Origin of the sequence: Actinoallomurus spadix (genome assembly GCF_024055725.1) — a bacterium.
Classification (GTDB): domain Bacteria; phylum Actinomycetota; class Actinomycetes; order Streptosporangiales; family Streptosporangiaceae; genus Actinoallomurus; species Actinoallomurus spadix.
In genome coordinates this window covers 1-57,671 of sequence record NZ_JAMXMX010000033.1, presented here as the reverse complement: position 1 = coordinate 57,671, position 57,671 = coordinate 1, and the positions used below count along the sequence as shown (strand labels likewise).

The 57,671-nt window shown below is 71.8% G+C and carries 46 protein-coding genes and 1 riboswitch (1 of these 47 running past the window's edge); of the genes, 24 read left to right on the top strand and 22 right to left on the bottom strand.

Going from position 1 to position 57,671, the window contains the following annotated elements:
- On the bottom strand, window positions 1–442 hold the 5' portion of the coding sequence (locus tag NE235_RS33145; RefSeq protein WP_252810082.1) for a hypothetical protein. It extends 11 nt beyond the left edge of the window; 442 of the gene's 453 nt are visible here — the first part of the coding sequence; the start codon lies at window positions 440–442; the stop codon falls past the left edge of the window.
- A gap of 99 nt (window positions 443–541) precedes the next feature.
- On the opposite strand from NE235_RS33145, the gene NE235_RS33140 reads away from it, so the two are divergent.
- Both NE235_RS33140 and NE235_RS33135 read left to right on the top strand, forming a co-directional pair.
- Window positions 542–1,147, top strand: coding sequence for a class I SAM-dependent methyltransferase (locus NE235_RS33140; protein ID WP_252810081.1), 606 nt, complete (start codon window positions 542–544; stop codon window positions 1,145–1,147).
- A complete protein-coding gene (locus tag NE235_RS33135; RefSeq protein WP_252810080.1) occupies window positions 1,144–1,683 on the top strand; it encodes a TrmH family RNA methyltransferase in 540 nt (179 codons plus the stop codon). The genes NE235_RS33140 and NE235_RS33135 overlap by 4 nt, the downstream gene beginning before the upstream one ends.
- A gap of 31 nt (window positions 1,684–1,714) precedes the next feature.
- Here NE235_RS33135 and NE235_RS33130 read toward each other — a convergent pair whose 3' ends face one another.
- Window positions 1,715–2,695: a MerR family transcriptional regulator gene (locus tag NE235_RS33130; protein WP_252810079.1), complete on the bottom strand. Its 981-nt coding sequence runs from the start codon at window positions 2,693–2,695 to the stop codon at window positions 1,715–1,717.
- A 15-nt stretch (window positions 2,696–2,710) separates the two neighbouring features.
- Window positions 2,711–3,508 (bottom strand): alpha/beta fold hydrolase, encoded by a 798-nt coding sequence (locus tag NE235_RS33125; protein WP_252810077.1) that lies wholly within the window; start codon window positions 3,506–3,508, stop codon window positions 2,711–2,713.
- A 227-nt stretch (window positions 3,509–3,735) separates the two neighbouring features.
- On the opposite strand from NE235_RS33125, the gene NE235_RS33120 reads away from it, so the two are divergent.
- Window positions 3,736–4,092, top strand: coding sequence for an antibiotic biosynthesis monooxygenase family protein (locus tag NE235_RS33120; RefSeq protein WP_252810075.1), 357 nt, complete (start codon window positions 3,736–3,738; stop codon window positions 4,090–4,092).
- A complete protein-coding gene (locus tag NE235_RS33115; protein WP_252810072.1) occupies window positions 4,092–4,475 on the top strand; it encodes a hypothetical protein in 384 nt (127 codons plus the stop codon). Before NE235_RS33120 ends, NE235_RS33115 begins: the two co-directional genes overlap by 1 nt.
- Window positions 4,476–4,614: 139 nt before the next feature.
- On the opposite strand, the gene NE235_RS33110 is transcribed toward NE235_RS33115, so the two are convergent.
- Entirely contained in the window at window positions 4,615–5,346 is a 732-nt protein-coding gene (locus tag NE235_RS33110) for an SDR family NAD(P)-dependent oxidoreductase (RefSeq protein WP_252810070.1), read from the bottom strand.
- A 213-nt stretch (window positions 5,347–5,559) separates the two neighbouring features.
- Between NE235_RS33110 and NE235_RS33105 the strand changes: the two genes are divergently transcribed.
- Both NE235_RS33105 and NE235_RS33100 read left to right on the top strand, forming a co-directional pair.
- The gene (locus tag NE235_RS33105) at window positions 5,560–5,925 is read left to right on the top strand and encodes a winged helix-turn-helix transcriptional regulator (protein ID WP_252810067.1); all 366 of its coding nucleotides are present in this window, start codon (window positions 5,560–5,562) and stop codon (window positions 5,923–5,925) included.
- Window positions 5,926–6,093: 168 nt separating this feature from the next.
- The gene (locus NE235_RS33100; RefSeq protein ID WP_252810065.1) at window positions 6,094–6,411 is read left to right on the top strand and encodes an NAD(P)H-dependent oxidoreductase; all 318 of its coding nucleotides are present in this window, start codon (window positions 6,094–6,096) and stop codon (window positions 6,409–6,411) included.
- Between the two features lie 125 nt (window positions 6,412–6,536).
- On the opposite strand, the gene NE235_RS33095 is transcribed toward NE235_RS33100, so the two are convergent.
- Window positions 6,537–6,749, bottom strand: coding sequence for an EF-hand domain-containing protein (locus NE235_RS33095; protein ID WP_252810063.1), 213 nt, complete (start codon window positions 6,747–6,749; stop codon window positions 6,537–6,539).
- 205 nt (window positions 6,750–6,954) lie between these two features.
- Here NE235_RS33095 and NE235_RS33090 point away from each other — a divergent pair, with 205 nt between their 5' ends.
- A complete protein-coding gene (locus NE235_RS33090) occupies window positions 6,955–7,746 on the top strand; it encodes a glycerophosphodiester phosphodiesterase (protein WP_252810060.1) in 792 nt (263 codons plus the stop codon).
- 34 nt (window positions 7,747–7,780) lie between these two features.
- A complete protein-coding gene (locus NE235_RS33085) occupies window positions 7,781–9,142 on the top strand; it encodes an MFS transporter (RefSeq protein ID WP_252810059.1) in 1,362 nt (453 codons plus the stop codon).
- A gap of 93 nt (window positions 9,143–9,235) precedes the next feature.
- On the opposite strand, the gene NE235_RS33080 is transcribed toward NE235_RS33085, so the two are convergent.
- From NE235_RS33080 to NE235_RS33065, 4 genes are all read right to left on the bottom strand, one after another.
- Window positions 9,236–10,681: a DEAD/DEAH box helicase family protein gene (locus NE235_RS33080; RefSeq protein WP_252810057.1), complete on the bottom strand. Its 1,446-nt coding sequence runs from the start codon at window positions 10,679–10,681 to the stop codon at window positions 9,236–9,238.
- A 5-nt stretch (window positions 10,682–10,686) separates the two neighbouring features.
- The gene (locus tag NE235_RS33075; RefSeq protein WP_252810055.1) at window positions 10,687–10,986 is read right to left on the bottom strand and encodes a hypothetical protein; all 300 of its coding nucleotides are present in this window, start codon (window positions 10,984–10,986) and stop codon (window positions 10,687–10,689) included.
- On the bottom strand, window positions 10,983–13,364 hold the full coding sequence (locus tag NE235_RS33070; RefSeq protein WP_252810053.1) for a hypothetical protein: 2,382 nt from the start codon (window positions 13,362–13,364) through the stop codon (window positions 10,983–10,985). The genes NE235_RS33075 and NE235_RS33070 overlap by 4 nt, the downstream gene beginning before the upstream one ends.
- Before the next feature lie 700 nt (window positions 13,365–14,064).
- Window positions 14,065–14,454 (bottom strand): nitroreductase family deazaflavin-dependent oxidoreductase, encoded by a 390-nt coding sequence (locus tag NE235_RS33065; protein WP_289849561.1) that lies wholly within the window; start codon window positions 14,452–14,454, stop codon window positions 14,065–14,067.
- Between the two features lie 328 nt (window positions 14,455–14,782).
- On the opposite strand from NE235_RS33065, the gene NE235_RS33060 reads away from it, so the two are divergent.
- Window positions 14,783–15,166, top strand: a complete 384-nt coding sequence (locus NE235_RS33060) for a hypothetical protein (protein WP_252810049.1) — start codon at window positions 14,783–14,785, stop codon at window positions 15,164–15,166.
- 95 nt (window positions 15,167–15,261) lie between these two features.
- On the opposite strand, the gene NE235_RS33055 is transcribed toward NE235_RS33060, so the two are convergent.
- Window positions 15,262–20,805: a GH92 family glycosyl hydrolase gene (locus NE235_RS33055; protein ID WP_252810047.1), complete on the bottom strand. Its 5,544-nt coding sequence runs from the start codon at window positions 20,803–20,805 to the stop codon at window positions 15,262–15,264.
- Between the two features lie 577 nt (window positions 20,806–21,382).
- Here NE235_RS33055 and NE235_RS33050 point away from each other — a divergent pair.
- From NE235_RS33050 to NE235_RS33040, 3 genes are all read left to right on the top strand, one after another.
- Window positions 21,383–22,078, top strand: coding sequence for a LacI family DNA-binding transcriptional regulator (locus NE235_RS33050; protein WP_252810044.1), 696 nt, complete (start codon window positions 21,383–21,385; stop codon window positions 22,076–22,078).
- Window positions 22,003–22,218: a substrate-binding domain-containing protein gene (locus tag NE235_RS33045; RefSeq protein ID WP_252810042.1), complete on the top strand. Its 216-nt coding sequence runs from the start codon at window positions 22,003–22,005 to the stop codon at window positions 22,216–22,218. Before NE235_RS33050 ends, NE235_RS33045 begins: the two co-directional genes overlap by 76 nt.
- Before the next feature lie 237 nt (window positions 22,219–22,455).
- Window positions 22,456–22,800 (top strand): RNA polymerase-binding protein RbpA, encoded by a 345-nt coding sequence (locus NE235_RS33040; protein WP_252783493.1) that lies wholly within the window; start codon window positions 22,456–22,458, stop codon window positions 22,798–22,800.
- A 65-nt stretch (window positions 22,801–22,865) separates the two neighbouring features.
- Here NE235_RS33040 and NE235_RS33035 read toward each other — a convergent pair whose 3' ends face one another.
- Window positions 22,866–23,375, bottom strand: a complete 510-nt coding sequence (locus NE235_RS33035) for an FxsA family protein (protein ID WP_252810040.1) — start codon at window positions 23,373–23,375, stop codon at window positions 22,866–22,868.
- 219 nt (window positions 23,376–23,594) lie between these two features.
- Between NE235_RS33035 and NE235_RS33030 the strand changes: the two genes are divergently transcribed.
- The 3 genes from NE235_RS33030 (at window position 23,595) to NE235_RS33020 (ending at window position 25,504) form a co-directional block, all read left to right on the top strand.
- Entirely contained in the window at window positions 23,595–23,870 is a 276-nt protein-coding gene (locus NE235_RS33030; RefSeq protein WP_252810038.1) for a hypothetical protein, read from the top strand.
- 70 nt (window positions 23,871–23,940) lie between these two features.
- Window positions 23,941–24,873 (top strand): non-homologous end-joining DNA ligase, encoded by a 933-nt coding sequence (gene ligD / locus NE235_RS33025; protein ID WP_252810036.1) that lies wholly within the window; start codon window positions 23,941–23,943, stop codon window positions 24,871–24,873.
- Window positions 24,874–25,060: 187 nt separating this feature from the next.
- Window positions 25,061–25,504, top strand: a complete 444-nt coding sequence (locus NE235_RS33020) for a hypothetical protein (RefSeq protein ID WP_252810035.1) — start codon at window positions 25,061–25,063, stop codon at window positions 25,502–25,504.
- An 87-nt stretch (window positions 25,505–25,591) separates the two neighbouring features.
- Here the strand turns inward: NE235_RS33020 and lhgO are convergent, their stop codons facing one another.
- The 7 genes from lhgO to kdd all read right to left on the bottom strand — a co-directional run bounded on the left by lhgO (window position 25,592) and on the right by kdd (window position 33,867).
- Window positions 25,592–26,788 (bottom strand): L-2-hydroxyglutarate oxidase, encoded by a 1,197-nt coding sequence (gene lhgO / locus NE235_RS33015; RefSeq protein ID WP_252810034.1) that lies wholly within the window; start codon window positions 26,786–26,788, stop codon window positions 25,592–25,594.
- A 113-nt stretch (window positions 26,789–26,901) separates the two neighbouring features.
- On the bottom strand, window positions 26,902–27,654 hold the full coding sequence (locus NE235_RS33010) for a polyprenol monophosphomannose synthase (RefSeq protein ID WP_252810033.1): 753 nt from the start codon (window positions 27,652–27,654) through the stop codon (window positions 26,902–26,904).
- Window positions 27,655–27,657: 3 nt separating this feature from the next.
- Complete coding sequence (gene lnt / locus NE235_RS33005; RefSeq protein ID WP_252810032.1) at window positions 27,658–29,343, bottom strand: apolipoprotein N-acyltransferase; 1,686 nt, start codon at window positions 29,341–29,343, stop codon at window positions 27,658–27,660.
- Between the two features lie 672 nt (window positions 29,344–30,015).
- Entirely contained in the window at window positions 30,016–30,429 is a 414-nt protein-coding gene (kal, locus tag NE235_RS33000) for a 3-aminobutyryl-CoA ammonia lyase (protein ID WP_252810031.1), read from the bottom strand.
- Window positions 30,426–31,253: a lysine 5,6-aminomutase subunit beta gene (kamE, locus tag NE235_RS32995; RefSeq protein WP_252810030.1), complete on the bottom strand. Its 828-nt coding sequence runs from the start codon at window positions 31,251–31,253 to the stop codon at window positions 30,426–30,428. The genes kal and kamE overlap by 4 nt, the downstream gene beginning before the upstream one ends.
- Entirely contained in the window at window positions 31,250–32,845 is a 1,596-nt protein-coding gene (gene kamD, locus NE235_RS32990) for a lysine 5,6-aminomutase subunit alpha (RefSeq protein ID WP_252810026.1), read from the bottom strand. Before kamD ends, kamE begins: the two co-directional genes overlap by 4 nt.
- A complete protein-coding gene (gene kdd / locus NE235_RS32985) occupies window positions 32,842–33,867 on the bottom strand; it encodes an L-erythro-3,5-diaminohexanoate dehydrogenase (protein ID WP_252810024.1) in 1,026 nt (341 codons plus the stop codon). The genes kamD and kdd overlap by 4 nt, the downstream gene beginning before the upstream one ends.
- A 73-nt stretch (window positions 33,868–33,940) precedes the next feature.
- On the opposite strand from kdd, the gene NE235_RS32980 reads away from it, so the two are divergent.
- Both NE235_RS32980 and NE235_RS32975 read left to right on the top strand, forming a co-directional pair.
- The gene (locus tag NE235_RS32980) at window positions 33,941–35,404 is read left to right on the top strand and encodes a KamA family radical SAM protein (RefSeq protein WP_252810022.1); all 1,464 of its coding nucleotides are present in this window, start codon (window positions 33,941–33,943) and stop codon (window positions 35,402–35,404) included.
- A 50-nt stretch (window positions 35,405–35,454) separates the two neighbouring features.
- Window positions 35,455–35,976: a hypothetical protein gene (locus NE235_RS32975; protein ID WP_252810020.1), complete on the top strand. Its 522-nt coding sequence runs from the start codon at window positions 35,455–35,457 to the stop codon at window positions 35,974–35,976.
- A gap of 3 nt (window positions 35,977–35,979) precedes the next feature.
- Here NE235_RS32975 and NE235_RS32970 read toward each other — a convergent pair whose 3' ends face one another.
- Window positions 35,980–36,807, bottom strand: coding sequence for an esterase family protein (locus NE235_RS32970; RefSeq protein WP_252810019.1), 828 nt, complete (start codon window positions 36,805–36,807; stop codon window positions 35,980–35,982).
- Between the two features lie 88 nt (window positions 36,808–36,895).
- Here NE235_RS32970 and NE235_RS32965 point away from each other — a divergent pair, with 88 nt between their 5' ends.
- From NE235_RS32965 to NE235_RS32950, 4 genes are all read left to right on the top strand, one after another.
- Window positions 36,896–38,089, top strand: coding sequence for a cytochrome P450 (locus NE235_RS32965; protein ID WP_252810017.1), 1,194 nt, complete (start codon window positions 36,896–36,898; stop codon window positions 38,087–38,089).
- Window positions 38,090–38,162: 73 nt separating this feature from the next.
- Window positions 38,163–38,693 (top strand): DUF1707 and FHA domain-containing protein, encoded by a 531-nt coding sequence (locus tag NE235_RS32960; RefSeq protein ID WP_252810014.1) that lies wholly within the window; start codon window positions 38,163–38,165, stop codon window positions 38,691–38,693.
- 382 nt (window positions 38,694–39,075) lie between these two features.
- The gene (locus NE235_RS32955) at window positions 39,076–39,399 is read left to right on the top strand and encodes a hypothetical protein (RefSeq protein ID WP_252810012.1); all 324 of its coding nucleotides are present in this window, start codon (window positions 39,076–39,078) and stop codon (window positions 39,397–39,399) included.
- 343 nt (window positions 39,400–39,742) lie between these two features.
- On the top strand, window positions 39,743–40,084 hold the full coding sequence (locus tag NE235_RS32950) for a hypothetical protein (RefSeq protein ID WP_252810010.1): 342 nt from the start codon (window positions 39,743–39,745) through the stop codon (window positions 40,082–40,084).
- 169 nt (window positions 40,085–40,253) lie between these two features.
- On the opposite strand, the gene metH is transcribed toward NE235_RS32950, so the two are convergent.
- Together metH and NE235_RS32940 are read right to left on the bottom strand one after the other, a co-directional pair.
- Entirely contained in the window at window positions 40,254–43,895 is a 3,642-nt protein-coding gene (metH, locus tag NE235_RS32945; RefSeq protein ID WP_252810006.1) for a methionine synthase, read from the bottom strand.
- Window positions 43,896–43,912: 17 nt separating this feature from the next.
- Window positions 43,913–43,989: riboswitch (S-adenosyl-L-homocysteine riboswitch) on the bottom strand.
- 83 nt (window positions 43,990–44,072) lie between these two features.
- Window positions 44,073–44,438, bottom strand: a complete 366-nt coding sequence (locus tag NE235_RS32940; RefSeq protein WP_252810004.1) for a MarR family winged helix-turn-helix transcriptional regulator — start codon at window positions 44,436–44,438, stop codon at window positions 44,073–44,075.
- Window positions 44,439–44,583: 145 nt separating this feature from the next.
- On the opposite strand from NE235_RS32940, the gene NE235_RS32935 reads away from it, so the two are divergent.
- The 3 genes from NE235_RS32935 to NE235_RS32925 all read left to right on the top strand — a co-directional run bounded on the left by NE235_RS32935 (window position 44,584) and on the right by NE235_RS32925 (window position 47,235).
- Complete coding sequence (locus NE235_RS32935; protein WP_252810002.1) at window positions 44,584–45,129, top strand: SDR family oxidoreductase; 546 nt, start codon at window positions 44,584–44,586, stop codon at window positions 45,127–45,129.
- Window positions 45,087–45,407, top strand: a complete 321-nt coding sequence (locus NE235_RS32930; RefSeq protein WP_252810000.1) for a Rossmann-fold NAD(P)-binding domain-containing protein — start codon at window positions 45,087–45,089, stop codon at window positions 45,405–45,407. Before NE235_RS32935 ends, NE235_RS32930 begins: the two co-directional genes overlap by 43 nt.
- Before the next feature lie 196 nt (window positions 45,408–45,603).
- Window positions 45,604–47,235 carry a CehA/McbA family metallohydrolase gene (locus NE235_RS32925; RefSeq protein WP_252809998.1) on the top strand — a complete coding sequence of 544 codons (1,632 nt, stop codon included), beginning with the start codon at window positions 45,604–45,606 and terminating at the stop codon, window positions 47,233–47,235.
- A 97-nt stretch (window positions 47,236–47,332) separates the two neighbouring features.
- On the opposite strand, the gene NE235_RS32920 is transcribed toward NE235_RS32925, so the two are convergent.
- Window positions 47,333–57,211, bottom strand: a complete 9,879-nt coding sequence (locus NE235_RS32920; RefSeq protein WP_252809996.1) for a hypothetical protein — start codon at window positions 57,209–57,211, stop codon at window positions 47,333–47,335.
- Between the last annotated feature and the right edge of the window lie 460 nt (window positions 57,212–57,671).

Genomic DNA, 57,671 nt, shown 5'->3' with positions numbered 1-57,671 from the left:
GGGCGGCCGGGCGTACGCCGCGTGCGACGTACCCGATGATGCCGAGCAGGACCAGGACGCCGACGCCGTCGGACAGGCCCTCCCACAGGCTGGCGAACAGGCCGTGGCCGGACAGGAACAGGTAGGTCGCGAATACTGTCAGCGCCGTGCCCGCCGCCGGGACCGTCGCGTACGACCAGGGGTGTTCCTGCGCCCATGCCCGGGCGCGGTCCCGGCCGCGGCGCAGCAGCGCGCCGCCGGCGCCGATGAGGAAGAACACCGACAGGCCGAGGGCGATCGGCGCGGCGAGGCTGGGGTGCCAGGCCAGCAGGTGCAGGGCGAAGTCGGCCAGGCCGACCGCCGCTCCCCCGGCGAGTGCGAGGGTCCAGGGCCCTTCGGAGGCCGCCGCCATCGCGATCCAGGTCGACTCGGAGCGGCGCGGTACATCCGGTTCATGCGTCATATCGCGATGATGCGCCGTGCCGCGCGGAAGTGCCATCGGGAATCCCCCCGAGCCGCCCCTGAGGTCACCCCCAGCCGGACGCTGGTACGGTCAGCCGACGTGGGGGATCACTACTTCGTGCGACAGCCGCAGACCGGCAGCAGACCGGGCAGCGTCGACCTCGTCCTGCCCGACCTTCACCTGCGGCTCGCCACCGATCGGGGGATGTTCTCCCCCGATCGCGTCGACCTGGGCACCCGCGTGCTGCTGGAGACCGTCCCCCCTCCCCCGCCCCGAGGGGACCTGCTCGACCTGGGCTGCGGTTACGGCCCCATCGCCCTGACCATGGCCAGCCGATCGCCGCAGGCGATGGTTTGGGGTGTGGATGTCAATGAGCGTGCCTTGACCGTCGCGGAGAGTAATGCTCAAACCGCCGGCCTTGACAATGTAAGGTTCAGTTTGGCCGACCAGATCGACCCGGCGCTGCGGTTCGCCGCGATCTGGTCGAACCCGCCGATCCGCATCGGCAAACAGGCCCTGCACACGCTGCTGGCGACCTGGCTGGCCCGCCTCGCCCCCGGCGGCCGCGCCCACCTGGTCGTTCAGAAGAACCTCGGCTCGGACTCCCTGCAGCGCTGGCTCATCGCCCAGGGCCACCCCACCGAACGCCTCGCCTCCCGCGCCGGGTACCGCGTCCTGGCCGTCGACCCGAAGGACCCATCGTGAACACCGACGCGCGCCGGCAACTGCGCCCCACCGATGTCAAGCGCCTGAACCGCACCTGGCGCCGGCGCACCGAGGACCGCCTCGCCCTGCTCGTCGAGTCGGTGACGCAGCCGTTCAACATCGGCTCGATCACCCGGTCCGCGGCGGCGTTCGGCGTCGACCACGTATGGCTGGCCGGCAACGCCACTCCCCTGACCCACTCCAACGTCCGTAAGACCGCGCTGGGCACCGAACGCCTCATCACGTGGGAGCCTGCCGTGCCCGTCGCCGACGCCGTGCGCGCCGCCCGCGAGGACGGCTACCGGATCGTGGCGATCGAGCTGACCGGTGACGCGGCGCCCCTGCACGAGGCCCCCCTCGACGGCGACGTCTGCCTGGCCGTCGGCGGCGAGGACCACGGCTGCTCCCCCACCCTGCTGGCCGCCGCCGACGCGGTCGCCTACATCCCCCAGATCGGGCGGGTCGGCTCCCTCAACGTCGCGGTCGCCACCGCCATCGCCCTGGCCGAGGCCCGCCGCCGCGAGTGGGCCCGCTGACCCGCGCAGGCCGTCCCGGTGATACCGGCCGCTAGGAACCGCGACCGACAACACCGCCGGGACCGGCCACCGTCCGCCGCTCGTGGGTCAGCGCGCCGAGGAACCATCGGGCCGCCGGGACCGGGTCGGGTCCGGCGGCCCGGCCCTCGATCACGGCCAGCAGTTCCACGTACCGTGAGACCCGGGCGTCCGCGCCGACCTCGAGCCGTTCGGCCAGCCAGCGGCGGAAACCCGCGTCGTCGTCACGGCCGTGCGCGTCGGCGAAGACGCCGACCAGCTCCTCGACGATGGCCCGCGCCCGCGCGCAGCCCGGTGGGACGCCCTCGGCGAGCGCCGCGCCGGCCAGGTCCATGACGGCCCGCTCGGCCCGGCGCCAGCTCGCCGGGTCGCCGCGGTCCGCGCCGGAGGCCCGATCGGCGGCGTGCCGCTCGAACGCCGCGCGGACCGCCGCCCGGAAGCCCGGATCGCTGACCAGGTACGCCATCTCGACCCACGCCTCCAGCTGCGCGGGCGCCGGGTCCGGCGGCGGGACGGGCACCATCGAGCGCAGGTGCGCGGCGAATTCCGGCTCCAGCTCCAGGCCGCGGGTCGCCTCGCCGATGAGCTCGGTGACCAGCCGGCGGCGCTGCCCCTCGGCGAGCGCGGCGAGCCGGTGTGCCCGGGTGACCGCGGCCGGATCGGCGCCGCGGGAGGCGGCGTGGCGCAGCACGGCCTGCCGTACCCGCAGCTCCTGGATCCGCGCCTCCAGCGCGGCCGCCTGCCGGTCGGCGACCTGCGTCAGGCTCTGCGCCCCGCTCAGCACCAGGGCGGCCGTGGCGAGGTCCACGCCGAGATCGCGGAGCGTGCGGACGAGCTGGAGGCGGGCGAGCGCGTCCTCGTCGTAGAGGCGGTATCCGCCCGGTGACCTGGCGACCGGTGGCACCAGCCCCTCGTCGGAGTAGTACCGGACGGTGGCCACCGGCAGCCCGCTGAGCCGGGCCACCTCACCGATCGTGCGCAGACCCTCGTGCATGCCGCCCAGCCTGACTCATCGGCTCGCCGGGCGGTACCCGTCCCGACCGGGGGCGAGCCGGTCCAGGATCAGGCCGGCGACCCGGTCGGGCGCCTGCAGATGCACGTCATGGCCGGTCGGGACGTCCACCACGGACAGCAGCGGCGTGGCGTCCGCGACCGCCGCCAGCTCACGCGCGAACCCGCGCCGGTAGGCGGCGAACGCCGCGGCGACCTCCGGCGGCAGCAGCTCCTCCAGGTCCGTGCCCTCCGACTGGACCACGACCAGCGGGCAGCGCGCCGCCCGGTAGGTCGCGAACAGGTCCAGGGAGCCCAGCTCGGCGACCAGCCGGGCCAGTGCGGGGTCGCCGGCGCGCCGCACCTCCTCCTCGAGGAAGCGGCGCATCGTGCGTCCGGCCGCCCGCGCGGCGCCGGCGTCCAGGTCGAACGGGCCGGTGGGGTTGGTGTGCCCGTCCAGGTTCACGGCGAGGGGGCACCGCGGCCGGCGCGTGGCCCACAGCGCCGCGACGATCCCGCCGAGGGAGTGCCCGGCCACGGCCGGTTCACCCAGCCCGAGGCGGTCGATCACCGCGGTGAGATCGGCGATCGCGTCCGGCCATGACCACAGGGCCGGGCTGGAGGCGCCGTGCCCGCGCAGGTCGGCGGTGAGCACCCGGAGCCCGGCCGCGGCGAGTAGCGGGGCCACCGGCCGCCAGTCGTCCATGGTGCGGCCGCCGCCGTGCAGCAGGACGACCGTCGCGCCCGTACCGCCATGGTCACGGACGGCGAGGTCCACCCCTTCGCGGGACACCACGTGTTTCGTCGCCTCGGTCATCATGACTCTCCCTCGAGATCCCGGGCGTTCGACGCGGGAGACTATGGGGCCTCAAGTCCCTTGAGACTCAAGCCGCGGGCGCTGCCGTGCGCGTCGAACGCCCGAGCCGGGCGGGCCCCGCGGCCCGCGCGGGCCGTGGGGGCCGTGGGGGCCGTGGGGGCCGTGGGGACGCCGATGTTTCGATGGGGCCGCAACCATCGCCGGGATACGTTCGCCCGGTGATAGCAATGATCTTCGAGTTCCGGTTCGACCCGGGAGACGAGGCCGTCTACCGGGAGTACCTGACCGAGTCGGCTCGGCTGCGTGAGCTGCTGCCCGAGCTGGACGGCTTCCACGGCATCGAACGGTTCACCAGCGAGACCGACCCGGGGCGATTCGTCGCCATCGGCTACTTCCGGGACGAGGAGGCCGTCGCCGCCTGGCGGAACAGCCCGGCGCACCGGCGCGCGCAGGCCCTCGGCCGGCGCCGGTTCTTCACCGACTACCGGCTGCGGATGGCCGAGGTGATCCGTGACTACGGACCGCTCGACCGTGCCGAGGCGCCCGCCGACAGCCGCCGCGCCCACGACGAGAAAGGCCGCTGATGTACGACCTGACGATCGAACTCGACGACGAGCCGGGAGCTCTCGCGGCCATGGGCGAGGCGCTCGGCGCCGCGGGCGCCGGCGTGGAGGGCGGCGGGATGTTCGTCGTCGGCGGGCGGGCCGTCGCACACTTCCTGTTCGACGATGGTGAGGCCGCGAGCGCGGCGCTGCGCGCGGCGGGTCTGCGCGTGACGGCCTGCCAGGAGGTCCTCGCCCGCCGTCTGGACCAGGAACGGCCCGGGCAGCTCGGGGCGATCTGCCGGGCCCTCGGCGACGCCGGGGTGAACATCGAGGTGCTCTACTCCGACCACGATCACCGGCTGATCCTCGTGGTGGACGATCCGGCGGCCGGCGCGGCGGCGACGAAGGCCTGGAATCGCTGACCGCGCCGTGGGAATCAGTGCTGCGCTGCGAGGAGCCGGTCGTACGGTCGCGGCCGCGGAAGGTGGCACGGTAGGCGGACCCTCGCCGCCGGCACGGTCGGCGGCGTGCCGTTCGAACGCCGCACGGACCATCGGCCCGTCACGAGCTCGCGAGGGCGGCCAGGTCGAAGGCGCGTGGAGGGCCGGCAAGGGTCGCCTTCGCGTCGGCTCCGAGACGGTCGAGGATCTCCACCTCCCCTGCCTCGAGCCCGTCCAGGGCGAGACGCACGAGGTCGGCCGGTTCGTTCATCACCTCCTCGGGGAGAACGAGTCCGGCGTTCTTCACGAAGTCCTTCAGCGTCTCGGTGGCGATGAGCCCGGGGACGAGGGCGGCGACGTGGGTTCCCTGGCCGGCGAGTTCGATCCGGACACCGTTGGTCAGGCCCCACTCCGCGGACTTGGCGGCCGCGTAGGAGGTGTTGCCGTCGACGGTGGTCCAGGCTACGGCGGACAGGACGTTGAGGATGGCGCCGCCGCCGTTGCGGGCCAGGATGGGAGCGAACGCCCGGATCATGGCGAGTGTGCCGTAGTAGTTGGAATCCATCACCTGCCGGATCGCGTCGAGGTCACCGGTGACGAGGTTCCCGCCGGCGGTGAAAGCGGCATTGTTGATCAAGACGTCGACGTCGGTGGCCACTTCCGCGGCGGCGTCGACGGAGGCCTGGTCGGTGATGTCCAGGCTCAGCACCTCGGCGCCGGGGATGTCGACGAGTTCCGGACGGCGGGCTGTGGCGTAGACCTTCGCCCCGCGTCGCAGCAACTCGACGGCGAAGTGGTGACCCATCCCGCGGTTCGTACCGGTGACGAGGGCTGTGGCGTTGTGCAGTTCCATGGGTGTTCCTGAGATGTCGGTGCGGATGTCTCGCCGCTCACCAGAGCGGATCAGGCGTCAAGGTCCGCGGCAGGGGCAACACGGTCGACCCGGCCCTACTCACCTTGGTTCCTGGTAGACATGTAGATTCCTGATGCATACCTACCGTCGCGGACCCCTCAAGCACGTCAAGAACGCACTTTCCACATACCAGGGATCATCGAGGACACCACCATGACCAGGAACGTCAGCTATCCAGAGCCCCGTTTTCAGGTGAACTGCCCGACCCGGCCGATCCTTGATCAGATCGCCGACAAGTGGTCGATGATGGTGCTGGCGGTCCTGGAGCAGCCGACACGGTTCAACGAGATCAAGCGCCAGCTCGAGGGCGTGACGCAACGCGTGCTGACGCAGACACTGCGGCGCCTCGAACGCAACGGCATGGTTCAGCGGCGAGTCCTGCAGACCTCACCACCGGGGGTCGAGTACTCGCTGACGCCCCTTGGGGAGTCATTCCGCGAGCCGTTCACTCGGCTCTACGAGTGGACGCTGGAGCACAGCGATGAGATCGAGCGGGCGCAGCGCGCCTACGACGGCTGACTCGCCCACCCGGCGCTCGCCCTGATGCCGAGCACCAGCAGCCTGGGTGTGCTGTACTTCACGCCGCTGTACGAGGCGGTGGCCGCGTCGCCGGGCGCCCACTGACTCCCGCCACGCGCACTTCCTGACTCCGGGCCACCTGTTCGATGATGGCACGGCCACGATGACATGGGCGGGCCGGCGTGGTTCTACGGCGAGCGGGGCATCCACGTAGCCGCCGGCGAGCTGCTGTTCCCGTTGCAGCACGGCACCCTGTTCTACGCCGGCGCGCAGGTGCTGCCCCCGGCGCTGATCCCGGGCGCCGACCGGTTCACCCCCGAAGACGGCGAGGCGGCGGCCAGGGAACTGCGCGAGCGGCTGCTCGCGATCCCGGCGACCGAGCCGATCGCGTACCGGACGCAGAACGGCGGAGATTACGACCGGAACCTCGTGCTGCGACCGGACGTGGCACCGGGCGTGACCGGACTGGGAGCGCACGTCGCCTGACGCCGGTACCGGGACGGCTCGCGGTCGCCCGCACGCCCCCTGAGCCGTGACCGCGCCGGCCGGCGTATGCCGTTCCGGGCGCGGGAGGCAGGGCCGTCGGCTCGGCCCTGCCGGCCCGGCGGCCGTCAGGACTGGGACATGTAGGCGGCGAACTCCTCCAGGGAGATCTCGCCGTCGCCGTCGGCGTCCATCCGGCGGACGACCTCGGCCGCCGTCTCGTCGGTGATGTCCTCCCCGAGGGCCTTCATGAGCTGCTTGAGCTCCGGCGCGGAGACGCGCCCGTCCTTGTTGACGTCCACGATCTCGAACGTCGCCGCGTAGGTGCTGGTGTCCGGCACGATCCCCGGCCCTCCCTCTCGTAGGTCATGACGGCTCTCTCGGAGCCACGATCAGTCAACCTAGTGGAAGGGATGCCCGGCTTGCGGTGGATTGGTGGCCCATGGTCGTTGAGGAGAGACAATCAGGTGATCGCCTTTACGAAGTAAGGTCACTACTGTGGAGAGCGGAGGAACTCCAGCGGTCCCTAGTACGACAGGTGCATTCGTGTACACGTATCTCGACCATCCCGGCCCGATCCCCTTCGCACACCGGGGCGGGTCCCCCGACGGCCTCGAGAACTCCATGGCGGCCTTCGAACGCGCCATCGGGCTGGGCTACCGCTACCTGGAGACCGACGTGCGCGCCACCGCGGACGGCGTCCTCGTCGCCTTCCACGACGCGACCCTCGACCGGGTCACCGACCGCACCGGCCCGATCGCCCGGCTCGGCGCCGCCGAGGTCGCCAAGGCGCGCATCGCCGGCCGTGAGCCCATCCCCCGCCTGGAAGAGATCCTCGCCGCCTGGCCCGGCGCGCGCCTCAACATCGACGTCAAGGCCGAGAACGCCATCGGCCCGCTCACCGAGGTCCTGCACCGCGCCCGCGCCTGGGACCGGGTGTGCGTCACCTCCTTCTCCCACCGGCGGCTCCGGCGGGTACGCGCCCGCATGCGCCTGCTGTCGGGCCGGGACGTGTGCACCGCGCTGAGCCCGCTCGGCGTGGCCACGCTGCGCGCCCGGTCCGTCGGCGGCCCGTTCGGGCGGCTGGTGCGCCTGGCCGAGCTCGGCGTCCCGTGCGCCCAGGTGCCCCGGCGCGTCGGGCGGACCCCGCTGGTCACCGAGGCGTTCCTGCGGACCGCGCACGCGCTCGGGCTGCAGGTGCACGTGTGGACGGTCAACGACCGTGCGGAGATGGAACGTCTCCTCGACCTCGGCGTCGATGGCATCATCACGGATGAGATCGAGGCCCTGCGCGACGTCATGACCGCCCGCGCGCAGTGGGCCGCCGCGCCGGCCTGAGGCCTGACATCCCCCTGGCGGCCGAGGAGGACGCGTGGGCCTGGCGCCCGTCGGCATCTCCGCCGAGACCACTCCCCGCGACCGCCGGCGCGAGCAGCGCGGCTGGTACTTCTACGACTGGGCCAACTCCGCGTTCGACACGACCGTCGTGGCGGTGTTCCTCGGGCCCTACCTCAGCGACATCGCCAAGGCCGCGGCCGACGCCGACGGGTTCGTGCACCCGCTCGGCGCCGACCTGCGGGCCAAGGCGGTCTACCCCCTCGCCGTCACGCTGTCGGTGGTCCTGCAGGTGCTCGTCCTGCCGCTGGCGGGCGCGCTGGCCGACCACACCGGGCGCAAGCGCGCGCTGCTCGGCGCGTTCGCCTACATCGGGGCGTTCGCCACCATGGGCCTGTACTTCGTCGGCGGCGGGCGCTACCTCCTCGGCGCGGGCCTGTTCGTGGTGGGCAACCTCGCCCTCGGCGCGTCCACCGTCGTCTACAACGCCTTCCTCACCGACATCGCCGAACCGGACGAACGCGACGCGGTGTCCTCGCGCGGCTGGGGCCTGGGCTATCTCGGCGGCGGACTGCTGCTGGTCCTCAATCTCGTGCTGTTCCTGGCGCACGACGCGTTCGGGGTGACCAAGGCGGAGGCGGTCCGCATCAGCCTGGCCTCCGCCGGCGTCTGGTGGGCGGCGTTCACCCTCATCCCCCTGCGCGCGCTACGGGACCGGCGCCGCGCGCCCGCCGCCGAACCCCTGCCCGCGGCCGTACGCTCCGGGTTCACCCGGCTGGCCGGCACCCTGCGGGACATGCGCGGCCGGCCGGTCACGCTGCTGTTCCTGCTGGCGTTCCTCGTCTACAACGACGGCGTGCAGACCGTCATCACCATGTCGGCGACGTACGCGACGGAGGAGCTGAAGCTGGGGCAGACGGACGTGATCGCGGCGGTGCTGCTCGTGCAGTTCGTCGCGTGCGGCGGGGCACTGCTGCTGGGACGGCTCGCCCGGCGGTACGGCGCCAAGCGGGTCGTGCTGGTCTCCCTGGTCCTGTGGACGGCCGTCGTGCTGGCCGCGTACGGGCTGCGGCGCGGGTCGGCGGCGGAGTTCCTGACGCTGGCCGCCGCGATCGGCGTGGTCCTGGGCGGCACGCAGGCGCTGTCGCGATCGCTGTTCTCCCACCTGCTGCCGCGCGACCGTGAGGCGGAGTACTTCGGTTTCTACGTCATCAGCGACAAGGGGACCAGCTGGCTGGGGCCACTGGTGTTCGCCGCGGCGCTGCAGTGGACCGACAGCTACCGCACCGCCCTCGTCTCCCTGGTGGTGTTCTTCGTGGCCGGACTGGTCCTGCTGACCGCTGTGAACGTCCCCCGGGGCGTGCGCGAGGCCGGCAACCCCCTCCCCCGGCGGCTCTGAGGACGGCGGCCCGGCGCCGGCCCCCGCCGCGGGCGGTCAGCGCGACGCGGGGACGGCCGTCAGCGTCCCGCGGCTGAAGGTCCGCAGGATCCGCTAGTGGGTCTGGCGGGGAAGGGACCGGCCGCCGGGCTCGCCGAGCGGCGTACCGGGCCGGGCCGGCGCCTCGTCCAGCAGGTCGTCCAGGCCGGCGCGGGCCACCATCAGCAGGCCGTGGGTGGCCCGGGTGCAGGTGACGGCGAGGCGGCCGAACGCCGAGTTGAACTCGTCCAGCCGGTCGGCTCCGGACAGCGGGTGGACGGCGACGGTGACGGCGTTCGTCTGGCCCTGCCAGGAATCGACGGTCGACGCGAGGATCACGCCCTCCGGCAGGTCGTACCGGCCCACCAGGCGCTCGACCATCGCGGTCGCGTCGTCCACGGCCTGGTTGCGCGTGGCGAGGACGACGATCAGGGGATCACCGGACGGCGCGCCGGAGGTGATCCGTTCCTCGTTCAGGGGGCGGCCCGCGCCGTCGTAGCGCCGGCGGGTGATCGCGAACCCGTTCTCCAGGAGGGGCGTGAGCAGGTCCTCGACCACGCCGAGCAGGTCGGGGTCGACGTCCGGGGCCTCCGGGTCCGGGAGGCCGCCGACCTCGAGCAGGGTCGGGACGCCGGTGGCGACGGACGCCCAGACCGCGGCGGCGGGCCCGGTCAAGGCCGGCAGCTCGACGGCCCGGTCCCCCGGAGCCGCCACGCAGTCCAGCCGGTCCCAGTCCCCGTAGAAGGCCCGCCACAGGGGAAGCTGCGCCGCCGTCGGGCGCCACACGGCGGGCAGGTCCACGGCGAAGGTCTTCTCGTCCTGCTCATAGGCGGTCGGCCAGGCACGGTAGGGGTTGTAGCCCGGGTCGCCGCGCCAGGGATTCTGGCCGGGGTCGATCGGGGGCAGCTGGCCGACGTCACCGACCCCGACGGACAGCGGGGCCAGCCCCTCGACCGTCGCGTAGCGGTGCAGGGGCAGCTGCCATGCCTCGTCGACGAACAGGACGTCGAACGGCAGCGTGGCGTTGACGGCGGGGCCGAGGCGGTCCAGCAGCCGCTGCTGCTCTCCCCACGCGCCCAGCTTGTGGGAGGTTCCCAGGACCACGGCGCAGGTGTCGGGGATCGCGCCGGCGGAGGTCGCGACGGAGACGTGATCGAGCACGTCCTGCGGGACCTCGGGCAGCCGGTCCTTCGCCACGAACAGGCACACCGCGGCGGCGCCCAGCTCCCTTCCCAGCTCACCCGCGAGGGGGAACACCTGCTTGTTCGCGAAGGCGGTCACGCCCACCCGGCCGCAGTTCTCATGGGCCAGGGCCGCGCGGACCATGCGCACCAGCGCGTAGGACTTCCCGGCGCCGGCGGCGGCGCGCAGCAGGACCCTGTCGTAGGCGGCGGCGCCCTCCAGGGCCGCGAGGAGCGCGGCGACGGCCTCCTGCGCGGCCTCGAGGTTCCCCTCGGCCGCGGCGTCGTGGTGGCGGGCGTCCTCGGGCGGTGCGGCGGGGGCCGAGAAGGTGATCGTCATGCCGTTCAGTCCAGGTCGTCGAGGGTGAGGTGTCCGGGGGCCGGCGTCGGCGCGGGCGGGGGTGGCCCGGCGTGCGGTCCGACATGCGGTCCGACGTCGAACCGCTCCTCGTCGACCAGCGGCGGCCAGACCTCCGGGTTGAGCTCGCCGCGGGTCCGGCGTTCGGCGAGCGTGTCGGCCCATTCGGCCTCGGCGGCCGTGTGCGGCCGGCAGCACCACTGGTGCTCCTCCGGGTCCTCGGCGTAGGAGTCCGGGGTGCAGGTGGCCTTCGGAGCGGACCGGTCGTCCGGGGACGGCCGCTTCACGGCGATCTCATGACCCGACTTGAACCGCGTGAACCAGGCGGCGTCGGCCAGGACCAGGACGTCGCCGACCGCCAGGTCGGGAACGACCTCCGGATCCCAGCACAGCCCCTCGGTCCCCCCAGGCGCCTGAGCGTCCCGATCGGCATCCGCCCGAGCTTGAAGGATCCCTTCTGGATCTTGAAGGTCGTGTCCGGGCGCTCGACGACGGCGCGGTCGCCCACGTGCAGGGCGACGACCTGCGACCCGTCGACCAGGCGCCGTGAGCGCACGTCGAGCCGGATCGGGTCGAGGCCGGTCACCGTCGCCAGAGCCAGCTCGCGGACGCCGGCGTCCGCGGCCCGGTCGCGCGCGGCCGCGGTGTCGGCCAGGCAGGTGAGCTGCTCGAAGCACGTACGGTCGGCGTCCAGCAGGTCGACGTGGGCGTTACGCCAGCGCGGATGCATCCGGGAGAAACGGACCAGGTCCGAGGCCCGCAGCGCGACGCGGCGGCCCCAGACCTCCTGCGCGTCGGCCTCCAGGACGCGGTGCGCCTCCCGCAGCCGGGAGACCCCCAGCCCGCCGAGGACCCGGTGCGCCCGCTCCAGCACCTCGACGCGGTAGTCCAGGGCCGCGCCGACGAGCGCCTCGTACGCCGCCGTGTCCTCCGCGCGGCGGGCCCTGTCGATCGCGTCGGAGGCGACGTTGGACAGCCGCGCGCCGGGGGTCTCCGGCCGCCCCGCGATCGCGTCGGAGACCTCGCGGTGGTCGAGCGGGCCGGTGGCCTGCGCCCAGGTGAGCAGGTAGTCCAGGCGTTCGGCGTCGACGGCCGGGCCACCCGGCGTCAGGTGGGTGGCCAGCACGGTCCGCAGGTCGACGATGGGCGTGCGCAGGCTCATGGCCCGGGCCCGGTCCTCCTCCAGGAGGAAGGCGACCGCGAGCCGCTCGTCGTCGTGCAGGGGCTCCGGCAGCGTGGCCGGCTCCCCGTCGAAGGTCAGGGGCGGCCGGCCCATGTCCAGGTCGTGCTGCCAGCGCAGGCGGCTGAGCTCGACGCCGGCCAGTGAGTCCGCGGCGGTGGCCAGCAGATCGGCCGTCGACCGGTCCGGCACGACCAGGTGGACCGGCCCGGCGCCCGCCTCCCGGCTCTCGCGGATGGCCGCGCCCAGGATCCGCATCACCGCCCGGCGGGTGAATGGGGACTGCGGGTCGGAGAACACCCGCCGCGTCCAGGCGCCCGGTCCGTCCGCCCGCATCCGCCGTACGGCCACGCCGTGCGCGCCGAGCGCCGACGCGTCCGACTTCACGAGGACCAGGTCGATGGTGCCCGGCAGCCCGCACGGGTCGGTGCGCAGGCGCCCGGTCCAGGACGGCAGGCCCGTGAGGGTGGCGCGCACCTGGTCGGCGACGCTCCGCGGCGCGGACCCGCCGGCGCTTCCACCGGACACCAGTCCGGCCACGGCGGGACGCCGGAGACGGTCGATCCCGATCTCGGTGAGGACGGCGAGCGGATCGCCGGACGCGCGCAGCTCCGCCCGGCAGTAGGAGAACAGGTTGCAGGTCGCGCAGCCGCGCGGGTCGAAGGTCGCGGTCAGGCCGGCGACGTACGGGCCGAGCGCGTCCCCGGCCGGGGCCTCGTCGCCGAGTTCGGCCCGGGCCTTCAGCCGCTCGTCGGCCCTCGTGCGGACCTCGACCCGGTGGTCGTCGAGCGACTCTACGACGACCTCGGGCTGCAGGAAGGCGTTACGCGGCACGGCGAGCGCCCCGCAGCGGTGCACGCGCGCGCCCGCCGGCAGTCCGCTCCACGCGGCGGCGGACTCGGCGCCCAGCGCGACCTGCAGGAAGCCCTTCAGCATCCGGCCGTCGTCGATGCGCGAGCGGATCCGCTCGTAGTCCTTGGCGTCGCCCATGATCAGCCAGGAGCCGGCGGTCCGGCCGTCCTCCTCCCGGGGGCAGACGATCGCGAAGTCCGGCTGGACGGTGGTCGCGTCGGGGACGTCCTCCAGGTCGACGTAGGGGACGGCGAGGGCGGTGAGCATCGTCGCCGCGCCGGAGGACTCCGCCTCCCGGTGGGCCAGGGCGAGTTCGGCGGCCGTGCCGGCGACGGTGCCGCGGCAGTCGCGCCGCCGGACGGCCTCCGGGCGGGCGAGGCCGAGTCGCCCGACGGTCGTGGTGAGCAGTTCGGAGACGAAGCGTTCGGAGTGCACGAGGCTCTCGAAGGTCATCGCCCGCGTCCACCGGGCCTCGGGGATCCCGGCGCCGATGTCGGGGTGGCCGATGCCGGCGGCCAGGACCTTGCGCGTTCTGCGGATGATGAAGGGATCGGTCAGCCGGAACCGCTCACACCCGGCATGCGCCGACGCGGCCACGGCACTCGTTCCGCCCCCGGACTGCAGTCCCCCCATGTCCCGCCCTTCACTCCCGGCCCGCTTCGCTACGTGACTGTAAGCGAGAAAGCAGACCACGGAGCCGGGTTCGGCGCCAACACCGGGACACGGCACGCGCGCCGGCCGGCGGGTTCCGGTGGGCCGGGAAGCGTTCGTAGCGGGCCGTACCGCCCGCCGTACGTGATGCCGCCCCGGCCGTCGCGAACGGGTCCTCCTGCGCGGGCCGGATCGAGGACTCCCCGGCCGGCCGACGCGCGCCACGCCGGCCAGGTCGCGCGGCCAGGTCGCGCGGCCAAGTCGCGCGGCCAGGTCGCGCGGCCAGGTCGCGCGGCCAAGTCGCGCGGCCAAGTCGCGCGGCCAAGTCGCGGGGCCAAGTCATGCGGTCGGCCCGTGGCCGTGGCCGCGGCGGGCGTTCCGCGGACCGGCCCGAGCGGGCCGTCGCCGGCGTGCGGCCGGCGCCTCCCCTCAGCCGGCCTGTCCTGCGCATGGCGCTGCCCGTGCGATCGGCGGGACTCTGGGCGCGGGAGGGGCCCCGGGTCTCCGGAACCGCCTCCGGGCACCGTTCGCCGCCGGCCGCCCGGCCGTGTCGCTCCTCCACGCGACCCGGCCATGAGCCGGAGGCGACCGCCGCCCGCCCACGATGGCGACGTCCTGCCACGACCCGCCCGATCGGAGGGTGCACCCGCGCCGCCGCGCGGACGGCCCGCGGTCTACCTGGTCACCGCGGGATGAGCCGGACCACCGGGTACTGCCGATCGGACTTGCTCTGGTACTTCGCGATGCGGGGCTGGGCGGTGGCGATGCGCTGCCAGGCCTGCTCACGCTCGGCGCCCTCGAGCCGGTGCGGTGTCACCGGCACCGGAGCCTGGCCGGGCAGCTCGATCGACGCCTCGTCGGGGTGCGCCATCAGGTTGACGAACCAGTCCGGGTTGCGGCTTCCGCCACCCGAGGCGACGATCAGCCGGGCGTCCTCGCCGTCGGCGAACCAGGCCACGGGCGATTCCCGTTTCTGGCCGCTCCGGCTGCCCACCGTGTGCAGGATCAGCACGTCCATGCCCATGAACGTGCCCTTCCCCTTCCGGAGACGGCGGTTCATACGCGCGTTCATCCGGTGCTGCATCCACCGTGAGAACGCCCCCGGCCCACCGCTCGCGCGCCCTCCGCTCTCTGCCTGCTTACTCTCGGTCATTACTACCTCCAGTCTCGGGGGACGGATCAGCGGAGCTCGTCGACGCGGATCCCGTGCCCGCGGATTCGCGGAAGGCGCCGTCGCGAATCCGGATGGCCGGGTCCATGACGGTCAGGCTAGTTGCGGCCGGACCGCCCGCGCTTCTCGATTCCTGACCGGTCCGGTGATCGCCCGTACGGACGCCGGCACACTCCGCCCTCTCACCCGGGGGGCAAATCACACTGCGTGATCGAATTTGTGATGGTAGGTGCGCTCGAAGGTCATCCGGGCCCGGGACGTCCCGGCCGGGTTCGGCGACATGGACGCCTCGCTGTACCTGCTGCGCCGGCTCCGCCGGTCGGCCCACGGCGGCGCGGGCATCCTCCGCTCGTTCGCGCGCGGCCAGGCGGAGGTCCTCGCCGGGCTGTTGTCGGCCATTCCGGCGATCCTGCGGGCCCGCGACGCCTACGACTACTCCTTCACCGACTGGATCTACCGCCCCACGGCGCTGACGCCGGAGGAGGAGCCGCCGATGTTCTCGCCGATCCCCCTGGATTCGGCCGGGGTCCCCCTGGATTCGGCCAGAGTCCCCGGTCCGGCCGGCGGGCCGGAGACGTCCCCGGTGCCGGCCGGGCGATCAACGGGAGCCTGACCTCGCTCCCGCTGTCGTGCGGGCTGTCAACATGCTCGCCGCCGGTGGGCGGACCGGGTCACGGTCCGCCCACCGGCGGCTTCGACCTTCTCGGCTCAGTTCCGGTCGGTGACCGTGAAGGGCAGTCTGACCTGCGCCGCCGAGTGAGCGCCGGTCAGTGTGACGCGGGTCGTGCCCGGCTTCGCCGATCCCGGGACACTGAGGGTCGCGCCGGAGATCACTCCGTCACCGTTCGCGTGCACCGTGATGGCGGCGAGGCCGGCCCCGAACCTCAGGGTGACCGCTTCGCCCGGCGCGAACCCGGAGGCGTTGACCGTGATGGCGGTACCGCGCGGCCCCGAGGTGTCCGACAGCGTCACCTGCGGCCGGTACGTCCGCGCCTGCGGCTGCTCGGTCACCTTGACGGTCGCCGTCGCCGGTGTCCGTGAGGACGCGCCGGCGGCGGTGACGGAGTACCGGCCGGGCTGTACGCCGCCGGACGCCTTGATCGACGTGTGCACCGCTCCCTTCTCCGAGGCCGCGACCGTCAGGCTGCGCGCCGGGCTGATGCCGAGCTTTACGGTCACCTTCTCGCCGGCGGCGAACCCGCTGCCGGCGACGGTGATCGTGTCACCGGCGGCGGCGGACTTCGACACCGAGATCGTCGGCTGCGCCTTGGCGCGCCCCACGGTCACGGTGAACGTCCCGGTGCCGCTCGACAGCGTGTCCCACGCGGTGACATGCACCGTGTACGTGCCGTCCTGCGCGTAGGTGTGCCGCCCGCTCATCGCGCCGGACGAGCCGACCGTGACGTCCTCGGGAACCGTGCCGTCACCCCACTGGACGCGGGCGTGGTAGCCGGTCGAGTCGGCGACGCCGCCCGTCACCGATCCGAGGTCCGCGGAGAGGGCCTGCCCGGCGGTGGCCGTCTGGTCCTTCGGCGCGGTGATCGCCAGCGCGGCGGTCGGCGTGCCGTCGTCGGCGACGGCGAACACGTGGATCCTGCCCGCCGAGCCGGGGTCGCCGGTCTGCGTCGGGAGGGTCACCGAGACGAGCGTCTTGCCCGCCGGGATCTGGTACGGCGCGGTGGCGAACAGGAACGGCTGCGCGCCGTCCTTGTTCGTGCCGAGCAGGCGGTACGCGGCCTTGGCGACGATGATGTTGCCGTAGGACGGCGTGCCGCCCGGGTTGCCGCCCAGCGTCCAGTCGCTGAACTGGATCGGGACGCTCGCGGTGCTGCCGTCGCTGAACGTCGCCGTCGCGGTCGTGCTCTGGTCGCCCTGGGTGCCGGCGCCGATGAACGCGATGCTCTTGGCGTCGGCGGGCAGGTCGAGCATGATCTTGCGGCCGTTGCCGGTCGCGTCGTCGGGCCGTCCGGCGGGGGTCGCCGGCAGCGTGAAGTGCAGCGCCGTTCCGGGCACGTCGTGCCGCTTGCCCTGGGTCACGCCGGCGTCCGCGAGAGCAGCGCGTGAGTACGCCCACGACTTGGCGTCGCAGTTGGCCGCGAGGGTGCCGTCGTCACCGATGCAGACGGTGTCGAACGCCGCGGTGAGGCTGTTGGACAGCGTGTACGCCACGTCGACTCCGGCGGTCGCCACACCCTGGCCGGTGCCGTCGGTCACGGTGACCTTGGCCTGGTAGTAGCCCGGCTTGGCGTAGGTGTGCGAGCCGCTGACGTTGTACACGCCCCGTGAGCTCAGGGTCAGGGTGCCCGTGGTGGCGGGTGTTCCGTCACCCCAGTCGAGCGTGGCCTGGTAGCCGCTCGCGGTGCCGCCGGTGACGGTGGCCAGCGGTGCGGACACCGCGACGCCGGCCGAGGCGTGCACGCCGCTCGCGGGGGTGACCTCGATGTCGCCGCCGCCGAGCTGGACGTCGCCGCCGGCGAGCAGCTCGATCTCGGCGAGGTTCGTCTGCGCGGCGCCGGTCGTCTTCGTCACGACCAGGCGGTACTGCGGGAACTTCCCCGGCTTATCGATCTTGAACGGCCGGGTCTGGCCGCGCCATGTGAACACCTCGCCGCTGCGCCGGTCGAGGGTGGTCCAGGTGATCCCGTCCCTGGAGCCCTGCAGTTCCCAGTCCGCCGGATCTCCGGCGCTCGCCCCGGAGGTGAGGGTGTAGTACGTCGGCTGCTGCTTGCCGCCGCGGTTGACCCAGGTCACCTGCGGCGTGCCGGAGGCGAAGGTCATCTGCGTGGTCGACGAGTCGTCGAACAGCTTCGCCGCGTCCTGCCCGCCGGTCGCGGTCGCGGTGCCGAGACCGGGGCCGGTGACGTCCTGCAGCGGCTGCGGCACGTCGTTCTTCTCGGTCAGGGACGGCGGTGCGTCCTTCTTGCCGGTGCCCCAGGCCGACGGGCTCGGGCCCATCCGGAAGTCGATCGTGCCGCCGTGGGCGAACACGGACGAGTCGATGGACGTCCGCTTCTGCTTCTCCCCGTTGACCTTCACGCTCTGCACGTAGACGTTCTTCGTGCTGTTGTCGGGCGCGTTGACGACGATGTCGCCGGTCGTGCGATGGACGGTCATCCGGGTGAACTGCGGTGAGCCGATGGCCCAGTTGGGCGAGCCGGCCTGGAGCGGGTAGATGCCGAGCGAGCTGAGGACGTACCACGACGACATCTCGCCGTTGTCCTCGTCACCCGGGTAGCCCTGGCCGATCTCGCTGCCGACGTAGAGGCGCTGCAGGATCTCCCGCACGATCGCCTGCGTCTTGGCGGGCGCTCCGGCGTAGTCGTACATGTACGGGATGTGGTGCGACGGCTGGTTGCTCATGCCGAGCTGGCCCATGCGCACCGCGCGCGCCTCGAGCATCTCGTGGATGATGCCGGTGTACCCGCCGCGGCGGTCGGCGTTCTCCGGGGTGGCGAAGAACTGGTCCAGCTTCTGCTCCAGTGCCTTCTGCCCGCCGAGCAGGTTGGCCAGTCCCATGCCGTCCTGCTGCGCGGTGAACGCGAAGTTCCACCCGTCGGTCTCGGTGTAGACGTCGCCCCAGTCACGCGGGTCGCCGGCGGTGAAGGTGCCGGCGGCGTTGCGCCCCTCGAAGAACTTCGTCTTCGGGTCGAAGAGGTTGACGTAGTTGCGGGCGCGCTGCAGGAAGTACTCCGACTCCTCCTCGAGCCTGCCGCGCTGCTCCTTCGGGGTGGCCGGGTCCTTGGCCAGGGCCGCGCCCATGTTGCCGATGGCGTAGTCGTTGATGAAGCCCTCCAGGGCCCACGACACCGACTCTCCGGTGGAGGTCGGCGTGTAGCCGAGGAACAGCCCGGTCTCGATGCCCTTGCGGCCGACCTCACCGCGCCCGGACGCGACGGTCGCGTCCTTGACGATCGCCTCGTACGCGCCGAGCGGGTCGGGCAGCTTGACGCCGTTCAGGTAGGCCTCGGCCAGCGCGTCGTTCGCGCTGGTGCCGGTCATCAGGTCGGCGTAGCCGGGTGAGGACCAGCGGGCGACCCAGCCGCCGTCGCGGTACTGCTGGGCGAACCCGTCGGCGATCTTCGCGGCGATGTCCGGGTACAGCAGCGAGTACGCGGGCCACACGGTGCGGTAGGTGTCCCAGAACCCGTTGTTGACGTAGATCTGCCCGTCGACGATCTTCGCGCCGGTCTTCGTGGCGGTCGACGTGCCGGTCGGCGCCGACACCGGGCTCGCGTACTGCCAGTGCGGCGCGCCGGCGGTGCCGGTGTTCTCCGACTGGGAGTTCGGGTACAGGTTGAGCCGGTAGAGGTTGGAGTACAGCGTCACCAGCTGCGTCTCGTTCGCGCCCTCGACGCCGATCCGGCCGAGCCGGTCGTTCCAGGCCGCGGTGGCGTCGGTGTGGATCCGGTCGAAGCTCTTGCCGGTGACCTCGAGGTCGAGGTTCTTGTGCGCCTGGTCGACGGAGATGAACGACGTCGCGAGACGCATCGTCACGTCGTGCGCCGCGGAGGTGTCGAACGTCGCGGACGTGGCGGTGGACGCGGTCGGCGCCCGGTCGAAGGTGCCGTACACGAACATCCGGCTGCGGCCGGCCGAATTGCCGCTCCCGTTGTCGACCCAGCCGGAGAACGCGCCGTCCGTCCCGATGGTGAACGTGCCGTTGTAGAAGACGAGGCTTCCGGTGGCCATCCCGGACGGGAAGGTGAACTGCATGATGCCGCCGTGGTTGGTGGGCGACAGCTGCGCGGTCATGCCGTTCTTCATCGCGACCCGGTAGTAGTCCGGCCGGGCGATCTCGTCGTCGTGGCTGAACGCCTGGGCCCGGGTGCCGGGCGCTCCGGTGAGCGACCCGCCGGCGGGCACCGGCATGACCGACATCTGGTTGCGGTCACCCATCCACGGGCTGGGCTCGTGCGAGATCGCCAGTCCCTGCAGCGTGGGCAGGTTGGCCGCGTTGTTGCTGCTCTGATACTCGTACTCCCACGAGTCGGTCGTCGCGTTGGTGACCGGCGTGAAGAAGTTGAAGTCGTTCGGCAGCGCCGTGATCGGCAGGTTGTTGCCGCGTGAGAACGAGCCCGACGCGTTGGTCCCGCGCCGGGTGTCGACGTAGTTCGTCAGGCTGGAGCCGTCGATCGGCGCCGGCTCGCCCGTCACGGTGACGTCGTCGAGCCAGCCCTGGAAACGGGTCGACGCCTTGGCCTGGGGGTTGTCGTAGGCGAGCAGGATGCGGTCGATCGTCTTGCCCTTCGCGACCGCTCCGATGTCGGACTGCACCGCGTTCCACTGGTCGGCGTAGAGCACCTTCGAGGCGCCCTGCCCGGCACCCGTGAACGCGTAACCGTGCTGGTCGACGGGCGACAGCCGACTCAGGTAACTGCCGTCGGTGAAGTGCAGGTCGACGGCCGTGTAGGTCGACGGGTACTGCGCGTCGGCGCCGGTGTACTCGGGGAAGATCTTGTAGGACAGGCGGGTCTTCGGCCCGACCGGGATGTTCACGTCGAACAGCCTGTCGGTCGCGTACGCGCGGCCGTCGGCTTCGGCGCCGCCCGAGTAGCGCAGCGCGGCCGATCCGGTGAAGCCGGCCTTGGGCTTCATGTTGTAGCCGCTGACCGGACCGGCGCCGACGACGCCGACCATCGGGGTGGCCGGCGGCCTCGTGTCCGAACCGTCGCTGATGTTCCAGTCGGCGAGCTGGATGAGCGAGTCGCCGGAGTTCGCGGTGATGTTCAGCCGGTAGTACTCGTAGGCGGTCGTGTTGGTGAAGCCGTAGACGTTGGTGGCGAACCGCCCGCTGAAGCTCTGCCCGGTCCGCTTGTCCAGGTCGGTCCAGGTCTTGCCGTCGTCCGACCCCTGCAGGGTGAAGTCCTTGGGGTCACGGGTCGGCGCGTCGTTCGCGGAGGTCAGTGAGTACTTCACGACCGTCGCGGGCTTGGCCAGCCGGTAGGTCGCCCAGCCGGTCGGGTTGAACGCCAGCCACTTGGTCGACGGGTCCTCGTCCTTGAGCTTCGTGGCGATCTCGTCCGGCGGGTTCTCGGCGCTCGCGGTCACCGCGGAGACCTGGCCGAGCAGGCTGCCGGGCAGTCCGTTGGTGCTCGATCCGCTGAGGTTCCCCTGGACCGGTCTGCCACTCGCGTCGACCTCGGCGGTGCTCGTGGCGGGTTGCGGGTCTGCGGACTCGAACGAGGAGCGGAAGTCGCCGGGCGACGCCGCCGCGCTCGCCGAGGGGGCGACGGCGAGCAGCGATACCGGCATCAGCAGGGCCGCGGCCGCGGCCCATCTCCGGAGGGACAATGGGGTGCGGAGGGGTGGAGACACGATGAGGCGGGGCCTTTCGACTCGATGAGCGCGGGACGCGCCGAACGTCGGGGGTTGCGTGATGGAGCGCGAGTGCGCCTACCGAGTACGCGAGACGGGCTTGCCGTACGTCGGTGTGAGCGAGGGATCAGCGCGGGCCGAAGCCGGGAGCGGTGCCGTGGAGCGGCGACGACCACCGCGACCGCCGCCGCGAACAGGGGCGCAGGTATTCGGCCATGCGGGAACTCCATGGGGGACGGCGGGTTCTGCGGAGGAGCGGCACCCGAATGAAGATCACGGCTAGGGTCTTCCTCGAAGACAACGTTGTCAAGATCGGAACGTGTGACGACTCGCTCACCCTGTGTCCCTCTTGTCCCAAATCCCCCGGCCGCACGGACGAGAGGAAGCGACGCCACGACGGGACGGCCGCCGGCGCAACACCACCTTGGGAGGCCGAGACCGACGGCGAGGTCGATATCAGACAAACCACTCCGCGCGCCCTGACAAGGTTGTCAAGCGAGCGAGGCGTGCCGGTATGGGGCGTCGCACGACCGGCGACATCGGCCGTACGAAGCGGCCCACCATGGTCGACGTGGCGAACCGGGCCGGAGTGAGCCTGAAGACCGTCTCGCGGGTCGTGAACAACGCGCCGAACGTCCAGCCCGACCTGATCGAACGGGTGCTCGCCGCCGTTGCCGAGCTCGGCTTCCGCCGCAACCACCTCGCCGGCTCGCTGCGCTCCGGACAGGCGTCCGCCACCATCGGGCTGCTGATCGAGGAGATCGCCAACCCGTTCTACGCCACGATCGCGGAAGCCGCCGCCGAGGTCGTCCGGCAGCACGACATGATGCTCATCATCGCCAGTTCCGAAGAGGACCCGTCGCGCGAGCGGCACCTGCTCCGGGACACGTGCGCCCGCCGCGTCGGCATCCTGCTCGACTCCGTCGAGATCCACACCATGCGAGAACGCCTCGACGGCGCGTACGACGAGCGCGCCCCGGCCGGCGCGCCGTACGACACCAGGCTCGTCCGGGACGGCATCCGCGATCCGGCGGCGGCCGCCCGGGCCGTCGCCGACCTGCTCGACCGGCCGGACCTGCCGACCGCCTTCTTCACCCTGAACAACCGGATCACCGTCGGCGCGATCGAGGAGCTGTGCCGCCGGGCGGCGACGCCGCACTGCTCGGGTTCGACGACTTCGACCTGGCCCGCCTGGTGCCGTACCCGCTGACCGTGATCGCCTACGACACGCGCGAGCTGGCCCGGGTCGCCACCGAACCGCTGTTCCGCCGGATCGAGGGAGACCGGCCCCTGCCGCGTACGGTGGTGCTTCCGACCGAACTGGCCGCCCGGGGCGCTCCCCGGCCCTGACCAGGCCCCCGCGCGAGAACACAGGACGGGAGGTGTCCCGTCGGTCCAGGCCGAGGCCGGACTCCCCTGCCTGGCTCGCGCTGATAGACTCTCAGCGCAGCTCAACGCCCGTAAGCCGGGTCACCTCGGGAAACGATCGGTGTTCCCAGGGTTGGATCCAGGCCAAGGCGGGAATCTTGTGACGGTATCCAGCGTTCATGTCTAGCAGAACGCACGCCGTCTGGGAGGCACGTCACGATGGCCGAGCGCGCACTTCGCGGCACCCGGCTCGGAGCCACGAGCTACGAGAACGATCGAAACACCGACCTGGCCCCTCGCCAGGAGGTCATGTACGACTGCCCGAAGGGCCACCGGTTCACCGTCATCCTGGCCGCCGAGGCCGAGGTGCCGATGACCTGGGAGTGCCGGAGCTGCGGTGCGACGGCCCTGATGGTCAATGGCGAGATGCCCCAGTCCAAGAAGGGTAAACCGCCCCGCACGCACTGGGACATGCTCATGGAGCGCCGCACGATCGAAGATCTGGAGGAGGTCCTGGCCGAGCGACTGGCCGTCCTGCGCGCACAGCGCAGAAGGACCGCGTAACCGACACCCCGAACGCACACGGGCCGTGCCGTCAGCCCCTCGACGGCGCGGCCCGTGCGTCGTTCTCAGCGCCGGTCCGTCTCCGGGTCCTCCTCGATGACCTCGCCGCGCACCACCCGGGGCCCCGGCTCCGGTTCCCCGTCCCCGGGCCCAGGGACGTGCACGCCGCCGAGGTCTCCGAACCGCAGAGTCGCGCCGCGCCGCGCCGCCGACATCCGCCGCGCGACGTACCGCGACAGCAGGCGGCGCACCAGCGGCCGGGTGAACGGCAGCACGAACAGGAACCCGAAGAAGTCCGTCACGAAACCGGGCGTCAGGAGCAGCACGCCGCCGACCAGGACCAGCCCGGCGTCGGCCAGTTCCCGTTCGGGCATCCCCCCGGCGCCGAAGGTCTCCTTCAGTGCACGCCAGGCCCGCCGCCCCTCGTGCCGGATGATCCAGGCGCCCAAGACGCTCTCGGCCAGCAGCAGCGCCACCGTCGGCCAGCCACCGATGGCCTCGCCGACCTGGATGATCACGTAGATCTCCAGCACGGGCAGCAGCAGGAACGCGAGGAACAGCGCCACGGGGAGCATGTCTCCATTGTGGCCCGCCGGCGCGATGCTCTGGACGGCATCGTTCCCCGGTGCCCGGGCGGCGGCCGCGGACCGTGACGAGCAGACCCCTGCCGTCCGGAAGGAGAGGCAGTTGGCGGTGATTTGAACCCTGTGACGGCATGGCGCACCGACCCACGGGTACCGGTCCATATCGAGAAGAATGCGCAGGTCAACGGGGGGTTAACAATGGTGAGGCTCATGCGCAGGGCTGGTATCACGTCCGACACCATGTACATCGCCGGAATCGCGTCCATCCTGGCGTCATTCGCCAGCTGGGCGATGTCGCTGAAGGCGGAGGAGCACGCCGGACTGGACCGCGCCGACCGCTGGGGCATCTTCATCGGCGAGTGGGCACCGACCTTCTTCGCGCTCGGTGTCGCGCTGCGGATGGAGGAGGAGTACGGCGAGGAGAGGCCGCACGAGGGGGCCGAACGAATGAAGCAGCGGGCCCGTGAGGCGATGCCGGTCAGCTGAGCCCGGACAGGCCCTCGGGGAACGGCGTCCGGAGCCCCGGTTGGGCGAGCTGCCACGTCTCATCCGGCCCATGATGGCCCTGCTGAGACGGTCCCTGCCGCCGGACCAGCAGGAGTACGGGTGGGAGCTGAAGTGGGACGGAGTCAGGGCGGTCGCCTACGTGCAGGGCGGGAGCGTGCGGTTGATGTCCCGCAACGACAAGGACATCACCCGCTCCTACCCGGAACTGGCCGCCCTGGCCCGGATGCTGCGCCGGCCGGCGATCCTCGATGGTGAGATCGTCGCCCTGCGCGGCGGGCGGCCGAGCTTCGCGACCCTGCAGTCCCGGATGCACGTCCAGCGGCCCGGTGCACGGCTCGTCCGGGCCGTACCGGTCCAGTACTACCTGTTCGACCTTCTGCATCTGGGCGAGGAGTCGCTCCTGAGCCGCCCGTACACCGAGCGCCGTGACCGCCTGGACGAACTCGGCGTCGACCGGCCCCCGGTGCGCGTCCCCCCGTGGTGGCGGGGCGAGGGCGAGACGGTCTCCTCGGTGGGCCTGGCCCAGGGGCTGGAGGGCGTCGTCGGCAAGCCTCTGGCCTCCCCCTACCTTCCCGGGCGCCGGGGCCCCTGGATCAAGGTCAAGAACGTCCGTCACCAGGAGGTGGTCGTCGCCGGGTGGCTGCCCGGCGCGGGCCGCCGCGTCGACACGGTCGGGTCGCTGGTGCTCGGCGTCCACGACGACGGGCTGCGGTACGCCGGGAGCGTGGGAACCGGATTCACCGAGGCGGATCTGCGGGACCTCGCCGCGCGGCTGGCGCCGCTGGCCCGGGACGAGGAGCCCTTCGACCCGCCCGCACCCCGCGACGTCGCGCGGCGCGCCCGCTGGGTGCGGCCCACGCTGGTGGGCGAGGTGGCCTTCGCCGAGTGGACCCCGGACGGTGTCCTGCGCCACCCCAGCTGGCGGGGGCTCCGCCCGGACAAGCGGCCCGAGGACGTGCACCGCGAGGAACCCGCGCGGTGAGGTTCGGCGACGTGCCATGAACCGCCGGAGTCGCGTCGTTCTTCCGGCGTGTCCATTTGCGGGATCATGGTGACGGCAGCAGAGTTGCCCCGGCGTCCCGTCCGGTCGCGTTCCGGTCCCCGCCGGGCGCCCGGCCGGGCCCCGGAACGTCGATCGTCACTGATCCCTCATGCTTTGGAGTCTCGTCGTGCGCAAGCGTGTGCTCGTTCTCGTCGCCGTGGCCGGGCTCGGCCTGGCGGGCTGCGGTGGCAGCGGATCCGCGCATCAGGACAAGTCCGCGGCGTCCACGCCCGCGAGCGGTGCGGCGGCGGGAGAGCCACTGCCCAGTGCCTCCCCGAAGGGCGACAGCGACGCCCCGACCTGCACGACGGTCACCTACCGCGTCACCGGTACGGGCGTCGAGGTCACCGCGAAGGTGGGCAAGACCCCCATCACCCTGAACTTCGAGGCCGACGACGCCGACGACAACCCCGTGACGGGCGATCCGGCGACCTCCAGCGTCACGTACGCCTTCAAGGGCGCCGACACACGGCACACGCTGCTGATCAAGGGCGTGAAGTCGCCGCACCACGTGACCGTCATCGCCCTGGGCACCGACCAGGACAGCTCCTGCCGCGCCTACGCGGCGTAGCACGAGCCGGAAGGCGGGCCCGTCATCACGCGGGCCCGTTCAGTCCCGAGTCCGTTCTGCCCCGAGTCCGTTCTGTCCCGGGTCCGCTCAGTCACGGGCCCGCGCGCGTACCTGGTCGGCGATGTGGTCGGCGATCGCGAGGGCGGACGTCGCCGCGGGCGAGGGCGCGTTGCGGACGCTGACGACCGGGCCGAGGTGGTGGATGGCGAAGTCGTCGACGAGGGCGCCGTCGCGGTCGACGGCCTGCGCGCGGACGCCGGCCGGGGCCGGCGCCACGTCCCGGGCCGTCAGCTCCGGCACGTACGCGCGCGCCTCGGCGATGAACCGCCGTTTCGACAGGGACGTCAGCGCCTCGCGCACGCCGGCCCGCCAGTGGGCCCGGGCGAGGCGCCGGAACCCCGGCCATCGGAGGATCTCCCGCAGGTCGGCGAGGTCGACGTCGCCACGCCGGTAGCCCTCCCGTGCCGTGGCGAGCACCGCGTTCGGGCCGATGTCGACCGTGCCGTCCACCCGCGGGGTGAAGTGGACGCCGAGGAACGGGTAGGCGGGGTCCGGCACGGGATACACGAGCCCCCTGACGAGATCCCTGCGGTGCGGGACGAGCCGGTGGTACTCGCCGCGGAACGGAACGATGGCGGGCGCCGGCTCGTCCCCGGCGAGCGCCGCGACACGGTCGGACTGCAGTCCGGCGCAGATCACGAGACGGTCGACGGTGACGCTCTCCGCCGCGGTGCGCACGACGACCCGCGCGCCGGTCCGTTCCAGCCCGGTCACCTCCCGGCCGAGGAGCACCCGGGCGCCGGCCGCTCGCGCGTCGCCGGCCAGGGCCCGGGCGATCAGCCGGTAGTCGACGATGGCGGTCGTCGGGGAGTGCAGCGCGGCGAACCCCCGCACGTGCGGCTCGAGTTCCGCGAGCCCGGCCGGGTCCAGGCGGCGCAGTCCCGGTACACCGGCCGCCCGCGCCCGGGCCTCGATGGCGCGGAGCCGCCCCGCCTCGTCCGCCGACCGCGCGACGATCACCTTGCCGATCTCCTCGTACGGCAGGTCGTGCTCGGCGCAGAACTCCTTGATCCGGCGTGCGCCGTCCCGGCACAGACGGCTCTTCAGCGAGCCCGGCGGGTAGTACACGCCCGCGTGGACCACCCCGGAGTTATGCCCGGTCTGGTGCAGCGCGACGTCGGCCTCCTTCTCGAAGACCGTGACCTCGTGATCCCACCGGGCCAGCCGGCGCGCCACCGAGAGACCGACGATCCCGGCTCCGATCACACCGACGCGGAGAGTCATGTGGGTCGCCCTTCAGCCCGGTCCGTGCGGCCCGTGCCGTCCGTGCCCGCCGTGCTCCGCTGCGGCCGCACCGGAGCCGCGGAACCCGCCGGTGGGCGGGCGCCGCGGCCGGGTCAGTGCCGCTCCCGCCCGGTGAGGCGCCCCAGCCAGTAGGCGGCGCCCCACCCGGCGATCCGCTGAAACGCCTCGATCATGATCGCGCGGCTCATCTTGCTGGCACCGTGCGTGCGCTCGACGAACCGGATCGGCACCTCGGTGACCCGCAGGCCCGCGCGTACGGTCCGCAGCGTCAGGTCGACCTGGAAGCAGTAACCCTGCGACGCGACGCCGTCGATCTCGATCTTCTGAAGGGTCGTCGCGCGGTAGACGCGGTACCCGCCGGTCGAGTCGCGCACCGGGATGCCCAGCATCAGCCGCGCGTAGATGTTCGCGCCGCGCGAGAGGACCTCGCGGTTGACCGGCCAGTTCTCCACGGTGCCGCCGCGGACCCACCGGGAGCCGATGACCAGGTCAGCCCCGCCGAGCGCGCTGAGCAGCCGGGCCAGTTCCTCGGGCTGGTGCGACCCGTCGGCGTCCATCTCGACGAGCACGTCGAAGCCGTGCTCCATCCCCCAGTGAAAGCCCGCGATGTACGCGGCGCCGAGGCCCTCTTTGCCGGCCCGGTGCATGACGTGCACCCGCTCGTCGGCGGCGGCGAGCCGGTCGGCGATCTCCCCGGTGCCGTCGGGGCTGTTGTCGTCGGCGACCAGGATCTCGGCCTCGGGGACGGCGGCGCGCACCCGGGCGACGATGCTCTCGATGTTCTCCCGCTCGTTGTACGTCGGGATGATCACGAGCACCCGCCCGATGTCGTCCGTGTTCTGCACCGGTCAGGCCCCCCTGCTCGTCTTCCGTGTCCTCCACGCCGCGGCGACCGCCGCCGCGAGTCCCAGCAGCGCCAGCACCCACTCGGGAGCGGCGCCCAGGTGATCAGTAAGCGTACGCGAGGTACGCAGCGGCACGCGGCGGACCTGGATGTCCGGGGTGAATTCCTTTGACTGGGTCAGGACCTTCCCGTCCGGCGCGATGATCCCGCTGATGCCGCTCGTCGAGGCGACGAGGACGCTGCGCCCGTGTTCGACCGCGCGCAGCCGCGACATCGCGAACTGCTGCGGGGGGAGGCTGGTGCGTCCGAAGGTCGCGTTGTTGGTCTGCACGACGAGCAACGGGGCGTCCGCGACGTCCCGCACCAGCCCGTCGTAGGCCACCTCGAAGCAGATGACGTCTCCGATCTTCACCGGACCGAGCTGAAGGGATCCGCGTGAACGGCCCTTGACGAACTCTCCAACCTGGTCGAAACGGGTGATGAGCTTTCGCAGCAGGCCACGGAAGATCGGGATGTACTCGCCGAAGGGCAGCGGGTGGCGCTTGACGTAGTACGCCCCGGGGCCCTTGGCCGGGTCCCACACGATCCCGCGGTTCTCGACGTGCTCGCCGTCTCCGGTGTCGATGACGGCGCCGACCAGCACCGGCACGCCGACGTCCTTGACCGCCGCGTCGATCACCTCGCGGGCCCCGTCGTCGGCGTAGGGGTCCAGGTCGCTGGAGTTCTCCGGCCAGATGACCAGGTCGGGCTTGGGCACCTGACCGGCGCGGACCTGCTCGGCCAGGCGGTGGGTCTGCCGGGCGTGGTTGTTCAGGACGGCCTGGCGCTGGCCGAGGAAGTCCAGGCCGGCACGGGGGACGTTGCCCTGGATGACCGCGACGGTCACCGACCGGCCGCCGGTGGGGCGGGAGACGAACATCCCGGCCGCGCCGAGCAGGAGCACGGCGGCGAGCGCGAGGGCCGCCGAGCGGACCGGCCGCCCGGTCACCCGGCCCGGCGTGCCCGCCGTGGGAGCGGTCTCCTCCTCCTGGGCCGCGGCGCCTTCGTGCCTGCCCGTGCCGCCCCCGGTGACCGGGTCGGCGGCCGGGCCCGGGGAGGTGTTCCATCGGCGCCACAGGAGCAGGGCCGCCGCGGCGAGCAGCCCGCCGGTGAGGGCCGTGAGGAAGCCGACCAGCGGCGCGCCGCCGATCGAGGCGTAACCGGTGAAGGGTGATGCGGTCTGGCTGAACGCCAGCCGGGCCCAGGGGAAGCCGCCGAACGGCACCCGGCCGCGGATGAGCTCCTCGGTGATCCACGCCGCGGCCGTCCAGACGGGCCAGCCGGGCAGGCGCGTGACGAGGGCCAGGCCGGCGCCCAGCAGCGCGAAGTAGAGGGCCTCGAAGAGGCTCAGCGCGATCCAGGCGTCCATGCCGACGGGCCGCAGGCCCTCGAAGGTCGGGAAGGAGAACGCCAGGCCGAACAGCATCCCGAGTCCCGCGCCGCGGCGCCAGGTCCGGCCGCGCAGCAGCAGCGCGAGCATCGCGGTCGCCACCGGCGCCAGGGGCCACCAGCCGATCGGAGGGAACGCCGCGGCCAGCAGCAGGCCGGCCAGCACCACACCCGCCGGGCGCGGCAGCCACGCCGGAATCCGCGACCGCCGGTCGCGTTCGGCGACGCCAGGCGTCTTCTCGGCGAGCAACTCCTGCGCCACCAGCACTCCTCATCAGGTCCGACCGTCGACGGAACGCTACCCGCCGGTGGGGACCGGGACGAATACGGGCAGGCCGCGTCGTACGGATGATCCCACTTCCAGCGTGAAGTCGCACGAATCGGGCGACGCTGAGAGGCCCGAGGGCGCTCACGTGCTCAGGCGGCCGCCGGAAGACCCCATGCGCCCCGAGGCGGGCGCCGGAATCCGTGCGGCCGGGCGTGCCCCGGAACCGGGCGTGCCCCGGAGCGGAAGAGGACCCTGGTGCCGGAAACGGAAGAGGACCCGGGCGCTCCCTTCGAACCGGACCCGTCTCGTCGGCGGCGAGCGCGTAGTCCGTTGTCTGATGGGGGCCCAGGCCCTTACCGAGTTCCACCCCCCGCCGGCCGGGGTGCTCCGGCCTCGGGCGGGCGCGTCATCGTGCGTCTGGCATGGACGGATGGGCGCCTGAGCCGGCGCGTGCTCGCAACCCCCGTCGCGGCGCAAGATTTCGCGGCGCCCCGGTCGGCCGACCGGTCAGTCCTGCGGTGGACGTTCGAGCAACCTATCGGTATCCGTAGCGATGTCAAGGCGGCCACGACCTGCGGATAGCCGCGTCACCGCAGGTCAGCGGGTCGATGACAGGCCCCGGAAATCCGCTGGTTGACGGCCGTTCATCGCGTGTCGATCCGCGTGTCAGCCATCGGCGTGCGGTAGGACGACCGTCCCGGTCGCGGTGACCGCGACGATGGGCCCGTCCAGCACCTCGGCGGCCGACGGCCCCTTGTCCGGGCGAGCCCGGCAGACGACCCGCGCCTCGAACGCCAGCGTACGGCTGCGGCGCCCGGCGCGGACCACCGTCGCGGTGGCCTCCAGGACGTCCCCCGCGTGCACCGGGGCGCGGAACTGCACGTCGTCGTAGGAGGCGAACAGGCCCTCGTCTCCACCGTCGCGGATGCACACCTCGGTGGCGACGTCGCCGAACATGCCCAGGACGTACGCGCCGTCGACGAGGTTCCCGCCGTAGTGGGCGTGCGCGTAGGGGACGTAGCGGCGGTGTGTGACGCTCAGGCCGACCCGCGGGTCGCCGCCGTCCGAACCGGTCGTCATGGGGTCTCCGCGGGGTTCTCAGGGGTCCAGTCGGGGAGCAGGGCGTGCACGAGGTAACCGGCGACCTCGCGCGGGGTGGTTCCCTTGCCGAAGATGCGGTCGACGCCGAGCTCCTGCTCGGTGACCGTGTCGAAACGCGGGCCGCCCGCGATCAGCAGCGGCCGTCCCATGCCGGGGCCCACGGCGGTGGGGTAGGCGGCGTGGAAGGCCGCGGCCATCTGCTTGGTGTTGTGGATGTGTGCGTTCTTCTGGGTGACGACCTGGGAGACGAGGACGGCGTCGGCGTTCTCGGCCTTCGCCCGCTCGACGAGCTCCTCCACGGTCACCTGGGCGCCCATGTTGATCACCTGGATCTCGCGGTGGTACTCCAGGCCCTTCTCCCCCGCGAAGCCCTTGACGTTGAGGATCGCGTCGATGCCGACCGTGTGCGCGTCGGTGCCGATGCAGGCTCCGACGACGACCATGCGGCGGTTCAGGACGGTGCGGATGGCCAGGTCGATCTCCTTGGCCGACAGCAGGGGGTACTCCCGGCCCTCCGGGACCTCGATGCCGGCGTAGTCGATGAGGTGGTTGACCTTGCCGTACACGATGAAGAACGTGAAGTTCGGCCCCATCGCCTTGGAGTGCACGACGCTGGCCGGGTCCAGGCCCATCTTTCCGGCGAGCTGCAGGGCGGCCAGCTCGGCGCGTTTCCCGGCGGGCACGGGGAGGCTGAAGGACAGCTGCACCATCGCGTCGCCGGTCGTGTCGCCGTACGGCCGGATGATCGAGGGCAGGTCCTGGGGGGCGGTCCGGTCGGTGGTGGCGGAGTCCTGCGGTCTCATTCTGCCCTCCCTGCGGACGCCGGCACGGCGGTGGCGTGCGGGTCCTCCGACTCCAGGATCTCGATGACGGGGTTGAAGTAGCCGTCGGCGCGTTCGACGACGCCGTCCAGGCCCTTGCCACGGTCGGCGGGGCGGCGGGTCACCCCGAACGTCCCGTCGGCGATCGCCTTCAGCAGCGTGTCGTCGCAGATCCGCTCGAGCAGGTCGACGGACTCGGACAGCACCTGCCGGGCGCGGCGGACGATGAACCCGTCCGGGCGTGGGACGAAGTCCTCGGCGAGGGAACCGCAGGCGTCGCGGACGTACCGGACGTTCTCCAGGGCGAGGTCGCGGTCGGACAGCCACGGGGTGTGGATGCCCTCCGTCATCATCCCGATCAGGATGATCGACTGCCCGGTCATCACGCCGGCGAGGTTGAAGAAGGCGTCCAGGAGGTACCCGGCGAAGATGTTGCCGGTCATGTGCTTCGTGGGCGGCATGTACTTCAGCGGCGCGTCCGGGAACAGCTCGCGGACGAGCTGTGCGTGGGCGAGTTCGAGGCGGAACGACTCGGGGATCGCCGGGTTGATCTCGAACGCGTGGCCGAGGCCGAGCTGCCCGTCCGCCAGGCCGGCCTCCTTGCCGAACCGCTCGTTCAGCAGCTGGCTGACGACGACGGTGTGGGCGGCGTCGACCGCGTCGGCGGTGGTGAGGTAGTTGTCCTCGCCGGTGTTGATGACGATGCCGGCGCGGGCGTGGATCTGCCGGGAGAACCGCTGGTCGATGAAGGTCCGCCGCGGGTTGATGTCGCGGAAGATGATGCCGTACATGCAGTCGTTCAGCATCATGTCGAGGCGTTCGAGGCCGGCGAGCGCGGCGATCTCCGGCATGCACAGCCCCGAGGCGTAGTTGGTGAGCCGCACGTACCGGCCGAGCTCGCGCGAGACGTCGTCGAGCGCGGCGCGCATGAGCCGGAAGTTCTCCTGGGTGGCGTACGTCCCGGCGTACCCCTCGCGGGTGGCGCCCTCGGGCACGTAGTCCAGCAGCGACTGCCCGGTCGAGCGGATCACCGCGACGACGTCGGCGCCCTCGCGCGCGGCGGCCTGCGCCTGCGGGATGTCCTCGTAGATGTCGCCGGTGGCCACGATCAGGTAGATCCAGGGCTGGCGGGGGTCGCCGGTCAGGCGCAGCATCGCGTCGCGTTCGGCGCGGCGCGCGTCGACGCGGCCGATGCCCTGCCGGGCCGCGCACCGTGCGTACTCGGCGGCCGCCTCGGCGTCGCCGCCGGCCGGCAGCCGGAACGTCACCGCGCCCAGTGCGGCCGCCCTCGCCAGGTCGCCCAGGTCGGCGTACGGCTCGCGCAGGAGCGCGTCGAAGACCGGCAGCGCGACCCCGTGCTCCAGGCCCACCTGGTCCCGTACGGCGTCGACGAGATGGTTCACCCACGGCAGGCCGTCGGAGTCCGCGCCGGTCAGGCCGGCCAGCCGCAGCTGCGCCCGCTCGACCGACACGGTCGTGTGGGTGCGGGCCATCTCGATCACCGGCTGGGCGGCGCGCTCGGCGAGCAGCCGCGCCTTGCGGACCACCTGGGGGTCCAGATCCAGTTTCGTCATTCCGTCTCCACCCGCTCCCGGAAGATCGTGCGCAGGCTCGGCTCGGTACGAAGGAGGTCCAGGGCCAGCTCCGCGTGACCGGGGACGTACCCGTTTCCGATCAGCATGGTCACGTCGGCGGCCAGTCCCTCGGCGCCGAGGGCCGCCGCTGAGAACGACGTGGCCATCGAGAAGAAGATCACAGTGCCGCCGGTCGCGGTGGCCAGGATCGCGCCGTGCTCGCAGCCGGGCACGTCCACGCACACCACCGTGACGTCGGCTCCGGTCCCGCCGACGGCCTCGGCGAGCGCGATCGGGTCGCGGGCGTCGGCGAGGACGACGTCGTCGGCGAGGCCGGCGGCGCGCAGCCGCGCGGCCTCGGTCTCGTTCGGCACCACGCCGACGGTGCGCTTGGCACCGGCGCGCCGGGCCGCGACCAGGGACAGCGACCCGCTCTTGCCCGCGCCGCCCAGCACCGCCACGACCGGAGAGGCGTACGAGGCGACGACGCGGGAGGTCAGGGCGGGCGCGCCGCACACGTCGAGGACGGCCAGCGACAGCTCCGGCGGCAGGTCCGCGGGCAGCTCGGCCGCGATCGAGCGGGCGAACAGGATCGCGTGCCCCTCGGTGGGCACCTGCTCGCTGAGGCCGTCCCAGCGGGCGAGGCCGTCGGTGATCCGCAGCGGGGTCAGGGTGAGGGAGACCAGGGTGGCCACGCGCATCCCGGGCCGCAGGCCCAGCGGAGACCGGGGGCCGGCCTCCTCGACGACGCCGATGAGCATGCCGCCCGAACCGGTCACCGGGTTGTGCATCTTCCCGCGCGTCTCGATGATCTCGGCGACCTCGGCGCGGATCCGGTCCGGATCGCCGCCGTGCCGGGTGTGCAGCTGCCGGTACGAGGCGGCGTCCAGGTTGAGCCGCTCGACCCGGATCCGTACCTCGTCGTCGCGGACGCGCGGGTCGGTGTCGAGGCGCTCGGCCGCCTGCGGCAGCACGCCCGGCGGCTCGGCGACCCGGTGTAGACCGACCGGAGAACTTCTCATCCCTCACCTCGCTGGCGCAAAATCTTACGGTTAGCCTTGGCTCTAGCAGAATATTTCTCGTATCGTCAGGCTAATGCAAGAGTTCATCCTGGAGGACACCGTGACCGCTGTCGCCGAGGAGTCCGTGCCGGCGCCCGGAGCGCACCCTCAGCCGTACGCCTACCGCCACCGCGAGCTCACCGAGCCCGACTGGCGGCGGTTCCCCGGCTGGCGTGACGTCACGACCGCGGAGTGGGAGTCGGCACAGTGGCAGCGCGCGCACTGCGTGAAGAACCTCCGCCAGCTCCGCCAGGTGATGGGCGACCTGCTGAGCGAGGACCTCTACGCCGACCTCGAGCGCGACCAGCGTGAGCGGGCCACCATGTCGATGCTGGTCCCCCCGCAGATGCTGAACACGATGGACGTGAGCTCCACGGCGGCCTTCTACGCCGATCCCGTGCGCCGCTACATGCTCCCGGTCTTCAGCGACCGGCGCACAGACTGGCCCTCCCACCCGGTCGCCAGCCGCGACTCACTGCACGAGGCGGAGATGTGGGCGGCGGAGGGCCTCACCCACCGCTACCCCACCAAGGTCCTCGCCGAGCTGCTGCCCACCTGCCCGCAGTACTGCGGGCACTGCACCCGCATGGACCTGGTCGGCAACTCCACCCCGCAGATCGACAAGCACAAATTCGCCCTCAAGCAGCCCGACCGGGTCCAGGCGATGCTGGAGTACCTGCGCCGCACCCCGCAGGTCCGCGACGTGGTCGTCTCCGGCGGCGACGTGGCCAACATGCCCTGGGCGCGGCTGGAGGCGTTCGTCGACCGGCTCCTGGACATCGACAACATCCGCGACATCCGGCTGGCCACCAAGGCGCTGATGGGCCTGCCGCAGCACTGGCTGCAGGACGACGTACGCGCCGGCGTCGAGCGCCTGGCCACCAAGGCGCGGGCGCGCGGCGCACAGCTGGCCATCCACACCCACGTCAACGCCGCCCAGTCGATGACCCCGCTCGTCGCGAAGGCGGCACGGGCGATGCTGGACGCCGGCGTCCGCGACGTCCGCAACCAGGGCGTGCTGCTGCGCGGCGTCAACACGACCGTCGAGCAGCTCCTCGACCTGTGCTTCGCGCTGCAGGACAACGGCGTGCTGCCCTACTACTTCTACCTGTGCGACATGATCCCGTTCAGCGAGCACTGGCGGCTCTCGCTGGGCGAGGCCCAGCGGCTCCAGCACGGGATCATGGGCTACCTGCCCGGCTTCGCCACGCCGCGCATCGTCTGCGACGTCCCGTACGTCGGCAAACGCTGGGTCCACCAGGTCGCCGAGTACGACACCGAGCGCGGCATCTCCTACTGGACCAAGAACTACCGGACCGCCCTGGAGAGCGACGACCCGGACGCGCTGAACCGCCGCTACGAGTACTACGACCCGATCCACACCCTGCCCGAGGAAGGCCGGGCCTGGTGGCGCGAGCACGCCTCCGAGGTGCCCGGCAGGGCCGCCGGCCTGGCCGCCGCCAGCCGCGACGCCTCCAAGGCCCTGCTCGCCGAGTGACGGCCGGAGAACGCCGCGCGCGGACGGGCGCGCGACTGGGATCATGAGGTGTGAGCGAACGGTTCCGCGACACCGGCGCACGCCTCTGGGGGCTGGCGCGAGAGCTCCTGGTCGTGTGCCCGCACTGCGGCGGCCGGGCCGTCGTGCTCGTCGATCCCGGATACCGGGAGTGCCCTCGGCATCCCGGTGAGCACCTCATGGCCGCGCGCCGCCTGAGCTGCCCCGGCTGCGGGCACACCGGCACCTGGCGACCGCGGCCATGGCGCAAGGGCGACGGGGACCTGTTCTTCGGCGGTGGTCCCCCACTGGCCGTGCCCCGCATGACGGGACCGGAGGACCCGTTCTTCGGGTTGCCGCTGTGGCTGCGCCGCCGGTGCCGCGGGCGGATCCTATGGGCCTACAACGCCGCCCATCTGGACCTGCTGGAAGGCTACGTCGGCGCCCGGTTGCGCGAGCGCCACCCGCACACCGGCTCCGGCAGCCTCGTCGAGCGCCTGCCCGCCTGGATCAAGGCGGCGGGCAACCGTGAGGAGGTCCTCGCCGCCATCCGGGACCTCCGTACCCGGCTCTGACCGTCAGGCCCGGGACAGGTGACGGCCGAGGAACTCGATCTGGGCCGGGAGCATCCGGCGGCGGAACGCGGCGTCGTGGCAGCCGGGGTGGATCCCGCCGGTGACCTCGGCCCGGCGGGCGGCGCGGAGCCGGGCCAGCAGGTTCTTCGCCGGCGTCGCGAACGCGTCGTCGCGCCCGCAGGTCAGCGACGCCGGAACGGCGCCGAGCGTCCGGGCCAGCGCCGTCACGTCCGCTCCCGAGAGGGCGGGCGAGGCCGCCGCGACCGCCGCGACACGGGCGGGTCCCCTCTCGGCGGCCAGCAGGAGGGCGCCCCGGCCGCCGATCGACCAGCCGAGCAGGCCGATCCGGGTCGTCGCCAATCCCCGGTGGCGCAGGAACGGCAGCAGGCTCCGGGTGGTGACGGGCGACGGCCGCCACCCGGGGCCCGCCCAGTCGTCGATCGCGGCGACCGCGAACGGTGCGACGCCCCGGCGCACGGCGTCGGCGAGGTGGTAGTGGACACCGTAGGTGTCGAAGGGCGTACGGGCGTCCCCGTCCGAGCCGTGCAGCATCACGACGACCGGCAGGCCCTTCGTCACGGCCCCGGGATAGCCCAGCAGGACGCGCGCGGTGCCGCCGCCCGGCGTGCGGAACTCCGCCTGCTCGACCGTCCCGGGCCTGATCCGGGGTAGCGGCGGCATGCTCCCGCACCGCCCCAGGTGCTGCGCCAGGCGGTAGCGCCCGGGCAGCACGTCCTCCTCGACGAGGCCGTACGCCGCGCCGGCGCCGGCCAGCACGGTGAGCCCGCCGAGACCGGCGATGAGGGCGCCGCGGCGGGAGATGATCGACATGAGGCGCGAGCTTAACCGGAAGGCCCGGCGCCGGTGCGGCGAGCGGGCCTGTGGCTTCTCGCGAAGAAGAAGCCCTAATGTCAGGTAAGTGAAGTTTCCTGTCGGCGCGAGCGCCACCATCGAGGAGCTGGACGCCGATCCGCACCCGTTCCTGGCCCGGCTGCGCGCCGCCGAGCCGGTGTCCTGGATCCCCGTCCTCGACGGGTGGCTCGTCACCCGTCACGACCTGGCGCTCCGCGTCCTGCGCGACCCCCGGTTCACCGTCGACGACCCGCGCTTCTCGACGGCACAGGTCGTCGGGACCAGCATGCTCTCCCTCGACGGGGCCGCGCACACCCGGCACCGCGACCCGTTCGCGCGCCGCTTCCGCCCCGCCGAGACCCGGGCCCGGTTCACCGCGTTCGTGCGGGCGGAGGCCGACCGGCTGGTCGGCGCCGTCGCGCCGCGCGGGCGCGCCGAGGTCCGCGCCGACCTGGCGGGGCCCCTCGCCGTCGCCGTGGTCACCGAGGCGCTCGGTCTGCGGGACGTCCCGCCCGCCACCATCCGCTCGTGGTACGACGCGTTCGTGGGAGCGGTCTCGGCGATCACGGCGGGCCGGCCGGCGAACGCCACGGACGCCTACGACCGGCTGCGGGCCGAGGTCGAAGCGGCCCTCGGCGCGCGCGCGGCCGGCGACGCCCTGCTGCCGGCGGCCGCCCGTCACCTGACCACGGACGAGGTGGTGGCGAACGCCGCGGTGCTGATGTTCGGCGGCATCGACACCACCGAGGGCATGATCACCAACGCCGTCCTGCACCTGCTGGAGCGGCCGGACCGCATCGCCCTCGTGCGGGTCGAGCCGGGGCTCCTCACGGCAGCCGTGGAGGAGTCGGTCCGCCTGGAGCCCGCCGCCGCGGTGGTCGACCGGTACGCCACCGAGGACGTCGCGCTCGCGGGCGCCCGGATCGCGAAGGGCGACCTGGTCCGGGTCTCGATCACCGCCGCCAACCGCGACCCGGCCGTCTTCGCCGAGCCGGACCGCTACGACCCGCGGCGGGCGAACGCCGACCGCCACCTGTCGTTCGCCCACGGCCCGCACTTCTGCTTCGGCGCGCACCTGGCCCGGCTGGAGACCGTCACCATGCTGCGGGCCCTCCTCCGTCTCCCGGGCCTTCGGCTCGCGGAGACCGCCTCGGCGCCCCGGGGCCTGGTCTTTCGTAAGCCGCTCGCCCTGGAGGTCGTCTGGGAGCCCATGACCGTGGAGATCTCATCAGATGACGGCCTTTACATTGTAGATCAATAGGCTGCGGCCACCTGACGAGCCCCGACGGGTCTCCGCTGGACAACGGACTTTTCGGACCCGATACTTGCGAGTCATGGAGGGGCTTCCGGTACGCGCGTCGGACGAGGAACGCGACCGAATCCTTCGGGTGCTCCGCGACCGCGCCGCCGAGGGCCGGCTGTCGCACGACACGTTCGAGCGCCGCGTCGACTCCGCACTGCGGGCCCGGACCCAGGCGGAGCTGTCCCACCTCGTCGACGACCTGCCGCCGGGCAGCCGGGTCCTGCGCGGCCTCACCGGCGCCGTCACCTCCTTGTCGGCGATGACCGCCCGCCTCGAGGCGGCCTGGCGGGCGCCACGACTCCCCCGGTTCACCCTGCCCAGGCTCGACCGGGCGCGGCTGATCATAGGGCGGGCGCCGACCTGCGAGTTCGTCGTCACGGACGTGACCGTCTCCCGGATGCACGCCGAGCTCCGCCGGACGGACAGCACCTGGCTGCTGTCGGATCTGGGCTCGATGAACGGAACCCGGGTCAACGGGTACCGCATCGCCGGCCCCACGCGCGTGCGCCCTGGCGACGAGATCGCGTTCGGCCGGCAGCGGTTCATCCTGACCGCGGGCTGACCCCACCCGGGCGTCACCCGGCCCCGCAGGACGGCGGTGACCGTCGCGTTCCGCTCCATGGCCGACGTCCACATGACACGCCACGAGAACGGCACGACCACGGGCCGACAATGCGGCAAATCCGCGAATATCCCCCTAAACAGCTATTTGCCGTGAGCGAGACGGAGGACGACCCGCGCCATCTCGGATCCGGCGCAGTCTCATATCCGGATACGGACGGATAAGTCCGATTCTAGGGCCTCTGTCTTTGTTGCTTGCTTACCTGGCACTTGTCTTGTCCGGAATGAGGCAGGGAATGCTATTAGTCACGGTACAGACCCGAAAATCGGGAACGTGCCGCTCGAAAGGTGTTCTGCGCGGTTCCGACTAGAAGGAGACTGACGTGCTGAAGAAGACGTGCGCCACCGGTGTCCTGCTGCTCACCACTGCCGCGGGCGCTCTGCTGGCGAGCTCACCCGCGTCCGCCCAGACCCCGGCCTGGGGCGGCGGCTGGGGCGGCTGCTGCGGCGGCTGGGGTGGTGGCGGTGGCTGGGGCGGCGGCGGCAGCTTTAACAACAACCAGGTCTTCAACTTCACCCCGGTCCGCGTCCACAACCGCAACAACAACGTCGCCATCGCGACCAACAACCAGCGACAGGGTGGGCGCGGGCTCTTCGAGGGCGACGGCCTGTTCGCCGGCGGGCTCGGGCTGGATGACGACGACTAGTCCGCACCTACGCCGGCCCTGAGCCGGGATCGTACGGCCGGCCGTCGGCAGGTACCTGCCCGCTCCGGGAAGAGCGGGCAGGACCGCCGCCGCATTGATCGGCGTGCGACCGGAACTTTGTCCGAATCGCGATGGTAGCCACGGATTGCGCATCGACGGGCATCTAGTCGCTTGACGACCTGGTATGTCCAGTTATTGCGCTGCGTCTTTATCGCCATCTTACCCGGCACTTGTCTTGTCCGGATTACGGCGGGGAATGTTACGAATCGCGGCGCAGTCCGCGATATCGGAAAAGCGCCGTCCGCGACGGCTATCGTGCGGTTCCGACAATAAGGAGACTGACGTGCTGAAGAAGACATGCGCCACCGGCGTCCTGGTATTCGCCGCAGCCGCGGGCACCCTGCTGACCAGCACCCCCGCGTCCGCGAGCTGGGGCGGCGGCTGGGGCGGCTGGGGCGGCGGATGCTGCAACCGCCTCGCGAGCAACTTCCGGACGTTCCACAACCAGAGAAGCTTCAACTGGAACAACAACAACCTCTTCAACTACATCCCGATCCGGATCCGCAACCGGAACAACAATGTGGCCATCGCCCGGAACGGCCAGGCGCAGAACGAGCGCCAGCGGGAGTTCCAGAACCAGCGCGAGGACGAGAACCAGCGGGGGCTCCTTCAGGATAACGACTGATCCGGACGTTCGCTGACCGCAGGCGATCGCGACACCCGGTTCGGGCCGTGACAGTCGGCCGAGACGGGGGAAGACGTCACGAACGGCTCGTCGTCGCCCGATGCCCCGCCCGCACTCACCGAGAGCGGGCGGGGCATCGGGGCGTCGGGACGCGAACGGAACGCGGGCCTCAGGCCGGGTCGTAGGCGAGGTTGGGCCGCAGCCGGCGCTCCACCTCGGAGAGGGGGACGCCACGGCGCCGGGCGTAGTCCTCGGCCTGGTCCCGGCCGATGCGGCCCACGGTGAAGTACCGGGACGCCGGATGGGCGAACAGCAGGCCGCTGACGCTCGCCGCCGGGGTCATCGCGAACGACTCGGTCAGTCCCATCCCGATCAGGCTAGAGCCGAGCAGCTCGAACAGCGTGTCCTTCTCGCTGTGGTCCGGGCTCGCCGGGTAGCCCAGAGCCGGGCGGATGCCGCGGAAGCGCTCGGCGTGCAGGTCCTCGATGGCGGGGTCGGCGTCCGGCTCGTACCACTCGCGCCGCGCTTTGAGGTGCAGGTACTCGGCGAACGCCTCGGCGAGTCGGTCGGCGAGCGCCTTGACCATGATGGCGCGGTAGTCGTCACCCGCCGCCTCGTATCGCGCGGCGAGCTCGTCCGCGCCGTGGATCGCGACGGCGAAGCCGCCGAGGTGGTCACCGGCGGGGGCCAGGTAGTCCGCGAGGCAGCGGTTGGGGCGGCCCTCCGGCTTGACCGTCTGCTGGCGCAGCATCGGGAACCGCACACCGTCCTCGAGCACGATGTCGTCGCCCTCGGAGTGGGCGGGCCAGAAGCCGTAGCGCCCCCGGGCCCGCAGGGACCCGTCCGCGATGATCTGGTCGAGCAGCGCGTTCGCGTCGTCGAACAGCTCGCGCGCCACCGGCTGCTCCAGGATCGCCGGGTACTTGCCCTTCAGTTCCCACGCGAGGAAGAGGAACTGCCAGTCGATCATCGCGCGGAGGTCCGTCAGCTCCGGCTCGACGGTCCGTACGCCGGTGAAGTCCGGGACGGGCAGGTCGTCGTACGAGACGCGCTCGGGGTTGGCCCGGGCCTGTTCGAGGGTGAGCATGGGACTGCGCTGCCGGGTCTCGTGCTGGACGCGCAGGCGGTCCTGTTCGGCGCGGTTCCGCACGGCCAGTTCCTCGGCCCGGTCGGGGTCGAGCAGGTCCGAGACGACGCCGACGACACGGGAGGCGTCGAGCACGTGGACCGTGGTGCCGTCGTAGGCGGGGGCGATCCGCACCGCGGTGTGCTGACGCGAGGTGGTGGCGCCGCCGATCAGCAGCGGGATCTTCAGCCCGCGGCGGTCCATCTCCGCGGCGACGGCGACCATCTCGTCCAGCGAGGGGGTGATCAGGCCGGACAGCCCCACGGCGTCGGCGCCCTCGGCGACCGCGGTGTCGAGGATGGTGGCGGCGGGGACCATGACGCCCAGGTCGATGACCTCGTAGTTGTTGCAGCCGAGGACGACGCCGACGATGTTCTTGCCGATGTCGTGCACGTCGCCCTTGACGGTCGCGAGCACGACCTTGCCGTTGCCGCGCTCGCTCTCGAGGCGGCCCTCCAGCCGGGCCTGTTCCTTCTCCGCCTCCATGTACGGCTCGAGGTAGGCGACGGCGCGCTTCATCACCCGGGCGCTCTTGACGACCTGCGGCAGGAACATCTTCCCGGCGCCGAACAGGTCGCCGACGACCTTCATGCCGTCCATGAGCGAGCCCTCGATCACGTCGAGCGGTCGCGCGGCCCGCTGCCGGGCCTCCTCGGTGTCCTCCTCGACGAAGTCGACGATGCCGTGCACGAGCGCGTGCGCCAGGCGGTCCTCGACGGGCGCGTCCCGCCAGGACAGGTCGACCGTACGCTGGGTGCCCTTGCCGTTCACCGTCTCGGCGAAGGAGACGAGGCGGTCCGTGGCGTCGGGACGCCGGTCGAACAGCACGTCCTCGACGAGTTCGAGCAGGTCGGCGGGGATGTCCTGGTAGACGGCGAGCTGGCCCGCGTTGACGATGCCCATGTCCAGGCCGGCGCGGACGGCGTGGAACAGGAACGCCGAGTGCATCGCCTCGCGTACGACGTCGTTGCCGCGGAAGGAGAAGGACAGGTTCGAGATGCCGCCGCTGGTGCGGGCGCCGGGGCAGCGCTCCTTGATGAGCGGCAGCGCGTCGATGAACGCCTTGGCGTAGCCGTTGTGCTCGGCGATGCCGGTCGCGACGGCCAGGACGTTCGGGTCGAAGATGATGTCCTCGGGCGCGAACCCGGCCTCCCGTGTCAGCAGGTCGTACGCGCGGCCGCAGATCTCGACCTTGCGCTCGGTCGTGTCGGCCTGGCCCTGCTCGTCGAAGGCCATGACGACCACGCCGGCGCCGTAGTCACGGATGCGGCGGGCCTGCTCCAGGAACGGCCCCTCGCCCTCCTTGAGGCTGATGGAGTTGACGACGGCCTTGCCCTGCACGCACTTGAGCCCGGCCTCCAGCACGCTCCACCGCGAGCTGTCGACCATGATCGGGATGCGGGCTGCCTCCGGCTCGGTCGCGACGAGGTTCAGGAACGTCGTCATGGCCCGCTCGCTGTCGAGCAGGTCGGCGTCCATGTTGACGTCGAGGAGGTTCGCGCCGCCGCGTACCTGCTCCAGTGCCACGTCCACGGCGGCCTGGTAGTCGTCGGCCTCGATCAGCCGCCGGAACCGCGCCGAGCCGGTGACGTTGGTGCGCTCCCCGATCATCACGAAGCCGGTGTCGGGGGCGATTTCGAACGGCTCCAGGCCGCTGAACCGGGGCCGCCTCGGCGGGGCGGGCACCTCACGCGGCTGCAGGCCGGAGACGGCGGCGGCGATCTTCTCGATGTGCCCGGGCGTGGTGCCGCAGCAGCCGCCGACGATGTTGACGGCTCCGGCGCCGGCGAACTCCGCGAGCAGGCCGGCGGTCTCCTCCGGCGTCTCGTCGTAGCCGCCGAACGCATTGGGCAGTCCCGCGTTGGGATGGCACGCGGTGTACGTGCCGGCCAGGCGCGCCAGCTCGGTGACGTGCGGGCGCATCTCCGCGGCGCCGAGCGAGCAGTTCACGCCGACGACGAGCGGGTCGGCGTGCTCGATGGAGGTCCAGAACGCCTCGACGGTCTGGCCCGACAGCGTGCGGCCGCTCAAATCGACGATCGTGACGGAGATCCACAGCGGCAGCTGCGGGGCGACCTCGCGGGCGGCCGCGATGGCGGCCTTGGCGTTGAGCGTGTCGAAGATCGTCTCGATCAGCAGCAGGTCGACGCCACCGTCGGCGAGGGCCTGGATCTGCTCGGCGTACGCGTCGCGGACCTCGTCGAAGGACACGGCCCGGTAGGCGGGGTCCTCCACGCGCGGGGACAGCGAGAGCGTCACGTTGAGCGGGCCGATCGAGCCGGCGACGAACCGCCCGCCCGCCTCGTCGGCGGCCTGCCGGGCCAGTTGCGCGCCGCGCAGGTTCATCTCCCGCACGTGGGCCTGCAGCCCGTAGTCCGCCTGGCCGATGCTCGTCGCCGTGAACGTGTTGGTGGTCGTGATGTCGGCGCCCGCGGCGAGATAGCGCCGGTGCACGTCCAGGATGAGGTCCGGGCGGGTCAGGTTCAGCAGGTCCGGGTCGCCGGTGACGTCACGGGGATGGTCGCCGAACCGGTCGCCCCGGTAGTCCTCCGGGGTGAGGCGCGCGCCCTGCAGCATCGTGCCCCAGGCGCCGTCCAGGACCGCGATGCGCCGACCCAGGAGCTCGCGCAGTGCCCGGGTCGCGTCCCGTCCACGTGCCTGGCCGTCGGTAGCGGATCTGTCCACTGGACCACCTCCCGTTTCACTGGGAGGCGCCCTTGCGAACATCGGTGCGGCCGAGCGTGGCGGGCATGAGCCCGTTGCAGCGCCTCTCGGCCTGTGAGACCGAGCGTATCAAGATCTGACGCCGCGCCGAACGCGTACCGCGGCCACCGGAGCGGCCCGCGGCCGGGCGCGGTCGCGTCAGGGCGTCTCGGCGGCGAGCCGGCGCGCCTGGTCGCGGCCCACCTCGGCGGCCGCGTCGAGGTAGTCGGCGATGTTCCGTAGCTGCTGGTCGGTGTAGCGCTCGAGTACCGCGCCGAACGCCTTCCCCGGCATCTCCCACGCCGCCGCCACGCGGGCGGCGGCATCGGGGGCGAGGGCCACGAGGGCCTTCCTGCGGTCGTCCGGATCCGGCCGCCGCTGGACGAAGCCGGCCTTCTCCAGACGGTCGACCAGCCGCGACGCGGAGCCGGAGGCCAGGCCGGTCAGCTCGGCGATCCGGCCGGTCGTCACCGGACCCGGCTCGAGGTCCAGCAGGGCGATGCACTGCACGTCGCGCGTACGCATCCTATCCGGATCTCGGAAGGAACCTCGGATCCGGCGCCGTCTCCCCCGCGAGCGTCCCGGTGCCGCCGTCATCCTCATCCGCCGCGGCCTGGGTGGCTCATGCCGCGCAGCGCCCCGCACACCACCGCTGAAAGGGATCACGACAATGACCGTTCTCGTCACCGGAGGCCGCGGCGCCGTCGCCCGCGCCCTCATCGGACTGCTGCGCGAACGCGGCATCGCCGTCCGTGCGGCCTCCAGCCGGCCCGAAGACCCCGATACCGTGCGGTGCGACCTGACCGACCCGTCGACCTTCGCCGCCGCGCTCAAGGGCGTCACCTCGGTCCTCCTCTACGCCGAGCCGTCCCACATCGGCGCGTTCGCCGAGGAGGCCGCCGGGGCGGGGGTCGAGCACATCGTCCTGCTGTCCTCCTCGGCGGTCCTCGCCCCGGACGCCGCCGACAGCCCGGTCGCCAGGACGCACCTGGACGTGGAGAACGCGCTGACCGCCTCCGCCGTGCCGGCGACGACGCTGCGCCCCGGGTCGTTCGCGAGCAACGCGCTGGCATGGAGCCGCACCTGCGGTCGGGCCGGCCGATCAGCCTGCCCTTCCCCGGCTCCCACAGCGACCCGATCCACGAGAGGGACGTCGCCGAGGCCACCCTCGCCGTGCTCACCGATCCGGGCCTCGGCGGGCGCCCGTACACCCTGACCGGTCCGCAGTCGCTCACCTTCACCGAACAGATCGACATCCTGAGCCGGGTGACGGGCCGGCCGATCCCCGTCCGGCACGTCACCCGGGAGGAGTGGAGGTCGGAGATGGCCGAGCACATCCCGGCCGCCTTCGCCGACGCCCTGCTGGACTCGTGGGAGGCCAACGACGGCTCCCCGGTCGAGCTGACCGAGTCGGTACGGGAGCTGACCGGGTGTCCCCCGCGCACGTTCGCGACGTGGGCGCAGGACCACGCCGGCGACTTCCGCGTCCAGTGAGCGTCCGCGCGGGCCGCCCGGACGGCGGCCCGCGCCAGGGCTCGGGGTCGATCGGCGGGCGGTCTGGCCGAAGCCGGTCGCAGGAAGATCATCCGAGGTGGTTCACGCGACGATCACCCGGCATTAGGACGGATACGTCAGGATCCCGCCCCGGCGCCGTATCCCGAGCGCCCTTCGCCCGACCGATGAGGACGCCATGTGCCGTGACGACCGTTGTGAACACAGCCTTCCCGCGACTCCCCCGGCGACGGCCGCGGAACCGGGCACGGAGGGAGTCGACCGCCGCCGGCTGCTGATGGCGGCCGCCACCGGGGTCGCCCTCACGCTCGCCCCGGTCTCCTTCACCCATCAGCGGGCCGGCGCCGCCGTGACGGGCGCCACCCCGGCCGGCGACGGCCAGGAGACTCAGGTCGTCACGGGGCACCTGGAGACCGGCGCGGCGGACTTCGTGTACCTCCCGGTGCGCGTCCCGGCGGGCGTACAGAAGATCGCGGTCGAGTACTCCTACGACAGGCCGGCGGTCCCCGCCGGCACCCCCGGGAACTCCTGCGATATCGGGATCTTCGACGAACGGGGCAGCAAGCTCGGCGGCAAGGGCTTCCGCGGCTGGTCCGGCGGCTTCCGCACCTCGTTCGAGATCGCCGACGGCGAGGCCACCCCCGGCTACCTGCCGGGTCCGGTGCGGCCCGGCACCTGGCATGTCGTCCTGGGTCCGTACCAGGTGGCGCCGCAGGGCATGGACTACACGGTGCGGATCACGCTCACGTACGGCCGGCCCGGGCCCGCCTTCACGCCCGACTTCCCGCCGGAACGTGCCCAGGGCCGTGGCCGCGCGTGGTACCGCGGCGACGGGCACCTCCACACCGTCCACTCCGACGGCCGGAGGACGCCGGCCGAGGTCGCGGCCGGGGCCCGGGCGGCGGGGCTGGACTTCATCGTCTCCACCGACCACAACACCTCCTCGTCGCACGGCGTCTGGGGGCGGTACGCCGGCGACGACCTGCTCATCGTCACCGGCGAGGAGGTCACCACCCGGAACGGCCACTGGCTGGCCCTCGGGCTGCCGGCCGGAGAGTGGATCGACTGGAGGTACCGCTCCCGCGACGACGCCTTCGGCCGCTTCGCCCGGAAGGTGCGGCGCGCGGGCGGCCTGGTCGTGCCGGCCCACCCGTACTGCCCCTACGTCGCCTGCCAGTGGAAGTTCGGGTACGACGACGCCGACCTCGTCGAGGTGTGGAACGGTCCGTGGACCTACGACGACGAGTCCGCGGTCGACACCTGGGACGCCATGGTCGGGGAGGCGGTGCGCAAGGGCGGGCGCTGGATCCCCGCCATGGGCAACAGCGACGCCCACAGCGAGCCCCAGGTCATCGGGCTCCCCCACAACGTCGTCTACGCCGACGACCTCACCACCGGCGCCGTCCTGAGCGGTCTGCGGGCGGGCCGGTCCTGGATCGCCGAGTCACGGGCGGTTCAGGTGGACTTCGCGGCCTCCGGCGGCGGCCGGCGCGCCGGCATCGGCGGGACGCTGACCGCACCCGCCGACACCCCGATCGACGTCCGCCTGGACGTCCAGGGCGTGCCGGGCGGCACCGTCCGGTTCATCACCGACGAGGGCCAGCTGCATCAGGAGTCGCTGCCCGCCTCCGGCTCGGGCAGCGTCGTCTGGCGGACCACCACGTCGCTCGCCGCGTACGTACGCGCGGAGGTCCGCCATCCGATGGCGGACGGGAGCCCCGGCAAGGGCAACACGATGGGCCCGGCGCTGATGTGGGGCCCGATGGCGGCCCTGACGAACCCGATCTTCCTGCGGCGCTCCGGCTCCTGACGCGGCCCTCCTGCCGCGCCGATGGCATCTCCAGGCCGGCCGCCGGAAGCGCGTGCTCGTGAACGGATTTCCCCGTCCAGGGGCCCCACCCACTGGTCTACGAACCGAACGCGAGCGGCCGCGCCACCACGACCGGCCCGGACGGCGGTCCGAACTCGACCGTGTGCCCATCGGCTGCCACATAGATGACGCGCAACCCGAAGACGGCCGCGGCCGCGGCCAGTGACCTGTCGTCCGCCTCGCCCGTGGCGACCGGCGAGGTCAGCGCGGCGATGAAGGCGCGCCTTTCGTCGTCCGTGGCATCGGCGGGCATGCCCACGGCCGGCCAGAACCGGCGTTCGCCCGGGGCTCGGCCCAAGTCGGCGGCGAGCGCGTCCGCCAGATACACCCGCAGCGACTCGGCCGGCGACGGTTGCGGTGTCGGGGCCGGGTCCGGGGAGGCGTGGGCGGCCGGGCCGCCACTGCCTCGGCCGAACCGGTGGACGCGCTCGCCGGGCTGTTCCGCGTCGGCCGGCTCTGTCGCCGACCGCTCCGCATGTTCCTGTTCCTCGCCCGGCACCTCCTCCGGCTCCTCGGGTCTCGGTGACAACGGCCGTGGGCCGGTCGGCTGCGTCGTGGCGGGCGGCCCTGTCTCCGCCTGGTTCTCGACGGGAACGGCGCCTGCGGCGCTCTCGGTCTCCGAAAGCCGTTCGGTCGCTTCGGTCGCTCGGGTCTCTTCGGTGTCCTCAGCGTGGATCGAGAGCGTCTCGGTCGTACGGAACAGCAGGTCGCCGACGACCCAACGGCTGCCGGACGGGCCGTGCACCTCCACGACGGCGACGGCGCGGGCGCGGTGACCGGTGAGTCCGGAGCCGTCGGCGCCTTCCTTCGCGGTGCCGAACCTCAGCGTCGCGCGGCGCTGACTGGAGATGCCGACGATCTGGCCGATATTCTGTCTGCCGCCGAGAAGAGGGATGGACGCGCTGCCGCTGTTGGTTCCGCCGGCGTCCGAACCCGAACCTCCGAAGGCCAGCGAGACGGTGGTGGAGTCGTCCATCTGGTCGGTGAACCCGTCGGTCGAAATCTCGACGCGGTCGATGGCGACGTCCTTGCTGGTGGTCTCCGGACGGGGGGAGTACAAGGTGATCCTAAGCGAGGTGCCCTTACCGCCGGAACGCCCGAGGAAGGCGGCGATGGCGGCAGGCTCGAGCAGAGTGAGCCGGTTGCTGGCGATGAGGTGGTTGAGCCGCAGGAACATGCCCTCGGCCGACTGGAAGGTCAGCGGGGTCGGATCCTGTCCCAACGACGGGTCCACCTCGCGCAGCGCTTGGCCGAGCTCTTCGATCGCGCCGAAGTCGTAGATCGTGAACGGTCGTGAGGGGACCCACTGCGGACCGGACAACAGTGCGCGCACATCGGCGGGAGGCTCCTCCGGGTCGATCTGCACGACGTGCGTGCCCGGGGCGGGTCCGGAAGTGGCGGTCGGGTCGAAGGCGTACAGGCTCGGCATGACCGGTGCCGCACGGTGGCCACCGTCGACCGGCGCCTCATCGGCGTCGAACCGCAGAGTCACCGACGCCGGCAGCAGACCGGTGGCGTGACTGACGGGACGCGGGAGGTGCCGAAGCACCGGGTCGAGCAGGTCGAGGACGCCCGTAGCCCGCCCGGCCCACACCGGAGCGCTCTTCAGGCCACGAAGCCCCGCAGCGACCAGCTTCACCAGAAGCGCCTCGTTCAGCGGGCGAGAGCTGATGGTCCACCCATAGACATACGGCACCTCGTTGAACTCGGCGCTGTTGGAAGTGTGCCGCCAGGCCCGCAGTTCGCGGGAGGATGTTTGGGCGCTGGTGATGGTGGTCTTGTCGGACAGGCGGAGGTTCGGCTGGATCTGGCCGCCGTTGACCTGGCCCACCGGCGCGAAGTCCACCTCGTGACTCGTGGTCCGTGTGGTGCTCACCCCGGTCGCGCCGGGCACCTTCAGCGCCGCGCCGTCACCGCTGGAGTGGCCGAAGACGTTGTCCACACCGGAGGTCGGGTCCACCAGCCGACCGCGTACCTGTGTCAGGTCGGCGGTCGGCTTGGGACGGGCGAAGAACGTCACCTCCACCAGCCGGGGCCCGAAGAACGCGGAACGGTGGACGAAGTGGAAGGCGGTGTGCCCGTGCGGTCCGGCGTTGGGCAGGGTGGGCACACCAGGGAAGGACGTGTGCTCGTTGATCTGTGTCGCCACCCCGGGCAGGTAGTTCGGGTGACCCGGCCGGGTCACTCCCGGAGCCTGCCGCTCCACCGCGGCGACCACGCTGTCGTAGTAGACGTCCCTGCCGCCGTGCAGGTGGGCCTCGGTGACCGTACCCGCACCCATGGCTCCGCCACCGTCGATGTACCACGAGGGCAGCATCCGGTCCCGTGGCCGGCCCTCGGCGAGCGTGGGGAAGTCACCGATGGCGAGCAATTCGGGGTGGTTACGCAGATCATTGTCGACGAGCTTGAATTCGATCCCGTCGGGCACCTCCACGACGCGGGTGCGCTCCAGAGCGGGCCCGCGACGCAGCGTGCCGACGACGACGTTGCTCAGCGCCCGGCGGACGGTGACGACGAAGACCAGGTCCCCGGCGAGCCGGTGGGACCGTGTCGTGTCCTCCGTCGTTATCCGCCACACACCGGCGTTGTCGTTCACCACCGTGCCGTCGGTCGTCGATCGGTCGAACTTGTACGCGCCGGCCGGGTCGAAGAATCGGCTCGCGGTGCCGTACTGACCGGCCGCCGTCGCCTCGAGGTGATGCGCCTCGGTGAGGGAGTCGGCGGTCATGGAGGTATTGGTCGACTGTAGCCACCGCTCGAGGTCGAGGTTCGGCGGCTGCGGCAGCAACCGGACGTTGGTGATGTACGCCTTCACCTCGACCGTGATGTCGGTCCCTGCGACGGCGCCGGCCGCGGGACCGCCTTCGATCAGGTACTTGCCGTTGACGACACGCCATGCGTGCGCCAGAAGGTGGTGGGGGGACAACGCCATCTGGATCACCCGCTTGACCGCCGACTCCCCCTCCGTGGTCGGCTCCCCCACCACCAGTCGCCGCAGGAACCGCCACGTACTCGCCGCCCCGCGCCAAGGCAACCCCCCGGCGGCCTCGACCGCGGACATGGCCATACCGGCGAGCACACCGGCCCAAGGCGTTACGGCCGGCGCACCGACCTGCGCCTCCAGATCGGGTTCCGTGTCGGCATCGTCACGCGGCCATGCGCCGGGCATCGGCGGCAGCTCGGCCTGCCCCGCGGCGCGCTCCAACTCGGCTGCTTCATCCTCCAAGCCGTCGACCATGGCTTGTGTGATCTCGATCAGCGGCTGGCTGCCGTCCATCCGATCCGGCACGGCGGTGTCGGGCAGACGTAGCACGCCGCCGTGGTAGATGTGGCCGTCTCCGGGCAGGGCCAGACGATTGATGTCTTCTTCCGTCAGGTCGCGGACGGTCACCACTCCGGAGTCGGGGTCGGTGGACGGCTCGGTGAGCGTACGGTACGTCGGAACCGCCAGCTCCGCGAAGCCGTCCGCCTCCGCAGGCTCGGGAGCCGGTCCGTCGCTGTAGGAGAACATCATTCGGTGGGTGACCGGGACACGGAACAGCTGAAGCCCGTCCTCACTGGGACTGAGCTCGTAGTACTCGAGACCGGTGCCGGAACCGGCCCCCGTCACCTTCGCCGTCTGCCGGCCGTAGGTGTACCCGCCGGCCAGCCGGTTCAGCGGTTGAGTGCTCTCCGTACTCTTGAACGGGTTGGTGACCGAGCCGATGACACCGGCGTTCCATCCGAGCGGCACGGAGGTGAACTGCTCCTCTCTACTAAGAGTCGAGCCGATCCAGTTGAGCGTCTGCACATCCGGCAGCGTCCGGTAGTGCTCCACCCCGTCATTGGCGTCCTGCCCGGTGTACCGGCGTACGGTCATCAGCTTCACCGTCACTCGCCGCACACCCGATATCCCCGGCAGCTCGAACGTGATGTCGACGCCGCCCTGGATCGACTCCTTCAACGCGGAGAGCGACCCCAACCGCGATCGCGCCTGGTCCAGTTTGCGCTTGTTGCTCAGCCGACTGTCCTGGACGGACCTTTCGGTGCCCTTGTCCAGCGCCTCCCTCAAAGCGGACTGCGGCGGCAGAAAACCGTGCTCACTAAGCCACTGCTCCAGCTGAATGAACAACGACTCCGTGCCGCCGACCCGCAATGGCGTCGTGGACACCCCGAGCGAGCGCAGATGCACCAGGTGCGCCGGCAGGTACCGGGGCCGCGTCGGCGCATGCCCGAGGGCCGCCAGCGACGGCACCAGCATGGTCACCGGATACCGCTGCCGCGCGTCGGCCAGCGGCGTGCCGGCAGCCGGGCGCACTTCCGCACCGGCCGGACGTACCAGAGTGATCCGTAGCCTCGCCTGCGGAGTCACCTGGAAGAACCGCCCGACCGCTCGCAGCGAGCTCACCGTCCGTGCGCTACCACCCCAACCCAACGTGTGAACGAACGTGTGATTCATACCGGCCTGGAAGGTCGGCCCGCCACCGATACCGGCCACTCCGGTCTCCGGGTCCGGCGCACCCCCGAACGAAAAACCCGGAATCGGCAGGTTCACGCCCAGCGCGTTGGTCACCGAGGAACTGCCCTGCATCTTCAGCGACCGCAAGAGATAAGTCTCCACCACCGCATTCGACGTCGTCGGCCCTGTGATCCGGTCTTCTGCGTCGAAGTCCTCGACGCTGAACTTCAGATACCCGATCACGCTCCCGGATTGCGTGTACAAGATGGGCGACGGCACCGACCCATCCCATGCCGACGGCAGATTGGATCGGAAGTTACCCTCGCCGAAGAACTCCTTCAGCATTTTTCGCGACCCGTCGGACAAGTCACTCAGATGGCCGCGGAAGGAGGCCATGACATCGGCGAACAACCGGTCGTGGTCGGGGATGTTCAACACGCCGTACAGCGGTAGCTCGCTCATCAGCCGCGTCACCGGCGCCGGCACGGTGGCCGGATCGTTCGGATTCGGCGTGGGCAGGGTCCGCGGCGCTTCCGACAGGTACTTGGGAACCCACACCACCAAGTTGTCGGGAGAAGGCTCCTCCACCGCTCGCCAACCGTCCTCCGGGACCCGGCCGGCCAACAACTCCGAGGTCGTGTCCCCCAGCCGAAACTCCCATGTCGGCCGATACTCATGGGGGAAAGCAGAGTCTTTGTCGCGCATGATGATCAAATGCTGGACGGTCGCACCGGTCGTGACCACGCTGCCGGCCTGGTTGTAGGCCACATTGATCTGCGGGCTGACCGCCACCCTACGCAGGACGCCTTCGGTGTCGAAGGAGTGCGTGTACGCCACAGAACCCGGCCGGAGCCCGCTCACGGCAGCGGTGTCGTCCGTCTCAACGCTACCGGCGCCCCAGCGATTCAGCGTCACAGGCGGCCCACCGTCGGGCATCAACTCCATCTGCGGATCCGCCTTGCCCACATACTCCAGGTAATACCGCAGCGAGACCGGTTCCCGATGTCCGTCGTACTCCACCCACAACTGCATCCCCGACGTGCTCGACAAGTCGGACCACTCGGCGCTCAGCAGACGACTCGTCAGCACACGCTCCACCTCGGCGCGGAGCCGCGCGTCCGGCTCCGCGCCGCTCCGCGTATCGTCTTCCGGCCAGGCGCCGGGCAGCGGCGAGGATCGGGCCTGCTGCGCCGCACTCTCCTCCACGAAGCGCACCAGATGCCGCCGCAGGTACTCGACCGTCCGCTGGGGCACCGGAGCGAGGACCTCCAGGCCCCGCGCACCGTCCTGCCGCGTCCCGAAAACCGTGACGGGATGGCTCGCCTGGGCGATCTCCTCCTGCCGGCCGACCAGAGCATTGAAATCCGCCAAGCCCCCCAGACCATCATCGCGCGACTCAACCGAATCAGAAACGGTCGCTGACGGCGTGTTCCGGGAGGAGACCGGATGCGCGGGCTTTTCACCCCGCGCGCCGCTCGGGCCGGCGGTGCTCACGCCGCGCGGCTCAACGTCGAGATTGGCGAGAGTCGTCGCCGGGCCGCTCTGTCCTCTCCCGGACCCGGCAGTCGGCACGGTGACCGCCGAAGCGGACCCCCCGCCCTCAGCGAGTCGTATGGTCTGCCGGGCCACCGGGACCGACTCCCCCGCCTGGGCGGATGCGCGTGCCTCACCGAGGGCGGGCTCCACACCCTGCTCGGTGACCGGGGCAGGCTCGCCGACCTGGGCGGGCTGCACGTCCAGCCGCGCGAACGGCACTGGCGCCCGCGTTGGAGCCGGGTGTGCGGCCGCCGGGGTGGACGGGGGATCCGCCGGATTCGTCGTCGTACCGGCGGTGATCGGATCTGCGGTCCGCGGGACGGCGGGAAGGGTGACGGGAGCCTCGGGCCCGGCCGGTTCGGGCCCGGCGGCCTCAACTCGCTCGCCTCCACCCGCGGCCTGGGCAGACATCGGCCCCTCGGCCGGCGACCCCGGTTCGGCGTTCTCCTCACCGGACTTCGTACCGGGTGCCCTGAGAACTCCCTTCTTCAGCTCGTCCAGCGCGATCTCCACGCCGGCACGCCGCAGCGGAAGCCGGACCGACGATTCGAGATCGAGATACAGCTGCGGCAACCGCTCCCGCAGCCGCGCCGCGGTATCCCCCGCGACCCGCACATGATTGCGCTCGAGCTCCTTGCGCACCTCATGCCATAGAACCTGCAGCTCATGTTCATCCAGCCCGGCCGTACCGCTCACCCGCCACGGGCGTGACAGTTCATCCGCGGCAGGCAGCTGAGCGGTAGCGGGAAGCGGATCGGCCGGGGCCGACACCTGCTCCGCGGCCGGCGCAAGAGCCTGTCCGCCGGAGAGCAGGCCGAGATCCTCTGGCGAGTCGGCGTGCCGGTCGCTCCCTGCATCCCGCGTTCCACCACGGAGATCACCCGGCGCCCCACCGCGAAGACGGCCCCTACCGCCCAGCCTGAGCCGATCGCCGGCCGCCGACCGCACAGCATCCCTATCCGGAGTCTCGAAGCGACCCGCCTCGTCCAATCGCCAAGTGCGCGGTCTGTCGCCCTCCGCCGATGCCGGTGGCCGGTGCTCCACCCAGCCGCGAGTGCCGGACGGACCTTCCAGAGGGGTCAGGACTCGGCCGCCGAGACGCCCGGCGAGGCGTTCGGCGAACGACGGCGCGCCGTCGGGCCCACGAGTCCCGGCACCGGGCACGTTCAAAAGCAGCGGGTGGCTCGGCTCGTACGGCGTGTTCTTGCCGATCCACAGTGTCAGCTGCTCCAGATCCCGGGCATGACCGTTCATGGAGACCGTGGACGAACTCGGGTCGAACTCGCCGTCGATCCACACCGCGCCCGACACACTGCGGGAACCGTTCTCACCGTCGATCCGTAGCGCGCCCGACACACTGCGGGAACCGTTCTCACCGTCGATCCGTAGCGCGCCCGACACAATGCCGCGAAAACCGTTGATTCGGCGAGCGGGCTGGGACGTGGAAGGTCCGCCGGTGCTCGGCGAACCGGCCGACGATCGGGACGGGACGACTGGGTGCCCGGAGCCGGCCTCGGCCGGCGGTCGCCAGGTGGCGACCGCTCGCCCGGTCTCCTCAATGGCCGTCACGACGCTGTTCACCAAGGACTCGGAATCGGGCAGGACCGGCCCGACCTCGGTGTCCTGACCGTACGGCCCGTAGGTGTGCCAGCCGTCGTAGTTCTCCCTGATCAGTTGCGGTGCGCCGTCCGGCCCTTGTTCGATCCTGCCAGCGATCAGGTCACCGGACGGCCAGGCGACGAAGTCACCCCACGGCGCGGTCACCGGCGCGCCGAGGAGGGAGGCGACTCTCGGAGCGAACGCACGGGCGTCCCCGGCCAGCAGGACGACAGGCAGACCCGGCTCATAGCCCTGCTGGTTCCGGACCCAATCCGTGAATTCGGCCGGGTTCATGCGCCGGGGTTCACCCTCGACAAGGATCAGGTTGTCGGTAGGCAGAACCCGTCCGACGATCACCAGCGCGTCTTGGCCGGGTGGCAGGAGCGTGGGCTCGTCACCGGCTGAGGACGGCGAGTTCTCTCCTGTTCGTGGTGCGGGCTCCCGCCCATCATGGGTCGCTGACCGCGGACGCGGGCTGGACGAAGCGTCAACCGTCTGATGCGAGTCCGGGCCGCCGGTCCTCGGCGTCGAAACCGCCGGTGACCCTCTCGTGCCGCTACCAGCCGCGAAGGAGGCGTGCGACCTGGCACCCGCGTCCGAGGCGGGGGTTTCGTTCCCGCGTGGGGGTGAAGAGGTCCCCTCACTGTTGTCCGCGTCGGTCTTTGTGCTGCCGCCGCGTGAGGGCGCGTCGTCCTTCGGGCGCACGGTGCCTGGTTTCTTGCCTCCGCTCGTGGGTGAGGGTTTCGGATCCTTCGAGCCGAGCAGCCGCTCGAACGCCTCGGCGCGTCCCGCGCTGTCCGGGTGCTCCGACGAAGAACCGACCTCCCGGCCCTTGCCCGAGAACGAATCCTTCTTGACCGCGGACGTGGCCGCACCGGAGCCTTCAGACGACGTGGGCGATGAGACACCGCTCTGGGTCTGCGTCCGGGAACCCTCTCCCCCCGGCCGGGTGACGGAACCCGATTCCCCGGCCCCGCTCCCGTCTACAGGCCCCGGGTTGCTCCGGTCGAACGCGTCGGCGCTTTCCGTGCCGTTCGGGCGCTCCGACGAAGGATCGGCCTCCCGGCCCTTGGTCGGGGACGGATTCTTCTTGACCGCGGGCTTGGACGAGGTGGCACCGTGGCTCGCCGCACCATCGTCGGTGAACGTCCGGACGCCGCTGTGGGTCTGTGTCCGGGAACCGTCCGTCTTCGGCCTGGTGGCGGTGCCTTTGCCCCCGCCACCTGGACCACCGGAACCACCATCGAAGCCGCCGCCGCGGAAGCCGGCCGACTCCTGCTCCCCATGGGTGATCCGACCGGTGTCGGTGTCGAACCGCAGTTCACCGGCAGAGAACTCACTCGGCCCGGAAAAGGCCAGCGAACCGTCCCTGTTGACGTACGGCTTGGCCGTGCCGTCACCGCCGGAGACCGAGAACGTCGTACGCGTGACCTTGCCGTCATTCGGGGAGACCCTGACGACGTCGACCTTTCCGCCACTGACCTTAATCGGCTGTGGCCTGCCATCGGGACCGATGCGGTAGTAGGTCCGTCCCTCCGGCTCCCCGGCCTTGCTCCCGGAGGCGAACGACTCGACCTTCTCGTACAAGCCGGTTCTCGGGTCGCGGACCAGCACGGCATCCGGGTCCGAACTGCCCGCCGGCTTCCCGTCCAGCCGTTTGCCCGGCCCGGTGATGATGCGCTCGACCTTCGGAGCACCGGCCCCGAACGGATGCCCGTCATGCCAACCGTCCCGGCCGCCGTCACCCAGCTCGTGGTACTGGTTGCCGTCGCCCTTCGCCCCGTCCGGCGGCGGCACATCCGCCGGACGACGCCGATAGGTCAACAGGTCGAAGTTGCCGCTGCCGTCCCGACGAAGAACCTGGTACGCCCCATCCCGAGGCGACGTGGCCGCCGGCTTGGAATGAGCGGTGACGTTCCCATTCTTGAAGCCGGCCGGCTTGGGAGGAAGGTCGACAACGTCCCACTTCCCATCGGCCGAATCGTGCGTGGCCACACGTTCATGCGGATCACCGGCAGGTCTGAGAGCAGCACCGCCCTTCCCCGAGAAGAACCCGCTACCCGGAGTGACCTTCCCGCCGACAGGCTTGACGTTCACGACCTGGTCATTCGGACCCAGGGTCGTCTCCTTGGCCGCGCCGGTCGCCGGATCGACCTCGTAATACCGATAACGACCGGCCCCATCGGTGCCACTGCCGCCCGCACCGGTACCCGCGTCATCAGCGGGCCGCGCCGAAGCCGGCGGGTCGCCCACAGGCGGACCATCCAGCCGATGACCAGGCGCGATATCGACCAGATCCGTATCGCCCGTCCACGAATCCGTGCGGAAAAGTTGCCGTGCCACCGGCACAGGCGACGTGCCGGTGCCCTCACCCCGCCGTGCGACGAACGGCGGCTGCTGTGCACGGGCGGGTCCGGTTCCGCGAGCCGCCGGATCCGAACTTGGACCGTTGCGCTCCCCTCCACCGGCCGCGCCCGTATCCCGCTGACCATCGGAGGACGAAGCCGCCGGACCGCGCCCGTTCTTGACCGCCGCATTCCTCGCCATGGCCGCGTCCCCGGCACGCTTCGCAGGCGACGGATCCGAAGACGTCTGGTGCTCGCCGCCCGGCGCCTGGTCCTTCTGTCCTCCCGAAGAACCGACGCCCGCGCCGTCGGCAGAACCGGACGTCGACGGCGGCTGCTTCGCAGAAGACGCCGACGTCGCACCGTCCTCACGTCCCGCCTCGCCGCCGGCCGGCCGCCCCTCACTCGACGCCGGACCGTTGCGCTCCCCTCCACCGGCCGCACCCGCACCACGCTGA

Bases quoted from the DNA above. Each gene is read 5' to 3' on its own strand.
- NE235_RS33130 (WP_252810079.1), bottom strand. From the start codon at position 2,695: ATGCACGAGGGTCTGCGCACGATCGGTGAGGTGGCCCGGCTCAGCGGG.
- NE235_RS33125 (WP_252810077.1), bottom strand. From the start codon at position 3,508: ATGACCGAGGCGACGAAACACGTGGTGTCCCGCGAAGGGGTGGACCTC.
- NE235_RS33120 (WP_252810075.1), top strand. From the start codon at position 3,736: ATGATCTTCGAGTTCCGGTTCGACCCGGGAGACGAGGCCGTCTACCGG.
- NE235_RS33115 (WP_252810072.1), top strand. From the start codon at position 4,092: ATGTACGACCTGACGATCGAACTCGACGACGAGCCGGGAGCTCTCGCG.
- NE235_RS33110 (WP_252810070.1), bottom strand. From the start codon at position 5,346: ATGGAACTGCACAACGCCACAGCCCTCGTCACCGGTACGAACCGCGGG.
- NE235_RS33105 (WP_252810067.1), top strand. From the start codon at position 5,560: ATGACCAGGAACGTCAGCTATCCAGAGCCCCGTTTTCAGGTGAACTGC.
- NE235_RS33100 (WP_252810065.1), top strand. From the start codon at position 6,094: ATGGGCGGGCCGGCGTGGTTCTACGGCGAGCGGGGCATCCACGTAGCC.
- NE235_RS33080 (WP_252810057.1), bottom strand. From the start codon at position 10,681: ATGACGATCACCTTCTCGGCCCCCGCCGCACCGCCCGAGGACGCCCGC.
- NE235_RS33070 (WP_252810053.1), bottom strand. From the start codon at position 13,364: ATGGGGGGACTGCAGTCCGGGGGCGGAACGAGTGCCGTGGCCGCGTCG.
- NE235_RS33065 (WP_289849561.1), bottom strand. From the start codon at position 14,454: ATGAACGCGCGTATGAACCGCCGTCTCCGGAAGGGGAAGGGCACGTTC.
- NE235_RS33055 (WP_252810047.1), bottom strand. From the start codon at position 20,805: ATGCCGGTATCGCTGCTCGCCGTCGCCCCCTCGGCGAGCGCGGCGGCG.
- NE235_RS33050 (WP_252810044.1), top strand. From the start codon at position 21,383: ATGGGGCGTCGCACGACCGGCGACATCGGCCGTACGAAGCGGCCCACC.
- NE235_RS33040 (WP_252783493.1), top strand. From the start codon at position 22,456: ATGGCCGAGCGCGCACTTCGCGGCACCCGGCTCGGAGCCACGAGCTAC.
- NE235_RS33035 (WP_252810040.1), bottom strand. From the start codon at position 23,375: ATGCTCCCCGTGGCGCTGTTCCTCGCGTTCCTGCTGCTGCCCGTGCTG.
- NE235_RS33030 (WP_252810038.1), top strand. From the start codon at position 23,595: ATGCGCAGGGCTGGTATCACGTCCGACACCATGTACATCGCCGGAATC.
- ligD (WP_252810036.1), top strand. From the start codon at position 23,941: ATGATGGCCCTGCTGAGACGGTCCCTGCCGCCGGACCAGCAGGAGTAC.
- lhgO (WP_252810034.1), bottom strand. From the start codon at position 26,788: ATGACTCTCCGCGTCGGTGTGATCGGAGCCGGGATCGTCGGTCTCTCG.
- kal (WP_252810031.1), bottom strand. From the start codon at position 30,429: ATGACGACCGGTTCGGACGGCGGCGACCCGCGGGTCGGCCTGAGCGTC.
- kamE (WP_252810030.1), bottom strand. From the start codon at position 31,253: ATGAGACCGCAGGACTCCGCCACCACCGACCGGACCGCCCCCCAGGAC.
- kamD (WP_252810026.1), bottom strand. From the start codon at position 32,845: ATGACGAAACTGGATCTGGACCCCCAGGTGGTCCGCAAGGCGCGGCTG.
- kdd (WP_252810024.1), bottom strand. From the start codon at position 33,867: ATGAGAAGTTCTCCGGTCGGTCTACACCGGGTCGCCGAGCCGCCGGGC.
- NE235_RS32980 (WP_252810022.1), top strand. From the start codon at position 33,941: ATGCAAGAGTTCATCCTGGAGGACACCGTGACCGCTGTCGCCGAGGAG.
- NE235_RS32970 (WP_252810019.1), bottom strand. From the start codon at position 36,807: ATGTCGATCATCTCCCGCCGCGGCGCCCTCATCGCCGGTCTCGGCGGG.
- NE235_RS32960 (WP_252810014.1), top strand. From the start codon at position 38,163: ATGGAGGGGCTTCCGGTACGCGCGTCGGACGAGGAACGCGACCGAATC.
- NE235_RS32940 (WP_252810004.1), bottom strand. From the start codon at position 44,438: ATGCGTACGCGCGACGTGCAGTGCATCGCCCTGCTGGACCTCGAGCCG.
- NE235_RS32935 (WP_252810002.1), top strand. From the start codon at position 44,584: ATGACCGTTCTCGTCACCGGAGGCCGCGGCGCCGTCGCCCGCGCCCTC.
- NE235_RS32925 (WP_252809998.1), top strand. From the start codon at position 45,604: ATGTGCCGTGACGACCGTTGTGAACACAGCCTTCCCGCGACTCCCCCG.